The sequence below is a fragment of the Glycomyces sp. NPDC050141 genome, assembly GCF_055586545.1.
The window spans coordinates 1-55,976 of record NZ_JBVJHZ010000001.1 but is presented as its reverse complement, the minus strand read 5'-3'; the positions used below and the strand labels follow the sequence as shown (position 1 = coordinate 55,976).

Here is a 55,976-nt window from a genome sequence, read left to right as displayed (position 1 = left end):
CTTCGTACTGGCTGGTCTGGAAGTTCTTCGGCATGTCCGGGTAGAAGTAGTTCTTCCGGGCGAAGCGCGTCCACTCGGCGATGTGGCAGTTCAGGGCCAGGCCGATCTTGATGGTGGCCTCGATCGCGGCCTTGTTGGCGACCGGGAGGGCACCGGGCAGGGCCAGGCACACCGGGCAGGTCTGCGTGTTCGGCTCGGCGCCGAACGCGGTCGAGCAGCCGCAGAACATCTTGGTGCGCGTGTCGAGCTCGATGTGGGTCTCGAGGCCGAGGACGGGCTCGTAGGTCTCGACGGCCTTGTCGTAGTCGTTCAACTTGGTCATCGCGATTACTTCCCTTCGATCTCGGGCGCGGTGTCGGCGAGCAGGGTGTCCTGGGTGGACTCCAGGGCGGCCGCGACGCGGTAGGTGATGTCGTCGCCCATGACCGGGCCCATGACCTGCAGACCCACGGGCATGCCCTCGGAAAGGCCCACGGGCACCGAGACGCCCGGGCCGCCGTAGAGGTTGGTCGGGATCGTGTACAGGTCGGCGAGGTACATCTGGTACGGGTCGCCGGTGCGCTCGCCGAACTTGAAGGCGATGAACGGCGTGGTCGGGCTGATGATCGCGTCGACCGACTCGAAGGCCTTCTCGAAGTCCTGCTTGATGAGCGTGCGGACGAGCTGGGCCTTGCCGTAGAACGCGTCCACGTACCCGGCGCTGAGCGCGTAGGTGCCGAGGATGATGCGGCGCTTCACTTCCGGGCCGAAACCGGCTTCGCGGGTGAGGCTCATGACCTCTTCGAGCGAGCGCTGGCCGTCGTCCCCGGCGCGCAGGCCGTACCGGACGCCGTCGTAGCGGGCCAGGTTCGAGGAGGCCTCGGACGGCGCGATGAGGTAGTAGGTCGGCAGCGCGTACGTGAAGGACGGGCAGGAGACCTCGACGATCTCGGCCCCGAGCTTCACGAGCTGCTCGACACCGGCCTCGTAGGCGGCGATGACGCCGGGCTCGGCGGCGTCGGCGCCCTCGGCGAACTCCTTGACGATGCCGAGCTTGACGCCGGACAGGTCGCCGTTCGCACCGGCCTTCGCGGCTTCGACGACCGGCGGGACGGGCGCGTCGATCGCGGTGGAGTCGCGCGGGTCGTACCCGGAGATGACCTCGTGCAGCAGCGCGCCGTCGAGGGCGTTGCGGGACACGGGACCCGGGGTGTCGAGCGAGGACGAGAAGGCGATGAGGCCGTAACGGGAGTTCGACCCGTACGTGGGCTTCGCGCCGAAGGTGCCGGTGACGGCGCCGGGCTGGCGGATCGAGCCGCCCGTGTCGGTGCCGATGGCGAGCGGGGCCATCTTCGCGGCGACGGCCGCGGCCGAGCCGCCGCCGGAGCCGCCGGGGATGCGCCCGGTGTCCCACGGGTTCAGGGTCGCGCCGAACGCGGAGTACTCGGTGGAGGAGCCCATCGCGAACTCGTCCATGTTCGTCTTGCCGAGGATCGGCATCTTCGCGGCCTTGATGCGCTCGGTGATCGTCGCGTCGTAGGGCGGAACCCAGCCTTCGAGCATCTTCGAGGCGGCGGTGGTCGGCAGGCCCTTGGTGACCACGACGTCCTTGACGGCGATGGGCACACCGGCGAGCGGACCGAGGTCCTGACCGGCGGCGACGGCGGCGTCGACCTCGGCCGCGGTGGCGAGCGCGCCTTCGCGGTCGACGTGCAGGAACGCGTGGATCGAGCCGTCGACGGCTGCGATGCGGTCGAGGAACGCGGTCGTGACCTCGACGGAGGTGAGGCGGCCCTCGCGGATGTCCGCGGCCAGTTCGGCGGCGGTCCGGTCGATGATGCGGCTCATGGGCTACTCCTCGTCCAGGATGCGCGGGACGCGGAAGCGGTCCTCGGCGGTGTCGGGGCCGCCCGCGAGGACGGCGTCGCGGGGCAGGGACGGCTGGGGCTGGTCTTCCCGGAAGACGTTCACCAGCGGCACCGCGTGCGAGGTCGGCTGGACGCCGTCCGTGTCGACCTCGGCGAGCGTCTTCATCGATTCGAGGATGACGTCGAGCTGGCCGGCGAAGGCGTCGAGCTCGGCATCGGTGACTTCGAGGCGGGCCAGCCGCGCCAGGTGCGCGACTTCCTCGCGTGAAATCGTACTCACGACAGGTGTTTCCTAACGGTTACTAGCTGCGGGAAGACCAGTCGAGTCTAGGCCGTGCGCGGTCGCGGCCCGAAGCGGGCACCGCCCAGTGTGGGACCGCCGGAGGGGCTTACCGGGAGGTGTGACGGACGGCTCACGAAATTCGATCGACACGGATCGAGTGACCTGGATACGACCCCCTAGCCAGCGGACATGTGACGTGATACTCTTTCGTCACTGGTTCGGAACGGGTTTCCTGGTTTCCTTTCTGTTTCCTTGCTAAGAACGAGTCGGTGGGTGTTCCGACTTGTGGTGGTGTTCTCGGACCAGTACAGGCCCCGGGCTTCGGCCCGGGGCCTGGTTTTGTTTGGGCTACAAGGCATTCGCGGAAGCAGCCAATTCGCCGTCCGCGGTCTCCTCAATGTCCCCATGCTCTGCAAATTTACGGCTCGCACGCTCGCCGTGCCAGGCGCGCCAGAGCGCCGCATAGTGGCCGTCAAGAGCGATCAATTCATCATGGCTCCCCAATTCGGCGACCCGGCCGTCTTCGACGACCGCGATGCGGTCCGCATCGTGGGCGGTGTGGAGCCGGTGGGCGATCGCGATCACGGTGCGGCCCTCCAGGACCGCCGCGAGCGCGCGCTCGGTGTCGCGGGCCGCGCGCGGGTCGAGCATCGCGGTCGCCTCGTCGAGGATCACCACATCGGGGTCGGCGAGGATGATCCGCGCGAGCGCGATCTGCTGCGCGCTCGCCGCGTCCAGCTCCCGGTTCTTCCCGCCCAGCGGCGTGTCGAGCCCTTCGGGCAGGTCGAACGCCCAGTCCGCGCCGACCGCGGCAAGGGCCTCGTTCAGCTCATTGTCCGTGGCTTCAGCCTTGGCGAGGATCAGGTTGTCGCGCAGGGAAGCCGTGAAGACATGGTGCTCCTGGGTGACCAGGGTGACCCGCTTGCGGCGCTCGTCGAGCGGCAGCGCGGCCACATCGACACCGCCGATCGCGGCCCGGCCTTCACGCGGCACGTCCGAACCCGAGATGAGGCGCGCGAGCGTCGACTTGCCTGCGCCCGAAGGGCCCACAACAGCAAGGCGCTGCCCGGCGGGGACGCTGAGCGTGACGCCGTGGAGCACGTCGCGCGGGCTCGTCGGGTAGGCGTACCGGACCTCGGTGAGGTCCACCGTGCCGTCGACCGGGCGCTCGGTGGTGGCGTCCGCTTCGGCGTCCTCGGCTTCGGCGACGCCCTCGATGCGGGACATGGCCGCGAAACCGCGCTGGACCTTCTCGACCCACATGAGGAGGTGGTCGATCGGGAACATGATCTGGCGGGTCAGGACCGCGCAGGAGGCGACGGTGCCGAGGGTGACCTCGCCGTTGAAGTAGAACGCGCCGCCCACGAGCAGCACCGTCGCGGTCGGCAGCGCGTACGCGCCGTCGAGGAACGGGAAGAAGACGCTGCGCAGGAACAGCGTGTAGCGGGCGGCCTTCCAGTGCTGAGCGACCGTGGCGTCACCGGCGGCGTCGCGCTGCGCGCCGAGCCGGTAGGCCTCGGTCGTGCGCGCGCCGTCAGCGGAGGCGCCGATCGTGTCGCCGATGCCGGACTCCGCTTGGCGTTCGTTGAGGTAGCCGTTGCGGCCGCGCTTGAGGTACCAGCGGGTGCCGACCACCAGCGGCGGGACGACGACGAGCATGCACAGGCCCAGCAGCGGGCTCGCGATGAGCATGGCGCCGAAGAAGACCAGGACTTTCAGGACCGACACGGTGATCTGCGGGAGGCCGTCGCGGAACAGGACCCCGGCCTCGGGCACGTCGGCCGAGGACCGGGTCATGAGGTCGCCGGAGCCGGCCTGCTCGACCACGGGCATCGGCAGGCGCAGGGCCCGCTCGACGAACTGGGTGCGCATCCGCGCCGAGAGCCGCTCGCCGAGACGGTACGAGACGTACGTACCGGCCCAGGTGAACGCCACGACCACGACGATCGCGGCGACGATGCCCAGCGCGAGCTTGTCGATCTCGCCCACGCCGGAACCGGCCGCGAGCGTGTCGAGCATGTCCCCCAGCAGGATCGGCGCGACCGCGGCGGCGACGGCCGCGACCAGGTGGAGGCTCACCGCGATGACCGCGCGGCGCTTCTCGGAGGCGAGGAGCCGGAAGAACGCGCGGCGGACCGTCCGGGTGTCGGCGATCGGCAGCTGGTTCGTGCGTTTGTCCGTCATGACTCTCCCCGGGTGACGAGTGCGCGGTAGTCGGCGTGCTCGGCGACCAGTTCGCGGTGCGTGCCGTGGGCGATGACCTTGCCGCCCTGGAAGAACGCGACCTTGTCGGCGCGTCCGAGCCACAGCGGCGACGTGGTGGCGATGGCCGTGGCGCGGCCCGCGCGGGTCTCGGCGAGGCGCTCGGCGATGCGGGCCTCGGTGTGGGAGTCGACCGCGGAGGTCGGCTCGTGCAGCAGCAGGGCCTCGGGGTTCGCGGCGATCGCGCGGGCGAGGCGCAGGCGCTGGCGCTGGCCGCCGGAGAGGGTGCGGGCCTGGTTGTCGACCTCGGTGTCGAGGCCGTCGGGGAGGGCTTCGACGACGTCGTGCGCGGAAGCGGCCTCGATGGCGGCTTCAACCCTGTCGTGGCCGTCGCGGGCGGCAACAGCAGCCGCAACGGTCCCGGCGAACAGGTACGCGTCGTGGTCGGCGACGAGCACCCGCCGCCGCAGCTCGTCCCGGTCCAGTTGCGCCACAGGCACAGTCCCGAAGCGCGCCTCGGACTCGGTGAACCCGCCGAGCCGGTCGAAGACCGCGGCGACCTGCTCGGAGTCGCCGGACGCTACCGCCAGCAGCTCCCCTCCCGCGACGGTGAGGCCCGACTCGGGGTCGTGGAGCTCGGCGCCTTCGCGCGGACCGGGCAGGATCTCGCCGGGGGCCTCGCGTTCGGGCGTGTTCAGCAGTTCGCAGACCTTGCCCGCGGCGACGCGGCCCTCGATGATCCGGTACGTGCAGCCGATGAGCCAGTGCACGGGCAGCAGCAGCGCGCCGGTGTACCCGAACGCGGCGACCATCTGGCCCGGCGTCAGGTCCCCGGAGGCCACTTGCCTTGCGGCGATCCAGATGACGACGCCGAGCAGGATCGCGGGCGTGCCCTCGCCGAGGGAGTTCAGCCAGGCGGTGGGCCCGGCGACCTTGTACCCGGCGGTGCGCAGGGCGTCCGAGTCGCGTTGGTACGAGGCGTTGAAGCGGGCCTCGCCGCCGATGCCGCGCAGCACGCGCAGGCCCGAGACGATGTCGGAGGCGCGCTCGGTGATGTCGCCGACGCGCTCGCGGTACTGCTCCTGGCGGTCTTGCAGGCGAGTGAGCAGCGGGCCGGTGATGAGGCCGACGATGAACACGCCGATGAAGATGGTGAGGCCCAACGCGACCGACGTGTTGAACAGCAGCACCCCGACCGCGATCAGGCCGACGAGGCAGCCCGCGGTGGGCGCGAGCGAGTCGACGGCCCACGAGATCCGGTTGATGTCAGTGGCGCCGACGCTCACGACCTCGCCGGTGGTGAGCTTCTTCCTCAGGTCGTCGCCGAGCCGGTTGACCTTGCGGGTGGCGAGCTGCAGGACCCGGTAGGAGGCGTCCGCGCGCCAGAACACCGTAAGGCGGTGCGACCAGACGATCATGCCGGCCGTGACGAACCCGGCGAGGACCATGCCGAGCGACCAGAACGCCAGCGCGCCCCAGTCCCGTTCGCGCAGACCGTTGTCGACGGCCCCGGTGAGGAAGAACGGCAGCACGGGCAGCGAGCCGAGCGCGATGCCCGACGTGATGAGCGCCGCGACGGTGAGGCCCTTGCGGCGCGTGGCGAGCCAGGCGAGGAGCCGCCAGGGGGTGGTCGGCGGCTGCTTCGCCGACGCCGCGGACGACGGGTCGCCCCTGGTCCCTTCGGGGAGCAGGGGGTCGTCGAGCGGGAGCACGGGGGCGCGGAGGAACCTCACTAGCCGAGCGTAAAGGGAGGGTCCGACACCCGGCAATCCATTAACCCCTCGAACGGGTGCCTACCAGCATGTTTCGCCGTGAGTCCCGGCTGGTGAGAGACCGAGATCTCCCCATCCTTGAGTGACGCAGACCACTGCACGTTTCCTGCATTTGGCGATGAATCCGTGCGGCTCGCGCGGTCTCATCATCATCACCAGCACGACAACCAGCGGAAGGAAACCCCTATGAGCCAGCTTCTCAGGGTCCAGAACTTCAACGTCTCGGCTGACGGCTTCGGCGCTGGCGACGGCCAGTCCCTCGAACGGCCCTTCGGGCACGCCGACCCCGGCACGATGTTCGCCTGGGCCGGTGCGACCGCGAGCTGGCCCAACCGCACCGATCCCGGCGGCAGCCGCGGCATCGACGACTACTTCACCCGCGACTTCGCCAACAACATCGGCGCGGAGATCATGGGCGCCAACAAGTTCAGTCCCTACCGCGGCCCGTGGGAGAACCTCGACTGGCAGGGCTGGTGGGGTGACGAGCCGCCGTTCCACACGCCCGTCTTCGTCATGACCCACCACCTCCGGCCGTCGTTCTCCCTGTCCGACACGACGTTCCACTTCACCGACGCCGACCCGGCCGCCGTCCTCGACCAAGCCCGCGAAGCAGCCCAAGGCAAAGACGTGCGCCTCGGCGGCGGTGCGACCGTGATCCGGGAATTCCTGGAAGCCGACCTCGTCGACACCCTGCACGTGGCCGTCTCCCCCAAGATCGAACTCGGCTCCGGGTCGCGCCTCTGGGAGTCCCCCGACGAACTCACCGACCGCTTCCACCTCGAGATCGTCCCCAGCCCGAGCGGCGTGCTCCACCACCTCTACTGGCGGAAGTAGCCGGCGAAACCGTGCGGGGTGCAGGGAGAGTTCCCCTGCACCCCGTTTCGCGTCAGTCAGTCAAGGCCTTCGACGATGCGGAAGTCGCGCTCGACGGCGTCGGACAGGACGACCAGCGCCTCCTTGTATGCCGCGCTCTCGTGGGTCGCGACCGCCTGTGCAAAGCTGTCGAACTCGATCAGGATGGTGCGCTCGGCGATTCCGGCGTCATGGGCGACGACCTGACCGCCGCGGACGAGCACCCGCCCGCCCCCGGCCTTGACGGCCGCGGCGGCGAGCTTGCTGTACGCGGCTAGCTTCTCGGGGTCGGAAATGGTGCGGTAGGCACTGACCCAGTAGCCCTTGGCCATGGAAACCTCCAGTTTTCGCGCAAACGTACCCCTCGGGTCAGTGATCAGCGATCCTTTTGGGGCGCATGAGATCAAGCCCTCGCAGCGGCGGATTTGGCGATCTGCTCGATCTTCGCGCGGTAGGCCGCGCGGGCTTCCTCGTCGATCGGCTGCTCGTACTCGGGGCGCATGCCGGTCCGGCCGTCGAGGCCCTCGCGGAGGATGTCGGCGTGCCCGGCATGCCGGGTGGTCTCGCCGAGGACATGGACCAGGACGGCGAACAGGGTGGTGTCGTCGTAAGGCTTCGGCCACCACGGCACGCGGCCGGGGGCGTCGATGGGAAGCCCGCCGATCGTCGCGTCCGCGTGCTCCCATGCGTGCCTGTAGAACCCGATGATCTGGTCGCGTCTCTCGTCCTCCGACGCCCACTGATCGCCGCCGTCGGCGTCCTCCCACCGGCAGAGCGCCTCAGGGAACGGGCGGTCGAACACCTCGCCGAAGTACCTGGCCTCGACCGTGGCCACGTGTTTGACCAGGCCGAGCAGGTTGGTCCCGGTCGCCGTCAAAGGCCTGCGGGCGTCGTACTCGGACAAGCCGTCGAGCTTCCACAGCAGCGCCTCACGGTCCCGCCGCAGCCGCCCGTGCAGATGGTCTTTCGCGAACTCATCGATCATGCGTCCCGAGTCTGCCACGGACCGGCGGGGACTCCCGCCGGTCTACGCTTCGAACATGCAAGGAGGACAAGACCACCACGAGTTCAAGGCTCGCGAGACCTTCGATGAAGATCCGGAGAGCTACCACCTCGCTCGTCCGGACTACCCGGCAGAGCTGTACTCGATCCTCGCCGACCGCTGCGGTTTGACCGCGGGCGTTCAGGTCCTGGAGATCGGCCCTGGGACCGGCCAGGCCACTCGCGATCTACTCGATCGCGGCGCCGAGGTCACAGCAGTCGAACTCGGTGCGGGACTTGCCGAGAAGTTGCGGACATCGCTGCCCGATCCGCAGCTCACGGTCATCGTGGGCGATGTCGCGGAAGTGCCGTTGCCGGATTCCGGGTTCGACCTTGCGGTCTGCGCCACGGCCTTTCACTGGCTCGAACCGGCCGAAGTCATGCCGTCGCTTGCGAAGGCGCTTCGCTCGGGCGGGGCACTCGCGGTCTGGTGGAACGTCGTGGGAGATCCGGACCGGCCGACACCGTTCCAGGATCGCCTTCGGGAGATCTGGCTCGAACACGTGCCAGTGCGAACCGGAAGCCGATCCAGAGGCCAAGGGCCGCATGAGTTGCGGACTGCCGAGCGCATCGCAGACCTTCAGGTCGGCGGACACTTCGGTGAAGTCGCGGTCGATCGGATCTCTTGGGACTTCCGGCTCACCGCTGCTGGTGCACGGAGGCTCTACTCGACCTTCTCCACGCTCAAAGGCCTTGCGGAGGAGCGAAGGGAAGCCCTCCTCGACCGGATCGCCGTTCTGATCGAGGAGGAGTTCCACGGCGAGGTCATGTACCCCTATGTGACAGTTGTGTACACGGCTCGGAAAGTCGCATAGGGACTGCGATTCAGGGCGGCGAGGGCTATTCGGCGGTCAGGCGTTGCCGGACTGCTTCGAGGTGGTCCGCCGATACCCCGGCACTAGTGAGGTAGGCGGCTACTCCCCCGTGTTCGTCGTCGAAGTGGTCGAGCAGCTCTTGCATCGTCTTGGCCTCGGCGCCTTCGGTGGCCGTGTAGTCGGCGACGATGGTTTCGTGGTCGGCGCCCGCGATGGAAAGTGCAAGAGCGGTCAGGATTCCGGCACGGTCGCGGCCTGCGTGGCAGTGCACCAGGACCGGTCCGGGAGGCGCTTCGGCGATCGCGGTGAACGCGGTGGCCACCCGCTCGGGCGCGTGGTCGACCTCGGGGCGGTAGTCGTCGGGAGCGGTCGGATCGAAGCCCGGGTAGACGCCGAGCAGCGGCAGATTCAGGTAGATCTCGTCTTCCGCGAAGGGGCTCGGGTATTCCCGGGCTTCCCACCCGTGGCGGAGGTCGAGGATGCGGACGACCCCGAGTGCGCGGACCGCCGCTATGCCCTCTTCGGTCAGCAGGTCGTGGTTGTCCGAGCGCAACAGCGCATTCGCGCGGACCGAACCGCCTCCGGCAATGGGCGTCCCACCCAAGTCGCGGGCGTTGACGCAGTCGGGGAGGTCGAGAAAGGGCATGGCACTCCATGGAAGTCGGGATTGGGGAAGCCGCCGAGTCTACCTGGACGACGGATCACGGTCCAGTTTCGAACTCCTCCGGATCGATGCCAATCCATCCGGCAATGGTGTTGCGGATGGCGACCGTTCTCGGATGGTCTGCGCCAAGCACGCGGATATGGTCGGCGACGAGAGTGTCGAGGGCCGCCAGCGCCCCGTCGAAGTCGCCGATTTGCGCCTGCCAGAATGCTAGGTTGCGGCGGGTGTGGAGCGTGGAAGGGTGTTCGGCTCCTTGCGACCGGGTGCGATCGGCGAGTAGCGCCGCGTACGTTGCTCCGGCTGTCGCCAGCTCGCCTGCTTGGCTTTGAAGCGAGGCCAGGCTCTCACGAGCTTTCATCGTGTCGAGGTGGTCGATCCCGCGGACTCGAACATAATCGGCGACCAGCATCTCCAAGTCTTCCAACGCACTGTCCAAGTCGCCTGCGTCCGCCTTTGCGAGGGCAAGGTTGCCGCGCACTGCGAACACGTCAGGGTGGTCCTCTGCGTGTCTAAGACGAACTTCCGCAAGGATCGATTCGTACGCGGCCACGCCGTCGTTCGCGTCGCCTGCTTCGACTCGCCACATGGCAAGGCCGATCCGAGTTCCGAAAGCGGTCGGATGGTCACGCCCGAGCACCCGGTCGCGGTCCTGCACCAGGGATTCGAGCACCGCCACAGCTCCAGCCGCATCACCGGTTTCGCCGAGCCAGTGCGCCATCTCGCTCCGAGTCGTGAGGGTGTCCTCGTGATCCGGACCGAGCAGCCTTTCGAAGGTGCGGTTCAAGTTCACGAAATACCGGTAGGCCTCCTCGGTCCGGCCGCTTTCCCCGAGGCTTCCTCCGGCGGTGAGCAGGACGATTCGTGCTTCGGATTCGACGATGTCTTCAAGGGCGTGGCCTTGCAGGATTCCGGCGCTCGCGCGCAGGCTGGCACCATCGTTCGGGTCGAGCTCGGGTTTCGGCCAGATGATCTGGAGCGCTCCGGCGGCAGTGACTGCGAAGTTCGTGAACCGTGCCCAGTGCAGACGGTCGCGGACCGCGTGCTGGACGAGTGCGTGGACCCGGACCGATCTGCCGTCGAAGTCGATCAGGCTCAATCGATGGAGGCGCGCGAGCACCCTGAGGACGGGTTCCGCGTCCTCTACCTGCGGATGGTCCTGCTCTTCATCAAAGCCGAGGTGTCCGAAATACATCGCTTCGGTGACGAACAGCTCGACGGGGATCCCTGCGGGATCGAGCAGGCTCGCGACCGCCATGATGCGGCTTGCCAGATGAAGCGGCGGTTCTCGGTCGGCGGCTTCGATCGACACCGCCCAGCAGGCGGCAACCTCAATCGGGTACTCGTCGGCGAGGCGTTCGGGGCGCAGCTGTGCGAGTGCGACGGTCCGGTCGTTCAGCTTCTGGGCGTAGCTCTCGCAGGTCATGCCGGGTTGGTCTCGGATGTACGCGGCCGCTTGCGCTAGTGCGAGCGGCAAATGGGCCGTGGCCTCGATGAGCGCTTCAGCGCCTTGACTGGCATCAGTGTGCGCGCCGAGTCGGTTCCGAAGGAAGGAACGAGCCTCCTCCGTGGTGAACAGATCGAGGTCCATCCGGTTGCGGCCGTGGGCATCGAGGGCCGAGTCGCGTCGGCGGGTGGTGATGACCGTGCGGCCGCGGCGGGTGTGCGGCGGCCACAGGCCCGCGAGGTCGTCGGGGTCGGTGAGATCGTCGAGGACGACCAGCCAAGAGGGCGCCTCGGGGCGGTCGAGCCAGGACAGGAAGTGCTCGGCGGCGCGCTGGCTGTCGTTGTGCTCTGCTCCAGTGACCTGTGCGGCGGCTGCGGCGAAGGCGGCGATGATTGATTCGCGGTCGGCGGCTGAGGCCCAGACGAGCAGGTCGATTTCGACTGCGTCCCATGCGCGTCGGGCGTAGGCCGCTGCCGACTGAGTCTTGCCAACGCCGCCCATGCCCGCTACGACCAGGCACGAGACCGCCTCGCTGAACGACGCTTCGAGCACCCTGTCGCTATCGCGGTGCTGCAGGCCCGCAGCGAGGCCGGGGACTCGGCCGATCAGCAGGCGGCCGTTCGTGAAGTCGTGCAGGCGGGCGGGCGCATAGTGGTTGTGGATCGACTCGGCCTGAATGAGCGTGTGGACGGGCGCGGCGAAGTCGTTGCGGAATCCCGGCCCTGGGCGGGGCGGGCCGGCGTCCTGCCTCTGAGGATCGGTCAAGGGGCGTCCTCCACTGCGAACTGACCTTCGTTTCACGATAGCGGCTGCCCGCCGCTCGCGCGATCCCTAACTGCGCAGGGCTGCAGCGGTTTCGGGGTCTGCCGGGAAGAACGATTCGATGGCGAGTTCGGCGACCGTGACGTCCATCGGAGTACCGAAGACCGTTGTGGTGCTGAGGAACGAAAGCACCTCGCTGCCGGTGTCGATGCGGAGCGGGACGACGAGGCTGTGGGGCGGGGCGGTGTCGGTGCCGCCCGGGTACTTGCGGAATTCGGCGCGGAGGGCTTCGAGTTCAGAGTCGCCGGTGGCGCGGATCTGGTGGTCGAGGCGGGTGAGGAGGTGGCCGCGCCATTGGGGGAGGTTGCGGATGCGTGGGGCGACTCCCTTGGGGTGCAGGCTGAGGCGGAGCACGTTGACCGGTGGTTCGAGAAGTTCGGGGGCGCAGCCGTCGAGGAGGCGGTCGATGGCGGGGTTCGCGTCCACCATGGTCCAGTGCCGGTCGACGACGACGGCCGGGTACGGCATGTGGCCGTCGAGGATCTGGATGAGGGCCTGGCTGATGCTGCTCATGGAGGGCTGGTCGAGCGCGGTCTCGCTGTAGGCGGGCGCGTGGCCTGCGGCCATGAGGAGGTCGTTGCGGTGGCGGAGCGGGACGTCGAGGGCTTCGCAGACCTTGGCGACCATCGCGGCGGTGGGCCGGGAGCGTCCGGTCTCGATGAAGCTGAGGTGGCGGGAGGAGATGCGGCATCGGATCGCGAGCTCCTGCTGGGTCAGGTGCCGCTGCCTGCGCCAGTGCCGGACGAGGTCGCCCGGGGTCGCTTCGGTGGGGTGTGCTGCCATGCGGCCCAGCCTAAACCCGGAGGTAATGCGGTTCATTACCTCGGAGGTAATCGACGGGGAGCGCGAACGGGGTGAAGCTGGTGTCGTTCCCGCACAACGGCGGGACATTGAGCGACAGGGAAACGACATGAACGACTTCAACGCCATCGCCGCCGCGTACCTCAACGCCTTCAACGCGACCGACGAGGCCGAGCGGAAGGGGCTCGTCGCGGAAGTGTTCGCCGCCGACGTCCGCTACACCGACCCGATGGCGGCCGTCACGGGCCGCGACGGGGTCGACGCGTTCATCGCGGGGGCGCACCAGCAGTTCCCCGGTTGGGTGTTCACGCTCGTCGGCGAAGTCGACGGGCACGGGAGCCAGGCCCGGTTCGCGTGGGGCCTCGGCCCGGAGGGCGCGGAGCCGCCCGTGGTCGGGTTCGATGTGGTCGTGGTGGACGGCGAGGGCCGGATCACGCAGGTGCTGGGTTTCCTCGACAAGGTCCCGAGCGCTTGAGCCGCAAGCGGGGCGGGCCGCGGGCCCGCCCCTAGGCCAGGTCGATGACGACGGCGGTGGCGTCGTCGTGGCGCTTGCCGCTCCAGCGGTCGGGGTCGGGGTCGGTGCGCTCGGCTTCGCGAACGGCGTCCACCAGGGCCTCGGGGCCGCGGGTCGCGATCGCCATGAGGTCCGGCAGGGCATGGCCGTACCGGTCGGTCAAGCGGGTGATGCCGTTGGTGCACAGGAGGATTCGGTGGAGTGCTGCTACCGGGCGGCTGCCGGTGAAGGCGTGGTCGGCGGCTTCGGGCACGGCTCCGGCGAACCAGGCGCCGCCGGGCTTGTTGCGGTACCGGTCGATGAACGCGCGGATGCCCTCGGGGGTCTCCGGGGGCTCGGGGAGTTCGTAGATGCGGTTGTCGGTTTCGATGGAAACCGCACCGGCGTTGTCCTCGAAGAGGATCGCGGCATCGCCGACCACCAGCCATTCCAGACGGTCGTCCCGGAGCCGCACGGCCGCGACCGTCGCTCCCGGCGAACGCGGGTGCGTCAGGTCGCAGCCCGGGCCGTGGTCGCCGACCGTGGCGCGGATGGCCGACCGGAGGGCGTCCCGCAGGGTGCCTTCGTGGAGCTTGTCGTAGAGGTGGGCGCCGAGCCGGTCGACGATCCAGGCGACGCCGTGGACGCAGCCGACGTCGACACCCGCGGGCGGGTTCGCGCCGTCGAGGACGAGAGCCCGGTCCGGGCCGGTCAGGGCCAGGTCCTGGTTCTCAGAACCGGACCCGATCTCGGTGTGGCTCTTCGCTTCGAAGGTCATGCGGGTCTCCGCTCAGACGCCGGTGCCGTGCCAGGTGTTCCAGAGTCGAGCATAGGGGCCGTTCGCTCGCAGGAGTTCGTCGTGGCTGCCGAGTTCGGCGAGGCCGCCGTCCTCGATGACGGCGATGCGGTCGGCGTCGTGGGCGGTGTGGAGGCGGTGGGCGATGCCGATGACGGTGCGGCCCTCCAGGACTGCGGCGAGGGCGCGTTCGGTGTCGCGGGCGGCGCGGGGGTCGAGCATGGCGGTCGCCTCGTCGAGGATCACCACGTCGGGGTCGGCGAGGATGATGCGGGCAAGCGCGATCTGCTGGGCGGCGGCGGGGTCGAGTTCCTTTGCCGTGCCGCCGAGTTCGGCGTCGAGGTCGTCGGCCCAGTCGGCGCCGACGGTGGCGAGGGCGCGGCGCAGTTCGGCGTCGTCGGCGTCGGGTTTGGCAAGAGTGAGGTTGTCGCGGAGGGTCGCGGTGAAGACGTGGTGCTCTTGGGTCACGAGGGTGACATGGCTTCGGCGCTCCCCGAGCGGGAGGGCGGCTACGTCGACTCCACCGATGTGGACCTGGCCCGACTTCGGCGCGTCGATGCCGGATACGAGACGGGCGATCGTGGATTTGCCTGCGCCGCTGGGACCGACGACCGCGAGGCGTTCGCCTGCGGGGATCTTCAGGTCGACGCCGTGGAGGACTTCGGGTCCGGTCGGGTAGGCGAAGTGGACACTGCTGAGTTCAACAGTGCCGTCTTCGGGGGCGGCTGTGCCGGCAGTTTCGTCGTCGCTGTCGATCGCGGCAACGCCTTCGACCCTCGCGAACGACGCGAAGCCGCGTTGCAGCCATTCGACCATCATGAGCAGGAAGTTCATCGGGCTCATGATCTGGCGGGAGAGTACCGCGCACGTGGCGACCTCGCCGAGGCTCACGCTCCCGTCGAAGTACATCGCACCGCCGAGGATCAGCACCGCCGAAGCAGGGAGCACATAGGAGCTCTCGAGCGTCAGGAAGTAGACGCTGCGCAGGAAGAGCGTGTACTTGTTCGCGGCCCAGTGCGCGGCGATCGTGGTGTCGCCGTGGGCGATCCGGTCGGCCTCGAGTCGGTAGAGCTCGGCCGTGCGGGCGCCGTCGGCGGTCGCGGCGAGGGCTTCGCCGGAGCGGGACTCCGCGCGGGCCTGCGTGAGGTAGCTGGTGCGGGCGCGCTTGAGGTACCAGCGGGCGCCAACGGCGATGAGCGGGACCGCGAGCAGCATGCAGACGGCGAGGAGCGCGTTGACCCAGATCATCGCGCCGAGGTAGACCATCGCGGTCAGGATCGCGACGGCCGCTTTCGGCAGCGCGTCGCGGATGAGGTTGCCGGATTGGGGAACGTCGACCGAGGTGCGGGTCATGAGGTCGCCCGAACCGGCCTGCTCGGCGGTGTGCAGCGGCAGGCGCAGGCACTGCTCGACGAAACGCTCGCGCAGGCGCGCGGAGAGGACCTCGCCCACGCGGTTCGCGGTGAAGCTCGCGAGCCAGGTGAGCGCGACGGCGGCGATGATCGCGGCGGCCATCCCGGCGGCGAGCAGGTCGATGTCGCCGATGCCTTCACCGGCGGCGAGCGCGTCGATCATGCGGCCCATGAGGAGCGGCGCGGCCGTCGAGGCACCGGCGGCGGCGACGCGGAGGGCGATCGCGACGCCCACGCGGGCGCGTTCGGAGAGGAGCAGGGCGACGAAGGCGCGGCGGACCCGGTCGGGTTCGGCGACAGGCAGTTCCGTGCGGGCGGTCATGAGAGCTCCCGGTTCACTAGGGCCCGGTAGTCGGGGCGGGAGAGGGCGAGTTCGGCGTGGGTGCCGGTGGCGACGACCTTGCCGTCCTGGACGAACGCGACGCGGTCGGCTCGGCCGAGCCAGAGCGGGGAGGCGCTGACGATCGCGGTGGTGCGGCCGTGCCGGTACGCGGTGAGGCGTTCGGTGATGCGCGCTTCGGTGTGGGAGTCCACTGCGGACGTCGGTTCGAGGAGGAGCAGGACCTCGGGGTCGGCGGCGAGGGCGCGGGCGAGGCGGAGGCGCTGGCGCTGGCCGCCGGAGAGGGTGCGGGCCTGGTTGTCGAGTTCGGTGGCGAGGCCGTCGGGGAGGGAGTCGATGACGTCGTCGGCGGCGGCCGTGGTGATCGCGGTCTTGGTGTCGCCGCCGATGGCGGCGGGGATGGTGCCCGCGAAGAGGTACGCGTCGTGGTCGCCGGGGAGGATGCGTCGGCGCAGCTCGTCGGAAGTCATGCGGGACACCGGGACCAGACCGAAGGACGCTTCGGAGGCGGCGAGCCCGGCGAGGCGGTCGAAGATCAGGGCGGCGGCTTCGGTGTCGGCGGTGGCGACGGCGGTGAGGCCGGGGGCGAGGGTGAGGCCGGATTCGGGGTCGTGCAGTTCGGCACCGATCTCGGGGCCCTGCAAGGGGTCTCGCGGGGCGCCGCGTTCGGGGAGGACGAGGAGTTCGCAGACTTTCGCGCAGGCCACTTCGCCTTGGATGATCGTCATGGCCGTGCCGAGGAGCCAGCGCACCGGCATGAGGAGCGCGGCCGTGTACCCGAACGCGGCGACCATCTGGCCGACGGTGATGTCGTCGGAGGCGACGAGGCGGGCGGACATCCAGACGACCGCGCCGAGCAGGATCGCCGGGGCGCCTTCGGAGATCGCGTCGATCCAGGCGCCGGGGGCGGCGAGACCGTAGCCGGACCGCTTGAGGCGCTGGGAGTCGCGGCGGTAGGCGGCGTTGAAGCGCGCTTCGCCGCCGACGCCGCGCAGGACGCGCAGGCCCGCGACGATGTCGGCGGCGCGTTCGGTGACGGTGCCGACGTCGCGGCGGTAGGTGCCGTAGCGTGCCTGGAGGCTGCGGAGCATCGGGCCGGTGAGGGCGGCGACGGCGGCCACGCCGATGAAGACGGTGAGGCCGAGGGCGGCGGACATGTCGAAGAGCAGCACGGCGACCGCGACGATGCCGGTGGCGCAGCCGACTGTGGGTGCGAGGGATTCGATGGCGCGGCCGATCGAGACGACGTCGGTGACGCCGACGCTGACCACGTTGCCGGTGGTGGTCTGGCGGCCCAGGCGCGAGCCGAGGCGGGCGGTCTTGCGGGTGGCGAGCTGGAGGACCCGGTACTGGGCGTCGTGGCGCCACCAGACGGTGAGGCGGTGGTGGACCACGATGCTCACGGCGGCAACGGAACCGGCGAGGGTGAGGGCCCCGGCCCAGGCGAGGAGGGCGCCCCAGTCGCGGCCGCGGATACCGTCGTCGACGGCGCCGGTCAGGAAGATCGGCATGACGGGGACGAGGCCGAGAGAGAAGACCGCAGAGATGAGGACGGCGGCGGCGAGGGCCTTGCGGCGGGTGGCGAGCCAGGCGAAGAGGCGCCAGGAGGTGGCGGGCGGTTCGCCGGGGTCGTCTACGGGGAGTTCGGGTGCGCGGAGGAGTGACACAGCCCCAAGGTAGCCAGGCCGTCAGATGATCGGCAAACGGTTAACTGGGTCTATTTCCCGGTGAGCCGGTCGATCCAGCTGGCGGCACTGCTCGAGGAGGACTGCTGGGCGCGGAGGTCGCCGACGAACTCGACGACGATGTCGACCAGCTTCTCGGGGCTGTTCGTGGTGGTGATCGCGCGCGGGTGCGGGGTGGTGTGGGCGTTCGTGTTCTCGGAGAAGAACACCGCGGGCGTGGGGATGCCAGCGGCGATCATGCGGTCGAGGAGGCGGGTCCCGGCGGTGTCGCCGTCGGGTTCGTGCTCGCGGCGCATATCGGTGATGACGAGGTCGTAGGAGCGCTTTCCCAAGGCGCGCATGGCCTCGTCAGTGGAGGGAACGGGGTCCACAGTGATCCCGGCGGTGCGGAAGAGCCGGATCAGGGAGTCGTTCCACTCAGGATGGTCGTCGGCCCACAGGATCGCACCGCCCTGGAGATCGCCTGCGGCCAGCGCGAGTTTCGTCGCGGCGCGCAGGCTGCGGTTCTCCGCGTGCCCGGGACGGTACGCGAGCGGCTGCTGGAAGGCGGCCGGCAGCGGCTGGTTCCACTGGGGCTGGGGCGCTTGGCCGTAGTAGGTCCCGCCGGGTGCGATGACCGGGTAGGTGGGCGGGATGTTGGGGATCTGCTGGTTGGGGGCGGTCATGGTGGCCGGGGGGCGGTCGTCGCGGGGTTCGGGGTCGGCGGGCGCGTCGGCGGGCGGGGTGGCGAGGAGGTCCGGTTCGGGTTCGGCGGGCGGCTCGGTCTGGACCGTGTCGTCCTCGTCGGCGGGTTCCTTCGGCGGGGCGGGCGGCGGGACGGTGCCGGTGCCGTAGACCGCGCCGTTCCCGGCCGGGACCGGTTGGGCCGGAAGGGGGTAGAGCGCGGCCCAGTCGGGTTCGGGGAGCGGCGGGATCTGCGGTTCGGGGCCGCGCCCGGCCTGTTCGATGGCCTGCTGGGCGAGTTCGACGGTGACCCAGGGGGTCTCGATCTTGCTCATGCGGGGGGCCTGCGCGGTGAAGATCCGCTTGGCGACGGCGAGGGCGATGAACCCGAAGCCGATCCACAGGAACGCGGGGAGCACCTTGATCAGTTCGATCCAGATGGCTTCGCTCATCGAAGGCTCCAAAAAGGGGGTACCGGGGCCGGGCATCTCTACCTTAATCGGCCATCGCCACGGCCCCGGTACCGCGCCGCCTCACTGGGTGAGCGCGTTGAAGAGGGCGATCCAGCGGTCGGGCGGGACGTGGCCGACGACCTGGTCGCGGCCGATCCCGGCTTCGGCGCAGGCCGCGAAGGCTTCCCGTTTGGGCACGACGCGGCACAGCGATGCGGCGAGAGAGCCTCCGAGGCCGGAGAAGCCGAGGTCGACGAGGTCGCGGTAGTCGGGCATGGCGGCGTCGGGCAGCAGCGGCTCGGGGCGATGCGCGATGTGGATTACGCCCGCGTCGACCTGCGGCACGGGCCGGAACTCGTGGCGGGCGATGCGCATGCCGAGCGTGAACCGGAACCGGGGCCAGTGCTCGACGGTGAGGCGGCTCCAGCGGCCGTAGTCGCCGGTGTGTTTGCGGGCGAACTCGAGCTGCGTGATGAGGCTGGCGCTCGTGAGCGATCGGGCGCGCAGGCACCAGCGGACGATGTCGGTGGTGATCCCGAAGGGCGCGTTGGCGACCACTTTGAACGGTTCGTGCGGGGCCTCGACGTCGCGGAAGTCGGCCTGGTAGCAGCGGAAATGCTCGTGGTGGCCCAGGCGTGAGTGGAGGCGTTCGACGAAGTGGCGGTCCTTCTCGTAGGCGGTGACGCGGCGGGCGCTGCCGAGCAGGTGCCTGGTGACCATCCCGTCACCGGGGCCGACCTCGATCACGTGGTCGTCGGGGCGGACGTCGGCCGAGTCGGTGAAGGCGCGCGCGATATGCGCGTCGCGCAGGAAGTTCTGGGACAGGGCCTTGCGGTTGGAGCTGTTGCGTTGCTCTCGGGCGCGCGGAAATTGGCTGCGGGACATGGGGATACTCCATGGAGACGAGTCGATTCAGGACGATCGATTCGCCTAGGCCCGCGCAGGGGCGCACGCCGCTGGGACAGATCAGCGGTCGGGAAGAAGCGCGTGCGGGGGCCTAGGCCGCCGCGCGCAGCCGAATGAAGCAGGGGCCGAACGCAGCGCACGCGTCGAACCCGGGAGATCCTGACATGCCAGCGAGGTTAGCCGGTCTCCTCAACCGCGTCCACCCGGTTCTCGCGGCGTGTGCGCGGGATCGCCCCGGTGTCGCCCGACGAGTAGCGGCCGGGCACGTGGAGGCGCAGGACCGCTTCGCTCGCCCAGTCGGGGACCGAGCCGGGCCGGGAGGCCGCGACCATCACGAGGAACGCAAACGGCACCGTCCACAGTGCTGGTTGGGCGAGGAGGACCGAGACGACGCCCGGTTCGAGGTCGAGGACCACCGAGGCGAGGGCCGCGCCCGTGGAGGTGCCCGCGCCGACGAGCAGGCCCGCCGTCGCGCCCGTCGCGGTCAGGCCGCGCCACCAGATACCGAAGGTCAGCAGCGGGCAGAACGTGGAGGCGGCCACCGCGAACGCCCACCCGACGAGCACGTTGATGTCCACATCGGCCGCAGGGAGCGACAGCGCGACCGCGAGGGCCGTACCGACGACGACACCCAGGCGCAGCCGCGAGAGCGAGCCGCCGAACAGGTCGTGCGAGAGGCCCCCGGCGAGCGCGAGCAGCAGACCCGAGGAGGTCGAGAGGAACGCGGCGAACGCGCCCGCCGCGACCAGCGCCGTCAGCACCGCGCCCGTGCCGTCCGGGGCGATCGCGCCCGGCACGAGGAGCGGCACCACGTCCGTCTCTTCAGGGGTGGGGGTCGCGACGCGGCCGAGGAGGCCGTACACGATGGGCCACAGGTAGAAGAAGCTGAGCAGCACGATCACCGAGACCGCGACGCGGCGGGCCGCGCGGGCCCCGGCGACGGTGTGGAAGCGCATCACGACGTGCGGGAGCCCCATGGCGCCCAACGTGGTCGCGACCAGGACCGAGATCGTCGCGAGCAGCGGGTGCCCGGAGCCGTCGAGGTCGAGCAGCGGGCGCGACCAGTCCGGGTCGGCGCTCGGGTCGACGGCCGCGCCACGCCGTGCAGGCCCGGCCAGGACAATGAGGAACACGGCGGGACCGGCGATGAACGCGAGTTTCACCAGGTAGTGGAAGGCCTGCACGTACGTGGCCGAGCGCATCCCGCCCACGGCGATCGTCGAGGAGACCACGAGCCCCGCGCCGACCACGCCGACCCAGTACGGGATGCCGGAGACCAGTTCGAGGACCACGCCGGCCGCCTTGAACTGCGGCAGCAGGTACAAGAGCATGATGACGAGCACGACCAGGCCGCACAGGCGGCGGATGCGCGGCGACCCGAGCCGGTACTCCGCGAAGTCCGGCACCGTGTACGCGCCGCTGCGGCGCATCGGCCCGGCCGCCAGCGCCGCGACGAGCACGTACCCGGCGGTGAAGCCCACGGCGTACCACATCGCGCCCACGCCGTTCTTGACCAGCAGGCCCGCGAGGCCCAGAACCGAAGCGGCCGAGACGTACTCGCCCGCGATCGCCAGCGCGTTCCAGCCCGGGACGATGCTGCGGGAGGCGACCAGGAAGTCCGGTGTGGACCGTGCGGCGCGTACACCCCACACGCCGATGACGACGCTGGCGGCGAGCACCAGGCTGATGGCGGCCAGGCCGAGCATCAGGGGTCCTCGCAGTACTCGGCCTCGATACGCTCGGCCCGGCGCACGTGGACCGCCGCGAGGAGCAGCAGGACCGGGTAGGGCGCGAAGAACAGGACGGCCCAGCCGAGGCGGCCGGGGGTGAAGATCGCGGCGGTGAGCAGGGCGGCGAGGGCGAACACGAGCGCGGCGGCGGTGCGGACGGCGAGGCGGCGCTGGCGGTGGAGCGCGCGTTCGGCGTCGGCGAGGTCGATGGCGCTGCGGTCGACGGGCGGGTGCCCCGAGAGGCGGCTGAGGCGGCGGGTGGCGTCCGACCTGCGGCGCAGGGCGAGGCGGGTCTGGGGGCTGGTGACGCGGACGCGCTGGTTCACCGGTGCGCGCCGCCTTCCCTCGCGGCCTGGAGGAGCCGTTCGCGCAGGAGCCGGGAGTGGCGGCGGCTGACGGGGACCTCGCCGGGTTCGGTGACGGCGACGAGCCCGGCCGAGGAGGTCACGCGCAGTTCGGTGACGGCGGCGAGGTTGATGAGGAAGGAGCGGTGGGCGCGCACGAAACCCGCTGCGTCCCAGACCTGTTCGAGGTAGGTGAGGGACTGGCGCAGGAGGTGGGAGCCCTGGGTGGAGTGGAGGCGCACGTAGTCGCCGTGGGCTTCGGCGTAGGCGATGTCGTCGCGGCGCACGAACACAGTGCGCCCGGCGAGCTCGACCTGGACGACGGCGAGGTCGTCGGCCTTGTCCCCCACGGCGGGCGCGGCGCGGCGGCCGCCGATGCGGGCGACGGCTTCGGCGAGGCGTTCGGGGCGGAAGGGTTTGAGGAGGTAGTCGGCGGCGCCGAGGCCGAAGGCCTCGACGGCGTGGTTGTCGTAGGCGGTGACGAACACGATCTCGGGCGGGTCCGACAGGCGGCGGAGGATGCGGGCGACGTCCATGCCGGTGAGGCCGGGCATGGCGATGTCGAGGAACGCGGCGTCGAACGAGCCGGAGCCGAGGAGGCGCACGGCCTCATCCCCTCCGGCGGCGGCCACGACCTCACCGACTGCGGGGAGCTCGGCGAGCTGCCCGGCGAGTTCGGTGCGGGTGGAGGGCTCGTCTTCGACGACGAGCACGCGCAGGCCGGTCATGCGTGGACTCCTCGGGCGTAGCGGGGGATTCTCACGGTCGCTTTGGTTCCGGCGCCGGGGGCGGTGTCGAGCCACAGGCCGTACTCGGGGCCGTAAACCGCCCGGAGCCTTCTGTCCACGTTGTACAGGCCGATGCGTCCGGCGCCTTGGCGGCTGCCCGCGAGGATCGCTTTCGCGGTCTCCGGTTCCATGCCCGCGCCGTCGTCCTCGACCTCGATGACGCACAGCGCGCCCTCGGAGAACCCGCGCACGGCGATGTGGCCGGTGCCGGGCTTGGACTCGAAGCCGTGCCGCACGGCGTTCTCCACGATCGGCTGCACCACCAGGAACGGGATGGGCACGGGCAGGACCTCCGGGGCGATGCGGACGGTGATGTCGAGGCGGTCGTCGAAGCGGGCCCGCTGCAGTTCGAGGTAGGTCTGGACGGCCTGGAGCTCGTCGGCGACGGTGGCGTAGTCGCCGGTGTTCGCGAACGAGTACCGCAGGTAGTCGGAGAAGTCGGTGAGGAGTTCGCGGGCGCGCTCGGGGTCGGTGCGGGTGTGGGCGCTGATCGCGGCGAGGGCGTTGTGCATGAAGTGCGGGGAGATCTGGGCGCGGAGGGTCCGCAGGTCGGCGGCGGCGATGCGCTCCCTCGCGCGGTCGAGGTCGGCGTGGTCGAGCGCGGTCGCCACGAGGTGGGCGGCCTCGGCGACCTCCGCGTCGCTCACGTCCCCCGCGACGAGCAGGCACCCGGCCAGGTCCCCCGAGACGATGAGCGGCGAGCCCCGCAGCGGCGGGGCGGTGACCGGCTCGAGGACGTCCAGGGTCTCGACCAGGAGCGCCCCGGCCGCAACCGGATCGAGGTTGCCGGATACGGCGATCACGCGGTCGCAGTCGGCCAGCGCGACCGCGTCGGCTGCGAGGAGCTTCGCGAGGCGGCGGGCCGCGACGGGCGCGCCCTTGCCGGTGAGGCCGTCCGCGAGCGCTTCCCCGATCTGGCGGGAGAGCCGCAGGGCCGCAAGGGTTCCCGCGCCCACTACGCGTCGCCGCGCGGGGACGCGGAGCGAGGCGGAGAGGCGAGCGGGGATCACAACATCACTGTAACGTGGCGCACATAATGGCGGGGAGGGCCGCCCCGGCCCTCCCCGCCCAGTGGGGCGGCCTAGTGCGTACTGGCCCGTTCGGCCCCGGCTCCCGTCAGCGCCCGGACTTGCATGGACGCGAAACGGGACGGGTTCGTTTCCTTACTCATCAGCGTGCCGACCACGGCGCAGATGAGACCGAACGGGATGGACACCAGGCCGGGGTTCGACAGCGGGAACCATGCGATGTCGACCCCTTCGCCGAGCAGCGAAGTCGGAAGGCTCGAGAAGGTCGGCGAGAAGATCACCAGACCGATCGAGGAGATGAGGCCGCCGTAGATGCCCGCGACGGCACCGGCGGTGTTGAACCGCTTCCAGAACAGGCTGAACAGCAGCGTCGGCAGGTTCGCCGAAGCGGCCACCGCGAAGGCGAGCGCGACGAGGAACGCCACGTTGAGGTCCTGCGCGAACACCGCGATCACGACGGCGATGGCGCCGACGCCGACCGCCGCGAACTTCGCGAAGACCACCTCTTGGTGCCCGGACGCCTTGCCCTGCTTGAAGACCCCGTTGTAGAGGTCGTGGGCGAGCGAGGACGAGCAGGCGATGATGAGGCCCGCGACCACCGAGAGGATCGCCGCGAACGCCGCCGACGCGATGAGCGCCAGCATGATCGCGCCGCCCGTGGACCCGGCGATGTTCTCGCCGATGACCTGCGAGAGCTGCGGCGCAGCCGAGTTCCCGGCCGGGTTCTCGGCGATGATCGCCTCCTTGCCGACCATCGCGGCCGCGCCGAAGCCGAGCACGAGGGTGAGCAGGTAGAACATGCCGATCAGGCCGATCGCCCAGTTCACGGACTTGCGGGCGGTCTTGCCGTCCGGCGTCGTGTAGAAGCGGATGAGCACGTGCGGCAGGCCGGCCGTACCGAGCACGAGCGCCAGCCCGAGGCTGATCAGGTCGAGTTTGTTCCACAAGGTCTGCAGCGAATCGCCCGCCACCTCCGTGCCGTAGCGCAGCCCCGGTTCGAGGAAGGCCGCGCCCTGGCCCGACGCCTGGGCGGCGTCGCCCAGGAGTGCCGAGAGGTTGAAGTTGTACTCGGCGAGCACGAGGATCGCCAGGACGAACGCGAGGCCGATCTTCACGCAGGCCTGGAAGATCTGGACCCAGGTCGTGCCCTTCATGCCGCCGAATGCGACATAGGCGACCATGAGCAGACCGGTGACGACGATGCCAGCGACCTTCGCGGCTCCGGCGTCCATGCCGAGGAACGTCTCGCCTTCCTTGATGCCCAACAGGAGCGTCACCAGGGCGCCCGTGCCGACCATCTGCGCGAGCAGGTAGAAGATCGAGATGCTCAGGGTCGCAATGGAAGCGGCGGTGCGGACAGGCCGCTGCCTCATGCGGTAGGAGAGCGCGTCGGCCACGGTGAACCGGCCGGAGTTGCGCAGCGACTCGGCCACGAGCAGCAGCGCCACGATCCACGCGACGAGGAAGCCGATCGAGTAGAGGAACCCGTCGTAGCCGTACAGGGCGATCGTCCCGGCGATACCGAGGAACGACGCGGCCGACACGTAGTCGCCCGCGACCGCGAAGCCGTTCTGCCACGCGGAGAACCCGCGCCCGCCGGAGTGGAAGTCGGTGGCGGTGCGGGTCGTGCGCCCGCCGCGGATCGTGATGCCGATGGTCACCATGACCATGCACATGAACAGAACGATCGTCAGGATGCGGTTGGAGTCGCTCATCTCCTGCGCGAGGGTGTTCATCGCTTGCCCCCGTTCATGATGTCGTCACGCAGGTCGGCGGACTGCTGGTCGAAGTGGCGCGCGGTGAACCGGTTGTAGCCCCAGGTGATCCAGAAGGTCACCACGAACTGCGACAGGCCCAGGACGAGGCCCAGGTTGATGTTGCCGAACAGGACGATGCCCATGAAGTCGCGCGCATAGGCCGACAGGAGCACGTACACGAGGTACCAGGCCAGGGACGCGAGCAGGACGGGCACGGTGAAGCGGAACAGCGTCCGCTTCAGCGCGACGAACCGGGGGTCGTCGTGCATCGCCGCTATCTCGGCGTCGGTGATCTCGGGGGGTGGGCCGTCGCCCTCGGGGGTCGTGGTCATCGAGCCTTCCTCCTTGAAGGGCTTTGACGTGTCGACGTTGTATCTGGCGCGTGTCGACACCGGGCCTTGTTTACAAGGAACCTATGAGCCCGCGGAGGCAGAAGAAAGCATTGCTGTGACGCGTGTCGCCAGACCACGCGCATCCTGCGGTGAGAGCCCCGACGAGCGGTCGGCGAACGGCCCGCGAACGGTCGCGGCGGTTTCTTTCACCCGAACGATGAATCCCGCGAGGCGGTCTCGTCTCTACTGGTGAAGGCAAACGGAACACCGAGAGGACAGCGCCATGGCGAACAAGATGATCTTCCTGAACCTGCCCGTGAACGACCTCGACGCGTCGAAGGCGTTCTACGAGGCGCTCGGCTGGGCGATCAACCCGGACTTCACCGACGAGAACGCCGCGTGCGTCGTCGTCGACGACAACATCTGCCTGATGCTGCTGACCAAGGAGTTCTACACGACGTTCGCCGAACGCCCGATCGCCGACACCGCCGCGTTCTCGGCCGCCGCCTACGCGCTGGCCCTGCCCGACCGCGGCGCGGTCGACGAGCTCACCGACGCCGCCCTCAAGGCCGGCGGCACCGAGGAGACCGCCAAGCAGGACCGCCGCGCCCAGGAGGCCGAAGTCGGCATGTACGGCCGCACCTTCCTCGACCTCGACGGCCACCAGTGGGAGCCGTTCTACATGCCTTATCCCCAGCAGTAACCGGGAAACCAGAAGGGCCGCTTCGCTATTGCGAAGCGGCCCTTGCCGTTTGGCTAGCTGGGTGGCGGGCTGGTGGGCGGGTAGCCAGGTGGGGGTTGGGTTCCGGGGGGCGGCTGCTGGGGCGGGTAGCCGGGCGGCGGGTAGCCCGGGGGCTGGCTGCCTGGGGTCGGGTAGCCCTGGGGCGGGTACGGGGGCTGCTGGAGCTTCTTCTTCGAGGAGTTGGAGACGAGCACGACGGTCACGATGATCGCGGCGATCACCACGAGCAGGCAGAACGCCATCAGGTGCCAGGGTTTTACGGCTCCCAAGTCGAGGCCTCCGCTCGTGGGCTCCGGGGACGGGGTTTCATCGGGAAGCTCCTCCATGTCGGGCTCCGTTCGGGGGTGCGGGCAGGGGGCTCCCCCATCATGTCAGGTTGCGGCCGTTAGGAGTGGACGCAGAACTCGTTGCCTTCGGGGTCCTGCATGACGATCCACTGGGCGGGGCCTTCGGAGCAGCGCTCGGAGTGGCGGGTGGCGCCGAGGGCTTCGAGGCGTTCGGTCTCCGAGTCGATGTTGTCGAGGCCGACGTGGAGGTCGAGATGGACCCGGTTCTTCACGGTCTTGGGCTCGGGGACCTGCTGGAAGAGGATGCGCATGCCTTTACCCGCGTCGGAGGCCTCGTCGAAGGGGTCCTCGGGGTTGCGGATCGCGGCGAGGGTCTTCCAGGCGTGGTGGCCGTCGACCTCGGTGAGGAGGTCTTCGGAGATGACGCCCTGGGCGAGGAGGCCCGCGATGAACCCGGAGTGATCCTCGAGGTGGTAGTCCATCGCCTCGGCCCAGAAGGCGGCCACACGGTGCGGGTCGGCGCAGTCGACGACGATCTTGAAGTGAACAGGCATAACGACACCGTAGGCCGAAGGTACGACAGCCGCCCCGCGTCTGTGTCTTTTACAAGAGCGCCTTTTGCAAGAGCGCAGGGCGGCTGCTCGGCTATTCGCGGTATTCGAGCGGGAGGCCGAAGAGCGGGAAGAGCTTCGGGGTGTCCAGGAAGTAGTTGAGGCCCGAGATCTGGCCGTGGTCGAGCTCGAGGACCGTGATCGACCAGGGCTCCCACAGGCCGGGCGTGCCGCTCGGCTTGTAGTGGCCGAAGGCCGGGAGGCCGTTGGCGCTGACCGGGACGAGCTTGGAGTTCTCGCAGCCCTTGCCGGTGGTGAGCATGAACTCGGCGACGCTCGCGTGGCCCTGGACCCACAGCGGGAACGGCGGCATCGAGAGCGCCACGTCCTGCGTGCACAGCGCCGTGAGCGCGTCCATGTCGTAGGCCTCGAAGGCGCTCACGTAGCCGTCGACGAGCTTGCGGAGGTCCGCGTCGTCGATCGTGTAGGCCTCGTTCGGCTTCAGGTGGGCCTGCTCCATCGTGGCCTTGGCGCGCTGCAGCGCCGAGTTGACGCTCGCGGGGCTCAGCTGCAGGGCCTCGGCGGTCTCGGCGGCCGAGAAGCGCAGGACCTCGCGCATGAGCATCACCGCTCGCTGCTTCGCAGGCAGGTGCTGGACGGCGGCGACGAACGCGAGCCGCAGCGTGTCCTTGGCTTCGGCGGCGGCCGCCGGGTCGGCGCCGAACGCCATCGAGTCGGGGATCGGCTCGACCCACATGTAGTCCGGCTCGGGCGCGGGCAGGGGCGAGCCGGCGTCGGAGGCGGGGGCGAGGTCCATCGGGCGGGCCCTGCGCTGCGGGCCCTTCAGCATGTCGAGGCAGACGTTCGTGGTGATCTTGTACAGCCACGAGCGCAGCGAGGAGCGGCCTTCGAAGGAGCCGTGGGACTTCCACGCCCGCGTGAAGGCCTCCTGCACGGCGTCCTCGGCCTCGAACGAGGAGCCGAGCATGCGGTAGGCGTACGCGCAGAGCTCGCGCCGGTGCGGCTCGAACTCGGCGAGCAGGTCGTTCGAAGGCTCAGCGTCGGAGATCGGAACGTTCATGCGCCTAGCGTCGCACAGACCACCGACATCGCCTGAGACGGTTTCGCTATTTGTCCCGCTGGTGGTCGGCCAGCCAGCGCTCGAACGCGTCGGCGGCCATCGGCTTGGCGAAGTGCCAGCCCTGCCCGGCGTGGCAGCCCCAGCCTTCGAGCTGCTTGCGGACCTTCTCGTCCTCGACGCCCTCGGCGACGACCTCGACGTCCAGGGCCCGGCCCAGGTCGATCGTGGTGGAGACGATCGCGGCGTTGTCCGGGTCGTCGATCAGGGTGGTTACGAAGGACTTGTCGATCTTGATCTCGGTGACGGGCAGCCGCCGCAGGTGCTGCATCGAGGAGAACCCGGTGCCGAAGTCGTCGAGGCTGATGCCCACGCCGAGGTCGGAGAGGCGCTGCACGTTGACGACGACGCGGCGCGGGTCGGCCATGAGCGCCGACTCGGTGATCTCCAGCTGGAGCTTGCGGGCGTCGACCCCGTAGGCGTCGATGCGCTCGGTGAGGAAGTCGGTGAACTCGGGCGACTGGAGGTCGCGCACCGAGACGTTCACGGCCATGCGCAGGTCGTAGCCCGATTCGTTCCAGGACCGGAGCTGGCGCAGGGCGATGTCGACGACCCGCTCGGTGAGCATGCGCATCACCGAGGAGTGCTCGGCGGTCTCGATGATCTCGGCCGGGTTGACGATCCCGCGCTCGGGGTGGTGGTAGCGCAGCAGGGCCTCGGCGCCGATGACCTCGCCGTCGGAGAGGCGCACCTGCGGCTGGTAGTAGAGGTTCACGCCGGGCGTGTCGGGGTGGTCGAGGGTGCGGCGCACGTCGCCGAGGAGCAGCAGCCGCTCGGGCGAGTTGTGGTCGAACTCGGGGGCGTAGCGGGCGAACGAGGAGGCGCGCTGCTTCGACTCGTACATCGCGATGTCCGCGTGGCGGAACAGGGTCTGGAAGTCCGAGCCGTCGTCGGGGTAGACCGCGACGCCGACCGAGCCGTCCACTTCGACGCTGGCGTCGGCCAGGACGATCGGGGCGTCGAGGCGGGCCCGGATCTCGCGGGCGCACTCCATCGGGTCGGTCATGCCGTCCAGTTCGGACCACATGAACGCGAACTCGTCGCCGCCGAGGCGCGCGATGGCCTTGCCTTTGGGCTTGTCGGCCTCGAAGCGGTGCGCGAGCTCGATGAGGAGCTGGTCGCCGACCTCGTGGCCGAGCGCGGAGTTGACGTCGGCGAAGCGGTCGAGGTCGAGGATGAGGACGGCCACGGCGGTGCCGGTCTCGGCCGCGTCGGTGAGCTTGCCGTCGACGGCCTGCTGGAAGCCCTTGCGGTTGAGCAGGCCCGTGAGCGGGTCGTGGTCGGCCTGGCGTTCGCGGTCGGCGGCGGTCTGGAGGATGCGGTAGACGGCGAAGATGGGGATCGCGGAGGCGGCGACGAGCCACCACGAGGAGATCGCGGCGCTGGCCACGATGGGCGCGATGGCGATCTGGGTGGCGCGCAGGGCCCATTCGCTGCGGAACCACTGCCAGAAGCCTTCGAGCCAGCTGTCGCTAGTGCGCAGGCTGTGGCGCCCGGCGACGAGCGCGAAGCTGGTGAGGGTCCAGACCGATCCGGCCGCGAAGACCGCGAGGAGCTGGGTCGCGTCGCCGTTCCAGACCGCGCCGTGGGCGACCGCGTCCCACACGTACCAGGCGAGGACGAGCGCGATGGCCTGCTGGGAGATGTTGAAGACCGAGCGCCATGCGGCGGCCTTGAGCTGCACCATGAGCATCCCGATGGCCGCGGTCTGGACGACCAGGGCGGGCAGGAAGCCCCAGGTGATCATGGTGGCGAGGACGTACACGAGGTAGATGGAGGCCATCGGCGACATCCACAGCCCGCCCCAGCGGGTCGGGCGCAGCTCGGCAATCATCGCGAGGCCCGCGGTGAGCCAGAACGCGAAGGGCACGCCGAACCAGCCGCCCTCGGGCGCGCTGCTCGCAACGGTCACGGCGACGGCACCGACGACCGCCGCGATGGCGACCGCGGCCATGAAGCCGTAGTACCGGCCCGGATGCTCTCTAGGCGCAGTGTTGCGCATGAGCGTCGTGGCCATTTCGCTCCTCCCACTGCCGCGCCGTCTCCGGGGAACGCGCCAGAATCCCCCGGTGCCGGTCGCGGCCGACTCCTCTGTCATATCGCGAATTCGTCTCCCAGACAACGCCGGGAGCACATGCGGCACACTTGTGACCAGGCGCGACATGCCAATTACAGAAACCGTTATCCGGTGTTCACCGCAGCGTCTCCCGAGGCCGGTTCCAGGCTCGGCGGCCCTTTCGGGCGATGGGCGACGAGCCGTTGGTACGACAAGGGGCAAGCATCCACGAGATGACTCTGCCTTGAACTAACGAGTCTCCCCCCGTGAAGGAATACGGATCGTTACTAACTTGTGATCATTCTGGTTCAGTCTCGGCATCAGATGTTTCCGGTAGCGACAATCCGTCTTCGAGCAGCGACGCGAAAGCCTCTCCGGTGACGACCGGGACGCCGAGCGCGACGGCCTTGTCGTATTTGGATCCGGGCTTGTCCCCCGCCACGACCGCACCGGTCTTCTTGGACACCGATCCGGAGACCTTGCCGCCGCGGGCCTTCACGGCCGCTGCGGCGCCCTCGCGCGTGTAGTCGGGGATGCCGCCGGTGATGACCACCGTAAGGCCCTCCAGGGTCTGCGGCAGCGCCTCGGACGGGTCGGGCGCGTCGTCCTGCATCCGCACGCCCGCCTCGCGCCAGCGCTCGACGATCGCGCGGTGCCAGTCGACGGCGAACCAGTCCTTGATGGCGGCGGCGATGGTCGGGCCGACGCCGTCCACGGCGGCCATCTCGGCCTCGTCGGCGTTCGCTATCAGGTCGAGGTCGCCGAAGTGCTCGGCGAGGGCCTGGGCGGAGACGGGTCCGACGTGGCGGATCGAGAGGGCGTTGACGACCCGCCACAGGGGCTGGCGCTTGGCGGTCTCGAGGTTCTCGAGCATCTGGACGGCGGTCTTCTTCGGCTCGCCGTTCTGGTTGGCGAAGTAGGCGACGACCTTGTCCTCGCCGGTCTTCGCGTCCTGCTTGGGCATGCCGGTGTCGGGGTCGCGGACGACGACGCGGATGGGGAGGAGGTCGTCCATCTTCAGGTCGAAGACGCCGCCTTCGTCGGCGAGGACGGGGTCGGCGCCGAGCGGTTCGACGAGCGCGGCGCACGCGATGTAGCCCATGCGGTCGACGTCGAAGCAGGAGCGGCCGGAGAGGTAGGCGAGGCGTTCGCGCAGCTGGCCGGGGCAGGAGCGGGCGTTGGGGCAGCGCAGGTCGACGTCGCCTTCGGACGCGGGGGCTAGGACGGAGTCGCATTCGGGGCAGCGCTCGGGCATCACGAACTCGGTCTCGGCGCCGGTGCGGGCGGCCTCGACGGGCGCGACGACCTCGGGGATGACGTCGCCCGCTTTGCGCACGACGACGGTGTCGCCGATGCGCACGCCCTTGGCCTTGACCTGGTCGGCGTTGTGAAGGGTCGCGAACTCGACTTCGGAGCCGGCGACGCGCACGGGCGCGAGCACGGCGTAGGGGGTGGCGCGGCCGGTGCGGCCGATGGAGACCTTGATGTCGAGGAGCTTGGTGTTGACCTCCTCTGGCGGGAACTTGTAGGCGACGGCCCAGCGGGGGGTGCGGGAGGTCGCGCCGAGGCGGCGCTGCACGGCGATCTGGTCGATCTTGATGACGACGCCGTCGATCTCGTGGACGAGCTCGTGGCGCTGCTCGCCGAACTCGGCGATGTACGCGAACGCGTCCTTGAGGGTGGGGACGACGCGCCAGTAGGGGCTCGTGGGCAGGCCCCAGGCGTCGAGCGCCGCGTACGAGTGGGACTGCGAGTCGGGTTCGAAGCCGCGCAGGGCGCCGAGGCCGTGGGCGATGAAGCTCAAGGGGCGTTCGGCGGTCTTCGCGGCGTCCTTCTGGCGCAGGGACCCGGCGGCGGCGTTGCGCGGGTTCGCGAACGGGGCCTTCCCGGCGGCGACCTGGGACTCGTTGAGGCGCACGAAGTCCGCGCTCGGGAAGTAGACTTCGCCGCGCACTTCGAGGAGTTCGGGCACGTCGTAGCCGTCGGCGGCGGTGAGGCGCTGCGGGACGGCGTCGATCGTGGCGACGTTCGCGGTGACGTCTTCGCCGGTGACGCCGTCGCCGCGGGTGGCGGCGCGGGTGAGGCGGCCGTTCTCGTACACCAGGTCGACGGCGAGGCCGTCGATCTTGACCTCGCAGAGATAGGGCTCGTCGGGGACTTCGGCGGTGATCCGGTCGGCCCAGGTCTGGACCTCGTCGAGGCTGAACACGTCCTGGAGGCTGAGCAGCTTCTCCAGGTGGGTGACGGGGGTGAACGCCTCGGAGAAGGTGCCGACCTGCTGGGTGGGCGAGTCGTTGCTCTGCAGCTCCGGGTAGGCCGTCTCGATGTCGATGAGCTCGTGGAAGAGCTCGTCGAACTGGCTGTCGGAGATCACGGGCTCGGCGAGGTAGTACCGCTTGCGGTGCTCGGTGATCTCCGCGGCCAGGGTCTCGTGGCGCTCGCGGGCGCGCTCGAAGTCGGGGCCTGCGGTCCGGCCGGTGCCGTCCAGTTCTGCGTCAGTCGTGCTCACGGCCCCATTGTGTCAGCTGGGTACGACGTTCCGGGGAGGCCGAAGCCTTATGCAACCGGTCACCTCGCGTTCACGTCGTGCTTGCCTCGCCAACCCCGGGGACCGGAAGGATCGGCCGCGTACGGCCCGTACAGCCCCTTTTACGCCCCGCTCAAAGGAGTCCGGAATGGCGATCACGTCGATCGGCGGCTCGAACCGCCGCAGCTTCCTCCGCCGCGGCGCGACCGCTGCGGGCGCGAGCCTCTTCGCGGTCGCCGCGATGGAGGGCCTGTCGATCCGCGCGGCCCACGCGAAGGACGGCGAGAAGGACCGCGAATGCCCCGACAACGGCGGCTACGGCGAGCTGCGGGAGCTGACGCGCACCGATCCCGAGACCGGCTTCTCGCAGACCCTCTGGCTCCCTGAGGGATTCGACTTCAAGGTGTTCGCGGTCGCCGCGTCCCCGATGGCGGACGGCAACCGCACGCCGCTCGCGCACGACGGCATGGCCTGCTTCCCGACCGGGCGGCGCGGCCAGTGGCGGCTCGTGCGCAACCACGAGGAGCGCAACGAGCCCGGCGCGGGCGTCCCGGCCGGGAGCCCCGAGTACCGCTACGACGAGCTCGCGGGCGGCGGGACCACGACGATGACCGTGCGATGGGAGGGCGGCGAGCCGCACTTCGGCGAGGCCTGGCAGTCCCTGTCGGGGACGATCGTGAACTGCGCGGGCGGGCCGACCCCGTGGGGCTCGTGGCTCTCGTGCGAGGAGACCACGGCCGGGAAGGGCGCGGGCTGGGCGGCCGAGCACGGGTACGTGTTCGAGGTGCCCTCGGCCGAGAACGGCGAGACGGTGCCGGTGCCGCTCAAGGAGATGGGCCGGTTCGTGCACGAGGCGGTCGCGGTGGACCCGCGCTCGGGCGTGGTCTACGAGACCGAGGACCAGAACACGGCCGGGTTCTACCGGTTCCTGCCGAACGTCCCCGGCGACCTCGCCGAGGGCGGGCAGCTGCAGATGCTCAAGATCGCCGACGAGTGGAACTTCGACACCCGCACCGGCCAGCGCGCCGGGAAGACCCGGTACGTGGAGTGGGTCGACATCGACGACCCGGACCCGTCCGACGCCGAGGAGGACCCGCTCGCGGTGTTCAACCAGGGATGGGCGCGGGGCGCGGCGGTGTTCGGGCGGCTCGAGGGCTGCTTCTACGGCGACGGCGCGGTCTACATCGCGTCCACTTCGGGCGGTGACGAGGGCGAGGGCCAGCTGTGGGAGTACCGGCCGCGCGGGCACAAGGGCGGCACGATCAAGCTGGTGTTCGAGTCCCCTGACGCGGAGCTGCTGTCCTATCCGGACAACATCACGGTGTCGCCGGGCGGGAACCTGATCCTGTGCGAGGACACGAGCCGGGACCTGCCCGCGATGCGCGGCCTGACGCGGGACGGGGAGATCTTCCCGCTGGTGTTCCACGAGGGGAAGACCGAGTGGTGCGGCGCGACGTTCTCGCCTGACGGCAAGGTGCTGTTCGCGAACATGCAGGGCGCGACGCGGGGCACGCTGGGCGACCCGGCGCTGGAGCCGGGCCGGACGGTCGCGATCTGGGGGCCTTGGAGCAAGGGCGTCCTCTAACAGGCTTCACCTCCCGAGTGGCGGTCCGGCCGCGTGCAACGTCCCAGTCTCGGCGACGCTTGCGAGCCGTAATTTGGCAGAGCGTGGCCGGATCGCTTTTTTGCTGCCCGAACCAGGTTTGACACGGGACACCCAAGGTAATTCACTACTCGATGAATTCCCGTGCTACGGTGATTTCATCAGTCGATGAATTACTGGAGGCTCCCATGCCACCCACCACCCCCGCAGCCGCCATCGCGGTCGACGACCTCGTCGTCGACCGGGGCGGGCAGACCGTCCTCAGAAGCGTCTCGACCCGCATCACCGCCGGGTCCGTCACCGGCCTGCTCGGCCCCTCGGGATCAGGCAAGACCACGTTCATCCGCGCCGTCGTCGGCACGCAGAAAGTCAAGTCCGGCAGCGTGAGCGTGCTCGGCCACCCGGCCGGGTCGAAGCCGCTGCGCAGCCGCGTCGCGTACGTGACCCAAGACGCCTCGATCTACCGCGACCTGTCGGTGAAGGCCAACGTCGCCTACTTCGCGGCCCTCTACGGCCGCAGCCGCTCCGAGGCCATGACCGCGATCGAGCGCGTCGGCATGGGCGACCACGCGCACAAGCTCGCCGCGAACCTCTCCGGCGGCCAGAAGACCCGCACGTCGCTCGCGTGCGCGCTCGTCATCGAACCCGAGGTGCTCGTCCTCGACGAACCGACCGTCGGTCTCGACCCGGTCATCCGCGAAGAACTGTGGGACCAGTTCCGCGAGCTCGCCAAGCAGGGCGCGACCCTGCTCGTCTCCAGCCACGTCATGGACGAGGCCGACCGCTGCGACCGGCTCCTGCTGCTGCGCGACGGCACCTTCATCGCCGACGACACCCCGGCCGACCTGCGGGCCGCCACCGGGACCGCGAACCTCGAAGCGGCGTTCCTCCACCTCATCCGCGAACTCGAGAAGGCGAACTGACATGTCGCTGCGCATCACCTTCATCACCGCCGGGCGCATCCTGCGCCAGCTGCTCAACGACCACCGCACCGTGGGGCTCATCCTCGCCGTGCCGAGCCTGATGATCGCGCTCATCAGCGCCATCATGGACGCCGCCCCGCAGGTCTTCGACACCGTCGGGCTGATCCTGCTGGCGTTCTTCCCGTTCATGATGATGTTCATGATCACCTCGATCACGCTGCTGCGCGAGCGCACCGGCGGGACCCTGGAACGGCTGATGACCACGCCCACAGGGAAACTCGACCTCGTGTGCGGGTACGCGATCGCGTTCGGCGCGGCCGCGGCGGCACAGACCGCGATCGCCGCGACAGTGGCGTTCGCGTTCCTCGGGCTCGACACGGCCGGTCCGGTGTGGGCGGTGTTCCTCATCGCGATCGTCGCCGCGCTGTTCGGGATGGCGCTGGGGCTCTTCGTGTCCGCGTTCGCGACCACCGAGTTCCAGGCGATCCAGTTCATGCCCGTGTTCGTCGTCCCGCAGCTGCTCCTGTGCGGCCTGATCTGGCCGCGCGAGCAGATGGCCGGGTGGCTGCAAGGGGTCTCGGACGCGCTGCCGGTCACGTACGCGGTCAAGGCGCTCACCGAAGTGCAGGTCAACACCAGTGTCACGGCCGACATGTGGGGCGACCTCTCGATCGTGGCCGCTGCGGTGCTCGTCGCAACGGCGCTCGGAGCCGCGACGCTGCGGCGGCGCACGAACTAGGGTGCATCCGTGGCTATGAAGCGCGCCGGACGGCGGACAGGCAATCCCGACACGAAAGCCGAGATCCTGGCCGCCGCCCGGCGGCTGTTCGCCGAAGAGGGGTTCGAGTCGGTCTCGATGCGGCGCATCGCCTCCGAGGCCGGGGTCGACCCTTCGCTGATCCACCACTACTTCGGGTCGAAGGACGACCTGTTCATGGCGGCCGTCGAGATCCCGTTCGACCCGGCCCCGGAGGTCGCCGCGGTCCTCAAGAGCGGCGAGCTCGACGGCGCGGGCGGGCGGCTCATGCACGCGTTCGTCGCGATCTGGGACGGCCCGCACCAGGAGAAGCTGCTCGCGGTGGTCCGCACCAGCCTCTCCAAACCGGGCATGTCGTTCGTGCTCAAGCAGCTGTTCGAGCACCGGATCGTGAAGACCATCGAGCAGACCCTGGGCGACCAGGTCGACCGCATCCCGGTGCGGGCGAGCTTCGTCGCCAGCCAGATCTTCGGGCTGGTCGTGGCCCGGTACATCCTGAAACTCGAACCGGTCGCGTCCCTGAGCGCCGCCGACCTGGCGGCGACGATCGGGCCGACCATCGACCGGTACCTGACGATGCCCGTGGAGCACCTCGCTCCTTGAGCGGATTCGAAAGCGAGCCGCGCTCGCGCGGTTCGCGGCGGGAAGCGGCCCGCACCTAGACTGGCCCCATGCCGATCGTCGACAGCGCCATCTACCGCAAAGGCGTCCGGGAGTCGCACCACGTGACCCTCGACCAGACCTTCGAGGACCTCCACGAGCACGGCGGCTTCGCCTGGATCGGGCTCTACCGGCCCACCGGGGCCGAGCTGGCCGCCGTCGCCGAGGAGTTCGAGCTCCACCACCTCGCGATCGAGGCCGCCCGGACCGGCCACCAGCGCCCCAAGCTCCAGCGCTTCGGCGACACGCTCTTCGCCGTCCTGCGCCCGGCCCGGTACCTGGAGGCGACCGAGCAGGTGGAGTTCGGGGAGGTGCACCTGTTCATCGGCCCGAACTTCGCGATCACCATCCGCCACGCCGAATCCCCGGACCTCTCGGTGGTGCGGCGGCGGCTCGAAGGGGACCCGGAGCTGCTGGCGCTCGGCCCGCAGGCGGTCCTGTACGCGGTGCTCGACGAGGTCGTGGACGGGTACGGCCCGGTCGTCGACGGCATGGAGGACGACATCGACGAGATCGAGGACGAGCTGTTCTCGGACAACCCCGACGTCGCCCGCCGCATCTACGAGCTCGCCCGCGAGGCCATGGCGTTCCAGCGGGCCACCCACCCGCTCGTGCGGGTCTTCAAGTCCCTGGAGTCCGGGTACGACAAGTACCAGGTCGACTTGGAGCTGCGCCGCGACATGCGGGACGTGCTCGACCACGTGCTGCGCATCGTCGAACGCGCCGACACGTTCCGGGCCCTGCTAGAGAACGCGCTCACCGTGCACTCGACGCTGGTGACGCAGGCGCAGAACGAGGAGATGCGGCAGCTCTCCCACGCGAGCATCGAACAGGGCGACCAGGTCAAGAAGATCTCGTCATGGGCGGCGATCCTGTTCACGCCGGGCCTGGTGGCCGGGATCTACGGCATGAACTTCACGCACATGCCGGAGCTGTCGTGGGTGCTCGGCTACCCGATGGCGATGGGGCTCATGCTGCTCTCAGCGGGGCTCTTGTACGTCGTCTTCAAGCGGCACAACTGGCTTTAGGCCGCCTCAACCTGTGGCGACGCCGAACGCGGAGCCGATCGCGTAGGTCGCGGCCATGGTGAGCGCGCCGACGGCCATGATGCGCAGCATCGCCCTCCCGATCGGCGCGCCGCCGAGCCTCGCCGCGGTGAACCCGGTGAGCGCCAGCGCCGCGATGACCGCGACCGCGCAGCCGATCACGCGGATGCCGTCGGGCAGCAGGGTGATCGCGAGCAGCGGCAGCAGCGCGCCGCACGTGAACGCCAGGAACGAGGAGAGCGCGGCGTGCCACGGGTTGGTGAGCGCTTCGGGGTCGAGGCCGTACTCGACGACCGCGTGGGCGCGCAGCGGATTGCGGCGGGACAGTTCGCGGGCCGCGTCCCTCGCGGTGTCCGCCGACAGGCCGCGGTCCCGCAGGCTCGCGGCGAGCTCGTCTTCGGCTTCGTCGGGGTTCGCGTCGAGTTCGCGCTGCTCGGCCTCGACGAGGCTCGCTTCGGTGTCGCGCTGGGTCGAGACCGAGGTGTACTCGCCGCCGGCCATCGAGAACGCGCCCGCGACCAGTCCGGCGACGCCGGAGAGGAGGATCGCGGACCGGTCGGCCGTCGCGCCCGCGACACCGATGACGATGCCCGCGACCGAGACGATGCCGTCGTTCGCGCCGAGCACGCCCGCGCGGAGCCAGTTGAGGCGGTTGCCGATCGAGCCCGGCCCGCCGCCGTCGTGGACCCCGGCCCCGTGGTCGTGGTCGTCGTGTCCGCTTTGCGCCATCACGATTGCAGTCAACCACAAGGTTGCGGCCGGTGGGAGTTCTCACAAGACCCAGGGAATTGCGGGAAATTGACCCGGTTTATCCGGCGTCGACCACTAACGCTCTGCAATGGACGCTTCCCATGGTTGACGACGACCGCTATTGTCGGCACTCCCTCCGATAAGAAGGGGCTCTTCAATGAGCGAACCCGCTGACTCCCCAGCTCCGCGGCCCGAGAACGCCGAAACGACTCCCGGCGGCACCGCGAGCGAACCTCCCCAGACCGAACCTCCTCAGGACGCGGCCGGGCCCCGGCCCGAGACCCCGATGGGCGACTCCCGCCCTGACGCCGAGAACCATGCCGAATCCGAACCGGTTCCCGTGCAGGACGATCCGACTCCCCCGCAGCCGGTCCAGGCTGCCGTCGCCGAGCGGCCCGCCCCTGCGGTGCCGCCCGCGCCGCCGCTGCCCCCGCAGCAGCGCTACTTGACCGCCACCGAATACCAGCGGCAGGCCGCCGTCTACGACCAGATGAACCGCCAGCGCTATGTCGCGCCGCCGAACCCGCGCTGGCACCGGCCGAACGAGACTCCCAAACCGGCGATCGTGGTCCTGGCCATCGCCATCGCCCTGTTCGGCGGCTGGGCCGCGTTCCACAGCTCGGGCGTCGGCATTGGCCTGTCGCTCACCGGCATCGCCATGGTCGCGGTCCCGCTCGCCGCGGGCGACCCGAGAGACCTCGTACCGCGCCTGCCGGGCGCGGTACTCGTCGCGGCCCTGTGGTCGGTCGCGGCGCTCCGCGACGCCGGATGGGTCGTGTTCCTCTGCACCGCAGCCGCATTCGTGCTCACGCCGCTGGCGCTGGCACCGCAGCGGCGGTTCAGCGGCACCGCGATCACCATGTTCGGCGGCTGGCTCGAAGGCCTCGCCGAGTCGTTCAGGTGGGCCAAGCGCGGCCGCGGCACGGGCGAGCGCGCCAGCAGCTCCAGCATGCGGAACCTGTGGGTCGTACTCGTCACCCTCGCGCTGCTCCTGGTCTTCGGCGGGCTGTTCGCCGCCGCCGACAGCACGTTCGCCGACCTCGTCGTGCGGCTGCTGCCGGAGATGAACTTCGGCGAGTTCATCCTGCGGCTCATGCTCGCCGGGGTCCTGTTCCCGCTGGCGCTGGTGTGGACGTACGCGGCAGTCGCGAAGCCGCGCTACGACTCCGAGGGGCCTGAGGGCGAGCACCGCACGGTCTCGCGCTTCGAGCTCTCGGTCCCGCTGGGCGCGCTGAACCTCCTGTTCGTCGCGTTCATCGCGGTGCAGCTGCGGGTGTTCCTCGGCGGCGAGGAGTACGTCATGGAGACCGCCGGGCTCACGTTCGCCGAGTACGCCCGCAAGGGCTTCTGGCAGCTGAGCTTCGTCGCGGCCCTGGCCCTCGCGGTCCTCGCCGTCGCCGCCTGGCTCGCGCCCAAGCGCACCAAGGCCGACCGCCTGGCCGCCCGCATCCTGCTCGGCGCGCTCTGCGTCCTGTCCATGGTGGTCATCGCCTCGGCGCTGTACCGCATGTACACCTACGCAGAGACGTACGGGCTCACCCGGATGCGCATCTGGATCTTCACCGTCGAGATCTGGCTCGCGGTCCTGTTCGCACTGGTCCTGGTGTGCTGCTGGAAGCTCCAGGCCGCGTGGCTGCCTCGCGCCGTGCTCGCCTCGGGCGCGCTGGCGCTGCTGGGTCTCGCGGCGGCGAACCCTGACGCGCTCATCGCCCGCTCCAACATCGAGCACGAGCACGTGCTCGACCTCTCCTACCTCGAGGACCTGTCGGACGACGCGGTGCCCGAGTTCGCCTCGCTCACCGACGACGAGCTCGACTGCATGCTCGCGGGCCGGTACGACGACGAGCGCGACCTCATGGCCTGGAACCTCGGCTACCAGCGCGCCGCCGAGCTCCTGAAGGAGCACAAGGAAGTGGAAGGCTACTGCGACTGGAGCGGCTCCACGTACGGCCTCGAGGAGGACCGCGACGACCCGCCTACAGTGGATGCGCAGGAGACGTACGCGCCGACCACCGAGGCCGAGGTGCCGAAGGCCGGGTACTTCCAGGTCGAGACCTGCGAGTCGCTCGACCATGGCGCCACGAGCGAGTGGCTCGGCACAGAGCTCGGCGACCGGGGCCTCGAACCGGGCGGCACCACGCAGGCGTACCTCGACGAGGCGCCTCCGGTGACGGCCTGGCTCACGTGCGGGTACTTCAGCGGCGATGTGGCGGTCGAAGCGAAGCTCGAGTACACGGGCTCTTCAGGCCTGGCCTCGACACACGTGCAGGACGCGATCGCCGCGTACTCCGGGACCGACTGGCTCGTGCAGGAGCGCACGAGCGGCTACGTCCTGTCAACCGGGTCCGGTGCGGAACGCCAGCTCCAGTACTACACGACCTTCGAGAACCTGGTCCTGTACGCGCTGGTCACGGGTGTCTCGAGCGACGCGACGGCAGAGGCGGCCGCCGCGGACCTGACCGGGCAGATGGCGGGCCGGTACGCGACGTTTGCCTGACGGATTGTCCAAAGTCACTCCGGGTGGCGCGGCGGCCACTGAGCTGCCGCGCCATCGATATCCCATTCACCGGGACTAGACGCGAGCGGCAATCGCCCTTGTGGGTTCCGTTGCGGCCGTTTAAGTTACGTGAATGTTGCAAGTAATCGGCGCGGGACTCCCGCGCACAGGGACCATGACCCTCAAGAACGCCCTCGAAACCCTCCTCGGCGCCCCCTGCCACCACATGATGGAGGTCTTCGGGCGGCTCGACACCGACCCGCCGGCCTTCCTGGCGGCGACCCGCGGCGACCTCCCCGACTGGGAGGCGCTGTTCGACGGCTACGCGGCCGCCGTCGACTGGCCCGGCTCGGCGTTCTACGCCGAACTGGCCGAACGCTATCCGGACGCGATCGTCGTCCTCTCCAAGCGCGACTCCTTCGCGACCTGGTGGAAGAGCGCCAACAACACCATCCTCAAAGCCTTCGACTCGACCGGTCCGGAATTCGGCGGCCCGGTCTGGGGCGAGATGATCGACGGGCTCTGGGACAAGACCTTCGAAGGCGCCGACCGCGGCGACCCCGAAGCCGTCGAGGCCGCCTACCACCGCTATCACGACCGGGTGCGCGAGACGGTCCCCGCGGATCGACTCATCGAGTTCGAGACCGGCGCGGGCTGGGAGCCGCTGTGCGCCGCGCTCGGCCTCCCCGTGCCCGAAGTGCCGTTCCCGCACCTCAACACGACCGCCGACTTCAACAAGCAGACGCAGGACGCGATCGAGGCGAAGGCCGCCGAGCAGTCCTAACAGGATGGTCAGCCGCGGAGCCGGTCGGCGGCTTCGCGGCTCGCCTCCATCGCGAACCGCGCGTAGTCGGGGCTCGCCCCGGCCATGCCGCACGCCGTCGCGATGCTCACCCGCTGCGGCAGCAGGTCATTGCTGAACCCGAGGCGGTTCCACAGGGCCCGGACGCGTTCGGCCGCTTCCTTGCCGACCCCGGGCCGGGGCTGCCCGAGCGGGGGCACCACTCCGGCGATGAGCCGCCCGCCGCCGTCCAGGTACTCCCCCAGGGCGTCGACCTTCGGCACGTCGTCCAGGTGCAGGAGCGTCAGGTCGAGCGAGAGCGCCTGCACCCCGGCCTCTTCCAGGAGCTTCACGGGGGCGTCGGGCGCACAGCAGTGCACGACCGCCGGGACGCCGACCCCGTCGATGAGCTCCCGCAGCCGCTCGCGCGCGACCTCCACGGGCACGCGCCGGTAGAAGTCGAGCCCCGATTCGGTGTTCACGCGGCCGGCCAGCGCCGCAGGGAGGCTCGGCTCGTCAATCTGGATCGACAAGGCGGCCTTCGGCATCCGCGCTTGAGCGGCGGCGATGTAGGTGCGGAGGCCTTCGGTGAGGGACTCGGTGAGGTCGGCGACCGCGCCGGGGTCGGCGAGCATCGCGCCGCCGGTGCGCCGCCACAGGTTCGCGGCGAGCGTGAACGGGCCGACGGCGGTGAGTCGGACAGGACCGTGGGCGTTGACCTCGTGGAGGGCGTCAAGGTCGCGTTCGAGGAAGTCGAGGGCGCGGCGGGCGTCGCGGCCGGGCAGGTCGGCGAGTTCCCAGCGGAACGCCCACCACTGGACGGGCAGGTTGACGAGGAAGGCCGCGCCGCGGCCGATCATGTCGGCGCCGAGGCCCCGGGCGGGCAGCTCGGGCAGGTGCGGCCATTCGGGGAGTTCGCCGAAGACGATGTTGACGGCCTCGGTGATGTCCGTCCCGGGCAGGGAGCCGACGCCGGTGGCGACCCCCATGGGAAGCGCGTCAGACACCCGCGGCCTCGACGGACTCTGTGGCGTCGATGGTGCCGGAGGCGAGGACGGCGTCCCCTTCGGCCGAGGGGTCGTAGACGACGAGGGCCTGCCCGGCGGCGACGCCGAACGCGGGCTTGTGGAGTCGTGCGGTGAGGCCGCCGTCCTCGGGGGTCACCGTCGCGGGGTAGACCTCGCCGTGGGCGCGGAGCTGCACCTCGGCCTCGAACGGGCCGGTCCGCTCGGGGGCGAGCCACACGGGCGCGCCGGTGCGGATGCGGTCGACGCGCAGCGCTTCACGCGGGCCGACTTCGACGCGGTTGTCGACGGGCGTGATCGACAGGACGTAGCGGGGTTTGCCGTCGGCGGCGGGGCGTTTGAGGCCGAGGCCGTGGCGCTGGCCGATGGTGAACTGGTGGGAGCCGTCGTGGCTGCCGAGGACTTCCCCGGAGGCGGCGTCGACGATCTCGCCTTCTTTGCGGCCCAGCTTGTTCTTGAGGAACCCGGAGGTGTCGCCGTCGGCGATGAAGCAGATGTCGTGGCTGTCGGGCTTGCGGGCGACGGCGAGGCCGCGGGTCTCGGCCTCGACGCGGACCTGGTCCTTCGGGGTGTCGCCGAGCGGGAACACGGACCCGGCGAGCTGGGTCGGGGTGAGCACGGCGAGCACGTACGACTGGTCCTTGCCGGGGTCGACGGCGCGGCGCAGGAGGCCGTCCTCGCCTTTGCGGGCGTAGTGGCCGGTGACGACGGCGTCGAAGCCGAGCGCGAGCGCGCGGTCGAGGACGGCCGCGAACTTGATCTTCTCGTTGCAGCGCAGGCACGGGTTCGGGGTGCGCCCGGCCGCGTACTCGGCGTAGAAGTCCTCGACGACGTCCTCGTGGAAGCGCTCGGCCATGTCCCACACGTAGAAGGGGATGCCGAGGACGTCGGCGGCGCGGCGGGCGTCGCGGGAGTCCTCGATGGTGCAGCAGCCGCGGGCCCCGGTCCGGTAGGTCTGGGGGTTCTTCGACAGCGCCAGGTGGACGCCGGTGACGTCGTGCCCGGCCTCGACGGCGCGGGCGGCGGCGACGGCCGAGTCGACTCCGCCGCTCATGGCGGCCAGTACTCGCAGTTTCACGTCATCAACCTTAGGCCCGTTTTCGGGAGTAGTTAGGAGAGCCCGGCGGTCTTCGCGCGGCGAACGGCCTCGGGCAGGGCCGCGGCGAGCGCGTCGATGTCGGTCTTCGTGGTGGACCAGCCGAGCGTGAAGCGCAGGGAGGAGCGGGCGTCGTCGGCTTCGGCGCCCATCGCGAGCAGCACGTGCGAGGGCTGCGCGATCCCGGCCGAGCAGGCCGAGCCTGTGGCGCATTCGACACCGGCGGCGTCGAGGAGCATGAGGAGGGCGTCCCCTTCGCAGCCGGGGAACGAGAAGTGCGCGTTCCCGGGCAGGCGCGAATCGGGGTCGCCGTTGTAGACCGCCTCGGGGACGATCAGGCGGATGCGGGCCACGAGGTCGTCGCGCAACTGCGCGAGCCGCTGCGACTCGGTCTCCTGGGTGCGCACGGCGTGCGCGACCGCTTCGGCGAGCGCGCTGATGCCGGGCACGTCGAGGGTGCCGGAGCGGATCTCGCGCTCCTGGCCGCCGCCGTGGAGCAGCGGCACGGCCTTCACGTCGCGGCGCAGGATGAGCGCGCCGGTGCCGGTGGGGCCGCCGAGCTTGTGGCCGGAGAGGGCGAGCCCGGCCGCGCCGGAGGCGGCGAAGTCGACCGGGACGTGGCCGACGGCCTGGATCGCGTCGGTGTGCACGGGGATGCCGTGGGCGGCCGCGAGCGCGGCGATCTCGCTGATGGGCTGGAGGGTGCCGACCTCGTTGTTCGCCCACATGCAGGTGAGCACGGTGATCTCGGCGCCGCGCGTCTCGAGGAGCTCGGCGAGGGCGCTGGTGTCGACGCGGCCGAGCTTGTCGACCGGCAGTTCGGTGACGTCCGCTTTCTCGTGGTCGCCGAGCCAGGCGACCGCGTCGGCGACGGCGTGGTGCTCGATCGCGGTGGTGACCACGCGGTTGCGTGCGGGGGTGCGGCGGTGCCAGTGGACGCCTTTGACGGCGAGGTTGTCGGCCTCGGTGCCCGAGCCGGTGAAGATGACCTCCCCGGGTTTGGCGCCCAGGGCTTCGGCGATGCGCTCGCGGGCCTCCTCGACCGTGCGGCGGGCGGTGCGCCCGGAACCGTGGAGGGAGGAGGCGTTGCCGAGGGCCCGGGCGGTGCGCACGTAGGCGTCGAGCGCCTGGGGGAGCATCGGCGTGGTCGCGGCGTGATCGAGATAGGCCATGGCCCGTCCATACTACTTTTGATTTACGGCTCGCAGCCTTCGCCGTGGCCGGGGTCTTCCGGCTCACTCGGGCGGGCCGCGGCGGTGCCGGACGGGAGGGGTCTGCACCGTTCCAAAGGGTGGGATCTGGGTACCGAAATATTCCGCATTAGTCGGCGTAATACGTCGTGGTGCGCGCGAGATAGAATCTGACGAATCCTCCTACCTTTCCGGTCGCAAGGGGGCGCCGCCCCGAGGCCGGGCGCCGAAGTACGTCGACGCTTCGATGCCCGTGTCGAGAGAAAGTGTGTGTGCCGATGACGCCTGAGCTCGCCGAAGCGCTACGCGCCGGGCCGTTCCACACTGCCCTCCGCGTGGCCATCCAGACCAGCGGGCTCGGTCTCGACCGCATCCGCCACCGCCTCGCGATGCGCGGCATCACCGTCTCGACCACGAGCCTCAGCTACTGGCAGTCCGGCCGCTCCCGGCCCGAGCGCGCCGAGTCCCTCGCGGCCGTCACCGCCCTCGAAGACCTCCTCGAACTGCCCGCAGGGTCCCTGCGGGTCCTCTTGGGCCCCAAGCGGGCCCGCGGCCCGCGCTCGATCCGCGGCCAGCTCCCCCGCCCCGACGCGGTCCTCGGCGGCGACGCCGTCCGCGAACTGTGCGACCAGGTCCCGGCCTCCCGCGAGCACACCCTGGACATCCTCAGCCAGCAGGTCATCGTCCACGTCGACTCCGAATGGCAGGAGTCCGTGTTCGAGCTGTCGATGCTGGTGCGCGCCCGACGCGACGACGTCGACCGCTACGTCCTGCTGTACCGCGGCGACGAGGGCTGCGACATCGACGACATCGAGTTCAAGCCCGTCCGCGACTGCTCGGTGCCGAACATCCTGCGCCACCCGGACGCTCCGGTCGCCTTGGCGGAGATCGTGTTCGACACGCCGCTGCCGAAGGGCGCGACGCACCTGTTCGAGATCGTCGTGCAGGGCAACGGCGGCAGGTCGAGCGGGCACGGCAACGCCTTCCGGTACCCGGTGGACCAGTACTCGCTCCAGGTGCGGTTCGCGCCGGACGCGATCCCCAGGCGCGTGTACCGCTTCGCGCAGTCGAGCCTGCAGCGCGAGAAGCGCGAGACCGGCGACCTCCAACTGGGCCCGAACCGGACCGTGGCGCTGGCCGAGCCGGTCCCGAGGCCCGGAGCGCTCGGCATCGGCTGGGAGATCGAGTAACAAGAAAGGGCCCCACCGGAGAACCGGTGGGGCCCTGAAACGTTGCGCCGCTTAGTGCTCGTTGCGGAACTTGTTGACGAGCGCCCAGGTGCCGGGCAGGAGCAGCGCCGCGACGACGAGCTTGACGGCGTCGCCCGCGAGGAACGGGGTCATGCCCGCCGCGATCGCGTCGGACGCGCTCATGTCGAGGGCGAAGGCGAGGTAGGGGACGCCGAACGCGTACATGAGCACGTTGCCGACGACCATGAGCCCCACGGTCTTCAGGATCGTGCGGTCGCCGCCGCGCTTGGCGAGGAAGCCGACAGCGACGGAGGCGGCCAGGAAGCCGATGATGTAGCCGAAGGTCGGCATGGCGAAGCCGGAGGTGCCCTCGGTGAACCACGGGACGCCCGCCGCGCCCGCGGCGAGGTAGAGCGCGAGGGTGATCCCGGCGCGGAGCGGCCCGTAGGCGGCGCCGAGGAGGAGCACGGTGAACGTGGTGAGCACGAACGGGACCGGGCTGATCTGCGGGATGGTGATCGCGATCTGCGCGGAAGCGCCGACGGCGGCGGCACCGCCGAGCACGAGCACGGCGTCGCGCGCGTACGCGGCGGCCTTCGTGCGAGCGGGCAGGAGATCAGCGAGAACGCTTGGCGCGGCAATCGCGGCAGCTGGGGCGGCCATGTGCGGATTCCTCCAACATCGTATGTAGGTTCTATATAACGAGAGGCTGTCCCGAAGCGTAACGCACCGTTGTTACGCCGAGATGAAGGGTCCTCGCAACGCCGCACGCCCAAGCGGGAGCTCGTGTCGCACCCGAATGCGACCATGGAATCGGGGGCGCCTGCGAATGCCCGATTTGCGCAGACCCGCCGCGAACCGCCCAACTCCCCCAAGCGAATCGCCCGCAACGGCGTGCGGCCCGGCCCTCCCCCTCCGGGGGCGGGCCGGGCCGCTTCACGTCGTACTTACTTGCGCTTCTCGATCTCTTCGAGCGCCTGCGGGAGCACCTGGAACAGGTCGCCCACGACGCCGAAGTCGGCCATGCCGAAGATCGGCGCGTCGGCGTCCTTGTTGACCGCCACGATGACCCGCGAGGTCTGCATGCCCGCGCGGTGCTGGATCGCGCCCGAGATGCCCGCCGCGACGTACAGCTGCGGCGACACGGTCGTGCCGGTCTGGCCGACCTGGAACTTGTGCGGGTAGTACCCCGAGTCCGTCGCCGCGCGCGAAGCGCCGACCGCGCCGCCCAGGGCGTCGGCCATGCGCTCGATGAGCGCGAAGTCCTCCGCCGAGCCCACGCCGCGGCCGCCCGAGACGACCACGCCGGCCTCGGCCAGGCCCGGCCGGTCCCCCGCGGGCTCGTCGACCCGCTCGGTGATCCGCACGCGCTGGTCGGCTTCGGACACCGCCGCCGCCACGGCCTCCACAGTGGGCGCACCCGGCGCCGGGGCGGGCTCGGTCGAGCCGGCCTTCACCGTCGCGAGCGTGAACCCCTTGGTGGCCTTGGACTTCACGATCGTCGCGCCCGCGAACGCGTCCTGCGTCGCGGTCCCGTCCGACTCCAGGCCGGACACGTCGGTCAGCAGGCCGTTCTCCAGCGCCACCGCGACGCGCGCGGCGAGGGCCTTGCCCTCGTCGGTGCTCGGCAGCAGGAACACGCCCGGCGCGGCCGAGCGCGCCAGGTCGATGAGGACGGTGGCCTTCGGATCGACGAAGTAGTCGCCGAGCCCGGCGCCCTCGACGCGGTAGACCTTCGCCGCACCGTACTCGCCCGCCAGCGCGGCCGAGGCGTCGTCGAAGGCGATCGCGGAGACGTCGCCGAGGGAGCGCGCGAGCGTGAGGACCTCGGCGGCGTGCTTGCCCGTGTTCGGTACGTACACAAGGATGTCAGTCATCATCGGCTCCTAGATGAACTTCTCGGCGGCGAGGAATCCGGCGAGCGCGACGCCGCCCTGGCCTTCGTCGGTGACGATCTGGCCCGCGGTGCGGGCGGGGCGCTCGGCGGCGCTGACCACTTCGTTGCTCGCGGCGGCGGACCCTGCTTCGCCTACGCCGAGGTCGGCGAGGGTGAGGGTCTCGACGGGCTTGCGCTTGGCGGCCATGATGCCCTTGAGGGACGGGTAGCGCGGGGTGTTGATGGTGTCCCAGACGGACACGATCGCCGGGAGGTTCGCGCTGAGCACGTCGTATCCGTTGGCGCGCTGGTGCTCGACGGTGATGGTCGAGCCGTCGGTGTCGATCTTGCGGGCGCCGGTGAGGGCGGGCTTGCCGGTGCGGGCGGCGAGGAGCTGGGGCATGACGCCCATGCCGGAGTCGGTGGACTCCGCGCCGGCGATCACGAGGTCCCATTCGATGCGGCCGAGGGCCGCGGTGAGGATCGCGGAGGTGGTAAGGGCGTCGGAGCCGCCGACGGCGTCGTCCTCGATGTGGACGGCCTTGTCGGCGCCCATCGCGAGGACCTTGCGCACGGTCTCCGTGGCCTGGCTGGGGCCGAGGGTGAGGACGGTGACCTCGCCGCCGTGGGCCTCTTTGAGCTGGAGGGCGGCTTCGACGGCGTACTCGTCGAGCTCCCCCATGACGTTGTTGGCGCCGTTGCGGTCGACCCGCAGCTGGGCGTCCAGCTGTCTCGCGAGTCCCGAGTCCGGGACCTGCTTGACCAGAACCACGATGTTCATCGACAACCTCCGAGGTCGTACTAGAGGACGCTTGTTGGCCTTAGTTTTCGTTCAGGCGTCTCGGCCTGAACTATATCCTACGAAGTTACTACTGGGTAACCACCCGAGGCGTTGTTGTCCCCGGCGCGGCGTACAGGCATGATTGGAACCATGATCCGCGCGTTCGTCTTCCTGGTCCTCGCACACCTGGCGCTGGTCATCGCAGCCGTCGCGGACTGCCTCGGCGGTGAGCACGCGCCCAGGAAGCTCACGCGCGCCTGGTGGGTGCTCATCATTGTGCTGGTCCCGATCGTCGGCGGCATCCTCTGGTTCACCGTGGGGAGGGCCCGCCCGCCGCGCCCGCAACCCGGTCCGCACCACGGGAACGCCGGTCCGCGGCACCCGCGGGGCCCGGTCGCGCCCGACGACGACCCCGACTTCCTGCGCGACATCGACCGCCGCCTGCGCGACGACAACAAGGACGACTAGGGGGTGTTTGGGAATCCCCGGCGAGTCGGTATCCGAGTCCGTTTGTTCGCTCGCAAGGCGGAAGGCCCTCCGAATACCGGTGTTGTATTCGGAGGGCCGACAACGCAGCGAGCGGGCAAACGGGCCGGATAGCGGCCGCCCGGGATTCCCAAACACCCCCTAGGCCTCAAGCGCCCGCTCAGGCCGACTTCTCGCGCCTGGGGCGGATCGCCCTGCGCGGGGTGGCCTTCGTGCGGGGCACCAGGGTCGGGTTCACGTTGCGGCGCACCACGTCCGCGGTGATCTCCACTTTCGCCACCTCGTCGGCGCGCGAGGGGATCTCGAACATGACCGGCTGCAGGACCTCTTCCATGATGGCCCGCAGGCCGCGCGCGCCGGTGCCGCGCAGCATCGCCGACTCGACGATGGGTTCCAGTGCGTCCTCGGCGAACTCGAGCTCGACGCCGTCGAGTTCGAGGAGGCGCTGGTACTGCTTGACGAGGGCGTTGCGCGGCTCGGTGAGGATGCGCAGCAGCGCGGCCTTGTCGAGGTGGTCCACAGTGGTCAGGATGGGGAGGCGCCCGACCATCTCGGGGATGAGCCCGTACTTCAAGAGGTCGTCGGGCATGACCTGGGAGACGATCGCGTCGTCCGCGTCCTCGGGCTCATGCAGGTGGGCGGTGAACCCCACGGTGCGCTTGCCGACGCGGGACTTGATGATCTCCTCGATCCCGGCGAACGCGCCGCCGCAGATGAAGAGGATGTTCGTGGTGTCGATCTGGATGTGCTCCTGGTGCGGGTGCTTGCGCCCGCCTTGGGGCGGCACGTTCGCGTGCGTGCCCTCCAGGATCTTCAGCAGCGCCTGCTGCACGCCCTCGCCGGAGACGTCGCGGGTGATCGAGGGGTTCTCGGCCTTGCGTCCGGCCTTGTCGATCTCGTCGATGTAGATGATGCCGGTCTCGGCTCGCTTGACGTCGAAGTCGGCGGCCTGGATGAGCTTGAGGAGGATGTTCTCCACGTCGTCGCCGACGTAGCCGGCCTCGGTGAGGGCCGTGGCGTCCGCGATCGCGAACGGGACGTCGAGCATCCGCGCGAGGGTCTGCGCCAGGTGGGTCTTACCGGAGCCGGTGGGCCCGACCATGAGGATGTTCGACTTCTGGAGCTCCACGTGGTCGCCGCCGCGGATCGACCCGAGCTCGTCGAGCTGCACCCGTTTGTAGTGGTTGTAGACCGCGACCGCGAGCGAGCGTTTCGCCGCGTCCTGCCCGATGACCCACTGGTCGAGGAACTCGACGATCTCCTTGGGCTTGGGCAGGTCCTCCCAGGCGACCTCCGCCTCTTCGGCGAACTCCTCTTCGATGATCTCGTTGCACAGGTCGATGCACTCGTCGCAGATGTAGACGTTGGCAGGCCCGGCGATGAGCTTGCGGACCTGCCGCTGCGACTTCGAGCAGAACGAGCACTTCAAGATCTCGCTGTCACCCAGGCGAGGTGCCATCGCGGTAACTCCCTCCCTCGGCGGGCCCGTGGGCTCAGGCCGAGCGTGCTGTCGTGCTCCGTCGTTGAAAGGTCAACCCGTGCACCGGTGCGGCTCCGTTGATTCAGGACGAACCGGTGTCTCCGATCCAGTATTTCGCATTTGCGGCCACCGCGCCACCCTTGCGGGACCTGGGCCACGGTATCGCGGGAGGGCGACACCGGGTGGCGGATCGATCGGAGGTGAGGCCGCATCGGATGTCTGCGGGGGTGTGTGCGGAGGGCCGGGCGTGCCGCGGGCAGGACGCCCGGCCCCTCGCGTTCGTGCTGGTTACGCCGCGGCCTCGGCGGGCAGGGCGTTCTTCTTGCGGTAGGTCAGGACGTTGTCGACGATGCCGTACGCGACGGCCTCCTCGGCGGTGAAGATCTTGTCGCGCTCGATGTCGCGGCGGACCTTGTCCACGGGCTGACCGGTGTGGCGGGCGAGGATCTTCTCCAGCTGGTCGCGCATGCGCATGATCTCGCGCGCCTGGATCTCCATGTCGGAGGCCTGGCCGAAGGTGCCCTCGGTGGCGGGCTGGTGGACGATCACGCGGGAGTTCGGCAGCGCGGTGCGCTTGCCGGGGGTCCCGGCCGCGAGCAGGATGGCGGCGGCCGACGCGGCCTGGCCCATGCACACGGTCTGGATGTCCGGGCGCACGTACTGCATCGTGTCGTAGATGGCCATCAGCGCCGTGAGCGAGCCGCCCGGCGAGTTGATGTACATGATGATGTCCCGGTCGGGGTCGTTGCCCTCGAGGACGATCAGCTGGCTCATGATGTCGTTCGCCGAGGTGTCGTCGACGGGGGACCCGAGGAAGATGATCCGGTCCTCGAACATCTTGTTGTACGGGTTCATCTCCTTGATCCCGTACGAGGTCTTCTCCGTGAACGACGGGACGATGTAGCGGGCGCGCGGGTCGTAACCGCCGGCCTGGGCGTGGATGTCCATCATCTGGTTCCCCTATTCCTTACTAGTTGGCCTCGGCGGGGACGTCGGCCACCCGCTTGACGACGTGGTCGATGAAGCCGTATTCCTTCGCCTCGGCGGCGGTGAACCAGCGGTCGCGGTCGGAGTCGCGCTCGATCTCCTCGATCGTGCGGCCGGTGTGCTCGGCGACGCGCTCCTGGAACATCTGCTTGGTGTAGAGCATCTGCTCGGCGAGGATCGCGACGTCGGAGGCGGTGCCGCCGATGCCGCCGGAGGGCTGGTGCATCATGATGCGCGCGTGCGGGAGCGCGTAGCGCTTGCCCGCGGTGCCGGCGCACAGCAGCAGCTGGCCCATGGAGGCGGCCATGCCCATGCCGACCGTGGCGACGTCGTTCTTGATGTACTGCATGGTGTCGTAGATGGCCATGCCGTCGTACACCGAGCCGCCGGGCGAGTTGATGTAGAGCTTGATGTCGCGCTGGTCGTCCTCGGCTTCGAGCAGGAGCAGCTGGGCGCACAGGCGGTTGGCGATCTCGGAGTTGACGTCCGAGCCCAGGAAGAGGATGTGCTCCTTGAGCAGCCGGTCGAAGACCATGCTGTCGAGGCCGATCGAGGAGGCGTCGCCGCCACCGCGCCGGGCCACCGCGCTGACGACGTCCTTCTCCAGCTGCGAGGAGAATGGAATCGAACGGTCCATGTCTTGCACCTTCATTCTGTCTCGGCGATATGCACTCGGCGTTGCGGTTACCAATCCAGACCTTAGCCCGTCGGGGCGACGATCGGACGCGGCTGGGCGCCGTGTTCGCTGCGAGCGGAGAGCGGGCCCCGGCGAAGCTTGCGAGCCGTAAGTGAGCCAGCCTCGGCGAAGCTTGCGAGCCGTAAATGAGCACAGCGTCCCACCGCCCATCCTGGGGCACAGCCCGGTCCGGGAGCCCGCACAGGATGTCCGGGTTCCGGGGCGCCGAAACGCGAAACGGGCCCGGCCGATGCGGCCGGGCCCGTTCACGCTTCTTCGCTAATCGGTGACGTGCAGGAGCAGGTTCGGGCTGCCCTGGACGTCGCCGATCGCCCCCGATACGGCCGCGCCCGTGAGCGCGTCCGCGACTTCGGCGGGGGACGCGTCCGGGTGGGCCGAGAGGTACACCGCGGCGGCCCCGGCCACGTGCGGCGAGGCCATCGACGTGCCGCTCAGCGCGCTGGGCTGGCCGAGCAGGTACGTGGAGGTGATGTTCTCGCCGGGCGCGAAGATATCGACGCAGGAGCCGTAGTTGGAGAAGTCGGCGCGGGCGTCGGCCTCGGTCGAGGCGGCGACGGTGATGGCCTCCGGGGTGCGGGCCGGGGAGACGCCGCACGCGTCGGCGGTCTCGTTGCCCGCCGCCACCGCGTAGGTGACGCCGGAGTCGATCGACGCCTTGATGGCCGCGTCGAGGGCGTCGCTGACGCCGCCGCCGAGGCTCATGTTCGCCACTGCGGGCTTGACGGCGTTCTCGGTCACCCAGTTCACGCCCTGGATGACCCCGGCGGTGGTGCCGGAGCCGAGGCAGTTGAGGACCTGCACGGGAACGATCGTGACCTCCTTGGCCACACCGTAAGTGGTGCCGCCCACGGTGCCTGCGACGTGCGTGCCGTGGCCGTTGCAGTCGAGCCCCTGGAGGCCGGGGAGGACCGCGGAGTAGCCGGTGCCGGTGCGCCCGGAGAAGTCCGCGGTGCTCGCCCAGATCCCGGTGTCGATGATGTAGGCGGTGACGCCTTCACCGGCGTTGGGATAGGTGTACGAGCCCGAGAGCGGCAGGCCGGACTGGTCGATCCGGTCCAGGCCCCACGAGGGCGGGTCGTCCTGCGTCGCCTGGATCTCGACGGTCTGGTTCTGCTCGACGTAGGCCACGGACGGGTCGGCCGCGAGCCGCTGGGCCTCGCGCTCGGTCATCTGGGCGAGCACGGTGTCGACCGAGCCGAAGACGGACTCGACGTCGCCGCCGAACTCGTCCACGGTCGCGGTGTCGACGCCGTCCTCGAAGGCGACGAGGTACTCGCCGTAGATCGCGTCGGGGCTGTCGGCGGCGACGATCCAGCCGCCGGGGTCGGCCTGGGCGGGGACGGCCGCGAAGCCGGTCGCGGCGAGTGTTACGAGGGAGGCGGTGAGGAGGTAACGGCGTACGGGGGGATGGTTCACCATGTACAGACACCCTTCGGGAGAAAACGGGCTATGGCATCTGTCACAAGGTACCAAGAAATTGCTAGATTTGGTTACCTCGCGGTAGCGAAAACCGAAAATCCCTCGATATACCACAATGGAGTGACTGTGTCCGGTTCCCCCACAACCCGTCTGCGTTTCCTCGGCCTGCTCTTCTGGATGGCCGGCGGGGCCGTCCTCACCTTCGCGTGGCTCGGCATGGCCGAGCTCGGCTACGTCGACGGCCAGATGCCCTACCTCGTCTCCGGCGGCGCGGCCGGTCTCGCCCTCGTCGTCGTCGGCTCGACCCTGGTCCTGTCGGCGGCGGTGCTCGACGCCGCCGAGCGCGGCGCGCAGCGCACGGCCGAGCTTTTGCAGCAGGCCGCGGACGAAGCGGCCGACGAAACCGCGTCCCGAGCCGCTGACGAGCGGAAACGCTCCTCCGACGAGGATTCTGAAACGGATGCGAAGACCGGGGCCGCGGCCGCCTAGGCGGGGTTAGGCTCGAAGAAAAGTTGCAGTTCAATACCACCTAACGCGCGCTACTGTCGCGCGTTAGGAAAGATCTGCTATGGTCGGGCAAGCGCATACCCGGGTGACTTGGCACACGCGGATGCGTCACAGCGGACGACGGCCGGGGGGCCGGCGTCCGCACCGAACCCCGACGGGCCCCTCACCGGCCCGCATCCTGAAGAGAGAGCTCAATGAAGAGAAGACTCATCCTCACCGCCGGCACCGCCGGCGCGGCGGCCCTGCCCCTCAGCGCCTGCGGCTTCATCGGCGGCGGCGACGACGAGGGCGATGCGACGACCCTGAAGTTCTGGCTGTCGGGCGACGCCAACCAAGGCGGCGGCTTCCAGAAGATGGCCGACAAGTACTTCGAGGAGACCGGGGTGACCGTCGATATCGACGACATCCCCTACGACGACTTCAACACGCGGCTGCGCAACGCCGCCCAGGCCGACGGCCTGCCCGACTTCGCGCGCGTCACCGCGATCGACCCGATCTGGCAGAACCAGCTCGAAGACCTCTCCGACATCGCCGCCGAGCGCGGCGTCATGGAGAGCCTGCTCGCGGAGAACGAGGACGGCGAGATCCCGACGTTCCTCACCGACCTCACCGCCGTGGGGCTGTATGTCAACAAGTCCCTGTTCGACGAGGCCGGGGTCGCCTACCCGACCACCGCCGACGGGCTCTGGACCTGGGACCAGTTCATCGCCGCGGTCAAGGAAGTGAAGGCCGCGACTGGAGCGCGCTACGGGCTCGTCATGGACCCGTCCTCGCACCGCCTGCGGTCCTTCATGTACCAGTTCGGGTCCGACGGGTTCGTCCTCGGCGACGACTGCACGTACTCGACCGACGAGGCCGCCACGACGGCGGCGCTCCAGACCTTCGCCGACATCAACGACGACGACGTGATGCCCAAATCGGTGTGGGTCTCCGGCGACGACGCGAACGCGCTGTTCAAGAGCGGCCAGGTCGCGGCGTACTACTCCGGTTCGTGGCAGGTCGCGGACTTCCAGGCCAACATCGCCGACTTCGAGTGGGCCTCGGCGCTCATGCCGGCCCAGACCCGGCGCGCCACCAACCTCGGCGGCGGCTACATCGTGGCGTACAAGGGCGACAAGTCGCAGGCCGCGCTCGACTTCATCGACTGGCTGTTCACGGCCGAGAACTACACCGAGATCTGCGAGATCTCCGGCTTCCTGCCGGTGATCCAGGGCCTCGACATCGACTACGGCGCCTCGCAGCCCAGCTTCGACCTGTACAACGACGAGATCGCCAACTCAGCACCGGTTGCAGCCGAGCAGGGCAACACCGCGCTGGAGATGGTCTACAAGGGCCAGACCGCGGGCGGCGACGCCGACCCGCTGAAGGACGAAGCCGTCAAGCTCGCCAACGGCGAACAGGACGTGGCCACCACGATCGCGAACATCATCGCCGGTCTCAACGAGAACATCACCTGCGAGTAGACCTTGACGGCCAACGCCATCCGAACCGAGTCCCCTGTCGGGCCGCGCAAGCGGCCCGGCAGGGGCCGCCGCGCCCAGTACCGGGGGGGGGGGGGGGGGGTGGGGGGGGGGGGGGTGTTTTTTTTTTTTTTTTTTTTTTTTTTCGGCGCTTTCCTTCTCGGAAAGGAGTCGAGTTACTCTTTCGCACCCCCC

52 protein-coding genes (1 of these 52 running past the window's edge) are annotated in these 55,976 nt (G+C 69.8%); 15 read left to right on the top strand and 37 right to left on the bottom strand.

Annotated features, from left to right (window positions below; all coding sequences use genetic code 11):
• From gatB to ACZ60M_RS00240, 5 genes are all read right to left on the bottom strand, one after another.
• Window positions 1–322: the 5' portion of an Asp-tRNA(Asn)/Glu-tRNA(Gln) amidotransferase subunit GatB gene (gatB, locus tag ACZ60M_RS00260; protein WP_465413125.1), read on the bottom strand. Its footprint begins 1,166 nt before the window's first position; the window shows 322 of its 1,488 coding nt (coding positions 1–322); it begins with the start codon at window positions 320–322; its stop codon lies beyond the left edge, outside the window.
• Window positions 323–327: 5 nt separating this feature from the next.
• Window positions 328–1,827 (bottom strand): Asp-tRNA(Asn)/Glu-tRNA(Gln) amidotransferase subunit GatA, encoded by a 1,500-nt coding sequence (gene gatA / locus ACZ60M_RS00255; RefSeq protein ID WP_465413123.1) that lies wholly within the window; start codon window positions 1,825–1,827, stop codon window positions 328–330.
• Window positions 1,828–1,830: 3 nt separating this feature from the next.
• Window positions 1,831–2,127: an Asp-tRNA(Asn)/Glu-tRNA(Gln) amidotransferase subunit GatC gene (gatC, locus tag ACZ60M_RS00250; RefSeq protein WP_392970602.1), complete on the bottom strand. Its 297-nt coding sequence runs from the start codon at window positions 2,125–2,127 to the stop codon at window positions 1,831–1,833.
• Between the two features lie 351 nt (window positions 2,128–2,478).
• Window positions 2,479–4,314, bottom strand: coding sequence for an ABC transporter ATP-binding protein (locus ACZ60M_RS00245; RefSeq protein WP_465413121.1), 1,836 nt, complete (start codon window positions 4,312–4,314; stop codon window positions 2,479–2,481).
• The gene (locus tag ACZ60M_RS00240; RefSeq protein WP_465413119.1) at window positions 4,311–6,065 is read right to left on the bottom strand and encodes an ABC transporter ATP-binding protein; all 1,755 of its coding nucleotides are present in this window, start codon (window positions 6,063–6,065) and stop codon (window positions 4,311–4,313) included. The genes ACZ60M_RS00245 and ACZ60M_RS00240 overlap by 4 nt, the downstream gene beginning before the upstream one ends.
• Before the next feature lie 225 nt (window positions 6,066–6,290).
• On the opposite strand from ACZ60M_RS00240, the gene ACZ60M_RS00235 reads away from it, so the two are divergent.
• On the top strand, window positions 6,291–6,938 hold the full coding sequence (locus tag ACZ60M_RS00235) for a dihydrofolate reductase family protein (protein ID WP_465413118.1): 648 nt from the start codon (window positions 6,291–6,293) through the stop codon (window positions 6,936–6,938).
• Between the two features lie 56 nt (window positions 6,939–6,994).
• Here the strand turns inward: ACZ60M_RS00235 and ACZ60M_RS00230 are convergent, their stop codons facing one another.
• Window positions 6,995–7,288 carry a DUF1330 domain-containing protein gene (locus ACZ60M_RS00230; protein WP_465413116.1) on the bottom strand — a complete coding sequence of 98 codons (294 nt, stop codon included), beginning with the start codon at window positions 7,286–7,288 and terminating at the stop codon, window positions 6,995–6,997.
• A gap of 71 nt (window positions 7,289–7,359) precedes the next feature.
• Entirely contained in the window at window positions 7,360–7,941 is a 582-nt protein-coding gene (locus ACZ60M_RS00225; protein WP_465413114.1) for a DinB family protein, read from the bottom strand.
• A 55-nt stretch (window positions 7,942–7,996) separates the two neighbouring features.
• On the opposite strand from ACZ60M_RS00225, the gene ACZ60M_RS00220 reads away from it, so the two are divergent.
• Window positions 7,997–8,812, top strand: a complete 816-nt coding sequence (locus ACZ60M_RS00220; protein WP_465413113.1) for a class I SAM-dependent methyltransferase — start codon at window positions 7,997–7,999, stop codon at window positions 8,810–8,812.
• A 25-nt stretch (window positions 8,813–8,837) separates the two neighbouring features.
• Here ACZ60M_RS00220 and ACZ60M_RS00215 read toward each other — a convergent pair whose 3' ends face one another.
• The 3 genes from ACZ60M_RS00215 to ACZ60M_RS00205 form a co-directional block, all read right to left on the bottom strand.
• Complete coding sequence (locus ACZ60M_RS00215) at window positions 8,838–9,458, bottom strand: tyrosine-protein phosphatase (protein ID WP_465413111.1); 621 nt, start codon at window positions 9,456–9,458, stop codon at window positions 8,838–8,840.
• A gap of 55 nt (window positions 9,459–9,513) precedes the next feature.
• A complete protein-coding gene (locus tag ACZ60M_RS00210) occupies window positions 9,514–11,685 on the bottom strand; it encodes a tetratricopeptide repeat protein (RefSeq protein ID WP_465413109.1) in 2,172 nt (723 codons plus the stop codon).
• A gap of 66 nt (window positions 11,686–11,751) precedes the next feature.
• Entirely contained in the window at window positions 11,752–12,525 is a 774-nt protein-coding gene (locus tag ACZ60M_RS00205) for a helix-turn-helix domain-containing protein (protein WP_465413107.1), read from the bottom strand.
• 127 nt (window positions 12,526–12,652) lie between these two features.
• Here ACZ60M_RS00205 and ACZ60M_RS00200 point away from each other — a divergent pair, with 127 nt between their 5' ends.
• Window positions 12,653–13,018, top strand: coding sequence for a nuclear transport factor 2 family protein (locus ACZ60M_RS00200; RefSeq protein ID WP_465413105.1), 366 nt, complete (start codon window positions 12,653–12,655; stop codon window positions 13,016–13,018).
• Window positions 13,019–13,049: 31 nt separating this feature from the next.
• On the opposite strand, the gene ACZ60M_RS00195 is transcribed toward ACZ60M_RS00200, so the two are convergent.
• From ACZ60M_RS00195 to ACZ60M_RS00145, 11 genes are all read right to left on the bottom strand, one after another.
• Window positions 13,050–13,814 (bottom strand): protein phosphatase 2C domain-containing protein, encoded by a 765-nt coding sequence (locus tag ACZ60M_RS00195; RefSeq protein WP_465413103.1) that lies wholly within the window; start codon window positions 13,812–13,814, stop codon window positions 13,050–13,052.
• 12 nt (window positions 13,815–13,826) lie between these two features.
• The gene (locus tag ACZ60M_RS00190) at window positions 13,827–15,566 is read right to left on the bottom strand and encodes an ABC transporter ATP-binding protein (RefSeq protein WP_465413101.1); all 1,740 of its coding nucleotides are present in this window, start codon (window positions 15,564–15,566) and stop codon (window positions 13,827–13,829) included.
• Complete coding sequence (locus tag ACZ60M_RS00185) at window positions 15,563–17,251, bottom strand: ABC transporter transmembrane domain-containing protein (RefSeq protein WP_465413099.1); 1,689 nt, start codon at window positions 17,249–17,251, stop codon at window positions 15,563–15,565. The genes ACZ60M_RS00190 and ACZ60M_RS00185 overlap by 4 nt, the downstream gene beginning before the upstream one ends.
• Window positions 17,252–17,301: 50 nt before the next feature.
• Window positions 17,302–18,384, bottom strand: a complete 1,083-nt coding sequence (locus ACZ60M_RS00180) for a hypothetical protein (protein ID WP_465413097.1) — start codon at window positions 18,382–18,384, stop codon at window positions 17,302–17,304.
• 81 nt (window positions 18,385–18,465) lie between these two features.
• Window positions 18,466–19,269, bottom strand: coding sequence for a 23S ribosomal RNA methyltransferase Erm (gene erm / locus ACZ60M_RS00175; RefSeq protein ID WP_465413096.1), 804 nt, complete (start codon window positions 19,267–19,269; stop codon window positions 18,466–18,468).
• 197 nt (window positions 19,270–19,466) lie between these two features.
• Window positions 19,467–20,996 (bottom strand): sodium/solute symporter, encoded by a 1,530-nt coding sequence (locus tag ACZ60M_RS00170; protein ID WP_465413094.1) that lies wholly within the window; start codon window positions 20,994–20,996, stop codon window positions 19,467–19,469.
• The gene (locus tag ACZ60M_RS00165) at window positions 20,996–21,346 is read right to left on the bottom strand and encodes a hypothetical protein (protein WP_465413092.1); all 351 of its coding nucleotides are present in this window, start codon (window positions 21,344–21,346) and stop codon (window positions 20,996–20,998) included. The genes ACZ60M_RS00170 and ACZ60M_RS00165 overlap by 1 nt, the downstream gene beginning before the upstream one ends.
• Window positions 21,343–22,092, bottom strand: coding sequence for a LytR/AlgR family response regulator transcription factor (locus tag ACZ60M_RS00160; protein WP_465413090.1), 750 nt, complete (start codon window positions 22,090–22,092; stop codon window positions 21,343–21,345). Before ACZ60M_RS00160 ends, ACZ60M_RS00165 begins: the two co-directional genes overlap by 4 nt.
• Window positions 22,089–23,084: a sensor histidine kinase gene (locus ACZ60M_RS00155; protein WP_465413471.1), complete on the bottom strand. Its 996-nt coding sequence runs from the start codon at window positions 23,082–23,084 to the stop codon at window positions 22,089–22,091. The genes ACZ60M_RS00160 and ACZ60M_RS00155 overlap by 4 nt, the downstream gene beginning before the upstream one ends.
• A gap of 149 nt (window positions 23,085–23,233) precedes the next feature.
• Window positions 23,234–24,916 (bottom strand): solute symporter family protein, encoded by a 1,683-nt coding sequence (locus ACZ60M_RS00150; protein ID WP_465413088.1) that lies wholly within the window; start codon window positions 24,914–24,916, stop codon window positions 23,234–23,236.
• A complete protein-coding gene (locus ACZ60M_RS00145) occupies window positions 24,913–25,269 on the bottom strand; it encodes a DUF485 domain-containing protein (RefSeq protein WP_465413087.1) in 357 nt (118 codons plus the stop codon). The genes ACZ60M_RS00150 and ACZ60M_RS00145 overlap by 4 nt, the downstream gene beginning before the upstream one ends.
• A gap of 283 nt (window positions 25,270–25,552) precedes the next feature.
• Here ACZ60M_RS00145 and ACZ60M_RS00140 point away from each other — a divergent pair, with 283 nt between their 5' ends.
• Window positions 25,553–25,972, top strand: a complete 420-nt coding sequence (locus ACZ60M_RS00140; protein ID WP_392970545.1) for a VOC family protein — start codon at window positions 25,553–25,555, stop codon at window positions 25,970–25,972.
• 53 nt (window positions 25,973–26,025) lie between these two features.
• Here the strand turns inward: ACZ60M_RS00140 and ACZ60M_RS00135 are convergent, their stop codons facing one another.
• The 5 genes from ACZ60M_RS00135 to ligA form a co-directional block, all read right to left on the bottom strand.
• Window positions 26,026–26,337 (bottom strand): hypothetical protein, encoded by a 312-nt coding sequence (locus ACZ60M_RS00135; RefSeq protein WP_465413085.1) that lies wholly within the window; start codon window positions 26,335–26,337, stop codon window positions 26,026–26,028.
• Window positions 26,338–26,396: 59 nt separating this feature from the next.
• On the bottom strand, window positions 26,397–26,852 hold the full coding sequence (locus ACZ60M_RS00130) for a VOC family protein (protein WP_465413083.1): 456 nt from the start codon (window positions 26,850–26,852) through the stop codon (window positions 26,397–26,399).
• A gap of 91 nt (window positions 26,853–26,943) precedes the next feature.
• Window positions 26,944–27,930 carry a sigma-70 family RNA polymerase sigma factor gene (locus ACZ60M_RS00125; protein ID WP_465413082.1) on the bottom strand — a complete coding sequence of 329 codons (987 nt, stop codon included), beginning with the start codon at window positions 27,928–27,930 and terminating at the stop codon, window positions 26,944–26,946.
• A 46-nt stretch (window positions 27,931–27,976) separates the two neighbouring features.
• Window positions 27,977–30,004, bottom strand: coding sequence for a putative bifunctional diguanylate cyclase/phosphodiesterase (locus tag ACZ60M_RS00120; RefSeq protein ID WP_465413081.1), 2,028 nt, complete (start codon window positions 30,002–30,004; stop codon window positions 27,977–27,979).
• 337 nt (window positions 30,005–30,341) lie between these two features.
• Window positions 30,342–32,552, bottom strand: a complete 2,211-nt coding sequence (gene ligA, locus ACZ60M_RS00115) for an NAD-dependent DNA ligase LigA (protein WP_465413079.1) — start codon at window positions 32,550–32,552, stop codon at window positions 30,342–30,344.
• Window positions 32,553–32,718: 166 nt separating this feature from the next.
• Between ligA and ACZ60M_RS00110 the strand changes: the two genes are divergently transcribed.
• From ACZ60M_RS00110 to ACZ60M_RS00090, 5 genes are all read left to right on the top strand, one after another.
• Window positions 32,719–34,155, top strand: a complete 1,437-nt coding sequence (locus ACZ60M_RS00110; protein ID WP_465413077.1) for an alkaline phosphatase PhoX — start codon at window positions 32,719–32,721, stop codon at window positions 34,153–34,155.
• Window positions 34,156–34,361: 206 nt separating this feature from the next.
• Window positions 34,362–35,096 carry an ABC transporter ATP-binding protein gene (locus tag ACZ60M_RS00105; RefSeq protein WP_465413075.1) on the top strand — a complete coding sequence of 245 codons (735 nt, stop codon included), beginning with the start codon at window positions 34,362–34,364 and terminating at the stop codon, window positions 35,094–35,096.
• 1 nt (window position 35,097) lies between these two features.
• Window positions 35,098–35,835, top strand: coding sequence for an ABC transporter permease (locus ACZ60M_RS00100; RefSeq protein WP_465413073.1), 738 nt, complete (start codon window positions 35,098–35,100; stop codon window positions 35,833–35,835).
• A gap of 15 nt (window positions 35,836–35,850) precedes the next feature.
• Entirely contained in the window at window positions 35,851–36,456 is a 606-nt protein-coding gene (locus ACZ60M_RS00095; protein WP_465413469.1) for a TetR/AcrR family transcriptional regulator, read from the top strand.
• A 68-nt stretch (window positions 36,457–36,524) separates the two neighbouring features.
• Window positions 36,525–37,541 (top strand): magnesium and cobalt transport protein CorA, encoded by a 1,017-nt coding sequence (locus ACZ60M_RS00090; protein ID WP_465413071.1) that lies wholly within the window; start codon window positions 36,525–36,527, stop codon window positions 37,539–37,541.
• Window positions 37,542–37,547: 6 nt separating this feature from the next.
• Here ACZ60M_RS00090 and ACZ60M_RS00085 read toward each other — a convergent pair whose 3' ends face one another.
• Window positions 37,548–38,288, bottom strand: coding sequence for a VIT1/CCC1 transporter family protein (locus tag ACZ60M_RS00085; RefSeq protein WP_465413069.1), 741 nt, complete (start codon window positions 38,286–38,288; stop codon window positions 37,548–37,550).
• A gap of 178 nt (window positions 38,289–38,466) precedes the next feature.
• Between ACZ60M_RS00085 and ACZ60M_RS00080 the strand changes: the two genes are divergently transcribed.
• Complete coding sequence (locus tag ACZ60M_RS00080; RefSeq protein WP_465413067.1) at window positions 38,467–40,806, top strand: DUF4153 domain-containing protein; 2,340 nt, start codon at window positions 38,467–38,469, stop codon at window positions 40,804–40,806.
• A 133-nt stretch (window positions 40,807–40,939) separates the two neighbouring features.
• A complete protein-coding gene (locus tag ACZ60M_RS00075) occupies window positions 40,940–41,590 on the top strand; it encodes a sulfotransferase family protein (protein WP_465413065.1) in 651 nt (216 codons plus the stop codon).
• Between the two features lie 8 nt (window positions 41,591–41,598).
• On the opposite strand, the gene ACZ60M_RS00070 is transcribed toward ACZ60M_RS00075, so the two are convergent.
• From ACZ60M_RS00070 to ACZ60M_RS00060, 3 genes are read right to left on the bottom strand one after another with little or no spacing between them, the layout of a single operon-like run.
• On the bottom strand, window positions 41,599–42,594 hold the full coding sequence (locus ACZ60M_RS00070) for a uroporphyrinogen decarboxylase family protein (protein WP_465413063.1): 996 nt from the start codon (window positions 42,592–42,594) through the stop codon (window positions 41,599–41,601).
• Complete coding sequence (mnmA, locus tag ACZ60M_RS00065) at window positions 42,587–43,684, bottom strand: tRNA 2-thiouridine(34) synthase MnmA (protein WP_465413468.1); 1,098 nt, start codon at window positions 43,682–43,684, stop codon at window positions 42,587–42,589. The genes ACZ60M_RS00070 and mnmA overlap by 8 nt, the downstream gene beginning before the upstream one ends.
• Window positions 43,685–43,722: 38 nt before the next feature.
• On the bottom strand, window positions 43,723–44,880 hold the full coding sequence (locus tag ACZ60M_RS00060; protein ID WP_465413061.1) for a cysteine desulfurase family protein: 1,158 nt from the start codon (window positions 44,878–44,880) through the stop codon (window positions 43,723–43,725).
• A 296-nt stretch (window positions 44,881–45,176) separates the two neighbouring features.
• On the opposite strand from ACZ60M_RS00060, the gene ACZ60M_RS00055 reads away from it, so the two are divergent.
• Window positions 45,177–46,088 carry a hypothetical protein gene (locus ACZ60M_RS00055; protein WP_465413059.1) on the top strand — a complete coding sequence of 304 codons (912 nt, stop codon included), beginning with the start codon at window positions 45,177–45,179 and terminating at the stop codon, window positions 46,086–46,088.
• 51 nt (window positions 46,089–46,139) lie between these two features.
• On the opposite strand, the gene ACZ60M_RS00050 is transcribed toward ACZ60M_RS00055, so the two are convergent.
• From ACZ60M_RS00050 to ACZ60M_RS00040, 3 genes are all read right to left on the bottom strand, one after another.
• Window positions 46,140–46,751, bottom strand: a complete 612-nt coding sequence (locus ACZ60M_RS00050) for a biotin transporter BioY (protein ID WP_465413057.1) — start codon at window positions 46,749–46,751, stop codon at window positions 46,140–46,142.
• A 284-nt stretch (window positions 46,752–47,035) separates the two neighbouring features.
• Window positions 47,036–47,965: an electron transfer flavoprotein subunit alpha/FixB family protein gene (locus ACZ60M_RS00045; RefSeq protein WP_465413045.1), complete on the bottom strand. Its 930-nt coding sequence runs from the start codon at window positions 47,963–47,965 to the stop codon at window positions 47,036–47,038.
• Between the two features lie 9 nt (window positions 47,966–47,974).
• A complete protein-coding gene (locus tag ACZ60M_RS00040; protein ID WP_465413044.1) occupies window positions 47,975–48,745 on the bottom strand; it encodes an electron transfer flavoprotein subunit beta/FixA family protein in 771 nt (256 codons plus the stop codon).
• Window positions 48,746–48,895: 150 nt separating this feature from the next.
• Here ACZ60M_RS00040 and ACZ60M_RS00035 point away from each other — a divergent pair, with 150 nt between their 5' ends.
• On the top strand, window positions 48,896–49,213 hold the full coding sequence (locus ACZ60M_RS00035) for a PLD nuclease N-terminal domain-containing protein (protein WP_465413042.1): 318 nt from the start codon (window positions 48,896–48,898) through the stop codon (window positions 49,211–49,213).
• A 178-nt stretch (window positions 49,214–49,391) separates the two neighbouring features.
• Here ACZ60M_RS00035 and clpX read toward each other — a convergent pair whose 3' ends face one another.
• The 4 genes from clpX to ACZ60M_RS00015 form a co-directional block, all read right to left on the bottom strand.
• Entirely contained in the window at window positions 49,392–50,690 is a 1,299-nt protein-coding gene (gene clpX / locus ACZ60M_RS00030) for an ATP-dependent Clp protease ATP-binding subunit ClpX (RefSeq protein ID WP_465413040.1), read from the bottom strand.
• Between the two features lie 309 nt (window positions 50,691–50,999).
• The gene (locus ACZ60M_RS00025) at window positions 51,000–51,662 is read right to left on the bottom strand and encodes an ATP-dependent Clp protease proteolytic subunit (RefSeq protein WP_465413038.1); all 663 of its coding nucleotides are present in this window, start codon (window positions 51,660–51,662) and stop codon (window positions 51,000–51,002) included.
• Between the two features lie 19 nt (window positions 51,663–51,681).
• Window positions 51,682–52,335, bottom strand: coding sequence for an ATP-dependent Clp protease proteolytic subunit (locus ACZ60M_RS00020; protein ID WP_465413036.1), 654 nt, complete (start codon window positions 52,333–52,335; stop codon window positions 51,682–51,684).
• Between the two features lie 318 nt (window positions 52,336–52,653).
• A complete protein-coding gene (locus ACZ60M_RS00015; RefSeq protein ID WP_465413034.1) occupies window positions 52,654–53,814 on the bottom strand; it encodes a S8 family peptidase in 1,161 nt (386 codons plus the stop codon).
• Window positions 53,815–53,940: 126 nt separating this feature from the next.
• Here ACZ60M_RS00015 and ACZ60M_RS00010 point away from each other — a divergent pair, with 126 nt between their 5' ends.
• Entirely contained in the window at window positions 53,941–54,303 is a 363-nt protein-coding gene (locus tag ACZ60M_RS00010; RefSeq protein ID WP_465413032.1) for a hypothetical protein, read from the top strand.
• Window positions 54,304–54,515: 212 nt separating this feature from the next.
• On the top strand, window positions 54,516–55,784 hold the full coding sequence (locus ACZ60M_RS00005) for an ABC transporter substrate-binding protein (RefSeq protein WP_465413030.1): 1,269 nt from the start codon (window positions 54,516–54,518) through the stop codon (window positions 55,782–55,784).
• The last annotated feature ends 192 nt before the right edge of the window (window positions 55,785–55,976 follow it).

Coding starts and splice junctions, on each gene's coding strand:
- ACZ60M_RS00025 (WP_465413038.1), bottom strand. CDS start 51,662: ATGATGGACATCCACGCCCAGGCCGGCGGTTACGACCCGCGCGCCCGC.
- erm (WP_465413096.1), bottom strand. CDS start 19,269: ATGTCCCGCAGCCAATTTCCGCGCGCCCGAGAGCAACGCAACAGCTCC.
- ACZ60M_RS00110 (WP_465413077.1), top strand. CDS start 32,719: ATGGCGATCACGTCGATCGGCGGCTCGAACCGCCGCAGCTTCCTCCGC.
- ACZ60M_RS00125 (WP_465413082.1), bottom strand. CDS start 27,930: ATGAACGTTCCGATCTCCGACGCTGAGCCTTCGAACGACCTGCTCGCC.
- ACZ60M_RS00095 (WP_465413469.1), top strand. CDS start 35,851: ATGAAGCGCGCCGGACGGCGGACAGGCAATCCCGACACGAAAGCCGAG.
- ACZ60M_RS00080 (WP_465413067.1), top strand. CDS start 38,467: ATGAGCGAACCCGCTGACTCCCCAGCTCCGCGGCCCGAGAACGCCGAA.
- ACZ60M_RS00230 (WP_465413116.1), bottom strand. CDS start 7,288: ATGGCCAAGGGCTACTGGGTCAGTGCCTACCGCACCATTTCCGACCCC.
- ACZ60M_RS00180 (WP_465413097.1), bottom strand. CDS start 18,384: ATGAGCGAAGCCATCTGGATCGAACTGATCAAGGTGCTCCCCGCGTTC.
- ACZ60M_RS00160 (WP_465413090.1), bottom strand. CDS start 22,092: ATGACCGGCCTGCGCGTGCTCGTCGTCGAAGACGAGCCCTCCACCCGC.
- ACZ60M_RS00050 (WP_465413057.1), bottom strand. CDS start 46,751: ATGGCCGCCCCAGCTGCCGCGATTGCCGCGCCAAGCGTTCTCGCTGAT.
- ACZ60M_RS00150 (WP_465413088.1), bottom strand. CDS start 24,916: ATGAACACCCTCGCGCAGGAGATGAGCGACTCCAACCGCATCCTGACG.
- ACZ60M_RS00020 (WP_465413036.1), bottom strand. CDS start 52,335: ATGGACCGTTCGATTCCATTCTCCTCGCAGCTGGAGAAGGACGTCGTC.
- ACZ60M_RS00105 (WP_465413075.1), top strand. CDS start 34,362: ATGCCACCCACCACCCCCGCAGCCGCCATCGCGGTCGACGACCTCGTC.
- ACZ60M_RS00120 (WP_465413081.1), bottom strand. CDS start 30,004: ATGGCCACGACGCTCATGCGCAACACTGCGCCTAGAGAGCATCCGGGC.
- ACZ60M_RS00190 (WP_465413101.1), bottom strand. CDS start 15,566: ATGACCGCCCGCACGGAACTGCCTGTCGCCGAACCCGACCGGGTCCGC.
- ACZ60M_RS00225 (WP_465413114.1), bottom strand. CDS start 7,941: ATGATCGATGAGTTCGCGAAAGACCATCTGCACGGGCGGCTGCGGCGG.
- ACZ60M_RS00215 (WP_465413111.1), bottom strand. CDS start 9,458: ATGCCCTTTCTCGACCTCCCCGACTGCGTCAACGCCCGCGACTTGGGT.
- ACZ60M_RS00090 (WP_465413071.1), top strand. CDS start 36,525: ATGCCGATCGTCGACAGCGCCATCTACCGCAAAGGCGTCCGGGAGTCG.
- ACZ60M_RS00130 (WP_465413083.1), bottom strand. CDS start 26,852: ATGCCTGTTCACTTCAAGATCGTCGTCGACTGCGCCGACCCGCACCGT.
- ACZ60M_RS00245 (WP_465413121.1), bottom strand. CDS start 4,314: ATGACGGACAAACGCACGAACCAGCTGCCGATCGCCGACACCCGGACG.
- ACZ60M_RS00135 (WP_465413085.1), bottom strand. CDS start 26,337: ATGGAGGAGCTTCCCGATGAAACCCCGTCCCCGGAGCCCACGAGCGGA.
- ACZ60M_RS00220 (WP_465413113.1), top strand. CDS start 7,997: ATGCAAGGAGGACAAGACCACCACGAGTTCAAGGCTCGCGAGACCTTC.
- ACZ60M_RS00005 (WP_465413030.1), top strand. CDS start 54,516: ATGAAGAGAAGACTCATCCTCACCGCCGGCACCGCCGGCGCGGCGGCC.
- ACZ60M_RS00195 (WP_465413103.1), bottom strand. CDS start 13,814: ATGACCTTCGAAGCGAAGAGCCACACCGAGATCGGGTCCGGTTCTGAG.
- ACZ60M_RS00015 (WP_465413034.1), bottom strand. CDS start 53,814: ATGGTGAACCATCCCCCCGTACGCCGTTACCTCCTCACCGCCTCCCTC.
- ACZ60M_RS00040 (WP_465413044.1), bottom strand. CDS start 48,745: ATGAACATCGTGGTTCTGGTCAAGCAGGTCCCGGACTCGGGACTCGCG.
- ACZ60M_RS00200 (WP_465413105.1), top strand. CDS start 12,653: ATGAACGACTTCAACGCCATCGCCGCCGCGTACCTCAACGCCTTCAAC.
- ACZ60M_RS00075 (WP_465413065.1), top strand. CDS start 40,940: ATGTTGCAAGTAATCGGCGCGGGACTCCCGCGCACAGGGACCATGACC.
- ACZ60M_RS00205 (WP_465413107.1), bottom strand. CDS start 12,525: ATGGCAGCACACCCCACCGAAGCGACCCCGGGCGACCTCGTCCGGCAC.
- ACZ60M_RS00045 (WP_465413045.1), bottom strand. CDS start 47,965: ATGACTGACATCCTTGTGTACGTACCGAACACGGGCAAGCACGCCGCC.
- clpX (WP_465413040.1), bottom strand. CDS start 50,690: ATGGCACCTCGCCTGGGTGACAGCGAGATCTTGAAGTGCTCGTTCTGC.
- gatA (WP_465413123.1), bottom strand. CDS start 1,827: ATGAGCCGCATCATCGACCGGACCGCCGCCGAACTGGCCGCGGACATC.
- ACZ60M_RS00145 (WP_465413087.1), bottom strand. CDS start 25,269: ATGACCACGACCCCCGAGGGCGACGGCCCACCCCCCGAGATCACCGAC.
- ACZ60M_RS00235 (WP_465413118.1), top strand. CDS start 6,291: ATGAGCCAGCTTCTCAGGGTCCAGAACTTCAACGTCTCGGCTGACGGC.
- ACZ60M_RS00140 (WP_392970545.1), top strand. CDS start 25,553: ATGGCGAACAAGATGATCTTCCTGAACCTGCCCGTGAACGACCTCGAC.
- ACZ60M_RS00100 (WP_465413073.1), top strand. CDS start 35,098: ATGTCGCTGCGCATCACCTTCATCACCGCCGGGCGCATCCTGCGCCAG.
- ACZ60M_RS00085 (WP_465413069.1), bottom strand. CDS start 38,288: ATGGCGCAAAGCGGACACGACGACCACGACCACGGGGCCGGGGTCCAC.
- ACZ60M_RS00170 (WP_465413094.1), bottom strand. CDS start 20,996: ATGCTCGGCCTGGCCGCCATCAGCCTGGTGCTCGCCGCCAGCGTCGTC.
- ACZ60M_RS00060 (WP_465413061.1), bottom strand. CDS start 44,880: ATGGCCTATCTCGATCACGCCGCGACCACGCCGATGCTCCCCCAGGCG.
- ACZ60M_RS00055 (WP_465413059.1), top strand. CDS start 45,177: ATGACGCCTGAGCTCGCCGAAGCGCTACGCGCCGGGCCGTTCCACACT.
- ACZ60M_RS00035 (WP_465413042.1), top strand. CDS start 48,896: ATGATCCGCGCGTTCGTCTTCCTGGTCCTCGCACACCTGGCGCTGGTC.